This window comes from Pseudomonas sp. v388 (genome assembly GCF_003935425.1).
In the GTDB taxonomy this organism is placed as follows: Bacteria; Pseudomonadota; Gammaproteobacteria; order Pseudomonadales; family Pseudomonadaceae; genus Aquipseudomonas.
Map to the genome: position 1 here is coordinate 630,096 of NZ_RHQN01000002.1, position 55,922 is coordinate 686,017.

General features: G+C 61.6%; 56 protein-coding genes (2 of these 56 cut by a window edge). 24 read left to right on the forward strand and 32 right to left on the reverse strand.

Going from position 1 to position 55,922, the window contains the following annotated elements:
- From EGJ27_RS06960 to azu, 3 genes are all read left to right on the forward strand, one after another.
- Positions 1-2,276, forward strand: the 3' portion of a protein-coding gene (locus tag EGJ27_RS06960; RefSeq protein WP_125829990.1) for a circularly permuted type 2 ATP-grasp protein. Its footprint begins 220 nt before the window's first position; only the last 2,276 of its 2,496 coding nucleotides appear in the window; its start codon lies off the left edge, out of view; its stop codon occupies positions 2,274-2,276.
- Positions 2,276-3,169, forward strand: a complete 894-nt coding sequence (locus tag EGJ27_RS06965) for a transglutaminase family protein (RefSeq protein ID WP_125829991.1) — start codon at positions 2,276-2,278, stop codon at positions 3,167-3,169. Before EGJ27_RS06960 ends, EGJ27_RS06965 begins: the two co-directional genes overlap by 1 nt.
- A gap of 367 nt (positions 3,170-3,536) precedes the next feature.
- Positions 3,537-3,983: an azurin gene (azu, locus tag EGJ27_RS06970; protein WP_125829992.1), complete on the forward strand. Its 447-nt coding sequence runs from the start codon at positions 3,537-3,539 to the stop codon at positions 3,981-3,983.
- 217 nt (positions 3,984-4,200) lie between these two features.
- Here the strand turns inward: azu and nadE are convergent, their stop codons facing one another.
- Positions 4,201-5,028 carry an ammonia-dependent NAD(+) synthetase gene (gene nadE, locus EGJ27_RS06975; RefSeq protein WP_125829993.1) on the reverse strand — a complete coding sequence of 276 codons (828 nt, stop codon included), beginning with the start codon at positions 5,026-5,028 and terminating at the stop codon, positions 4,201-4,203.
- Positions 5,029-5,063: 35 nt separating this feature from the next.
- A complete protein-coding gene (gene pncB, locus EGJ27_RS06980; RefSeq protein WP_125829994.1) occupies positions 5,064-6,278 on the reverse strand; it encodes a nicotinate phosphoribosyltransferase in 1,215 nt (404 codons plus the stop codon).
- Between the two features lie 636 nt (positions 6,279-6,914).
- On the opposite strand from pncB, the gene EGJ27_RS06985 reads away from it, so the two are divergent.
- From EGJ27_RS06985 to EGJ27_RS07010, 6 genes are all read left to right on the forward strand, one after another.
- Positions 6,915-8,051 (forward strand): ABC transporter substrate-binding protein, encoded by a 1,137-nt coding sequence (locus tag EGJ27_RS06985; RefSeq protein WP_125829995.1) that lies wholly within the window; start codon positions 6,915-6,917, stop codon positions 8,049-8,051.
- Between the two features lie 168 nt (positions 8,052-8,219).
- Positions 8,220-9,134, forward strand: a complete 915-nt coding sequence (locus EGJ27_RS06990; protein ID WP_125829996.1) for a branched-chain amino acid ABC transporter permease LivH — start codon at positions 8,220-8,222, stop codon at positions 9,132-9,134.
- A gap of 2 nt (positions 9,135-9,136) precedes the next feature.
- Positions 9,137-10,438 carry a high-affinity branched-chain amino acid ABC transporter permease LivM gene (gene livM, locus EGJ27_RS06995; RefSeq protein ID WP_177522962.1) on the forward strand — a complete coding sequence of 434 codons (1,302 nt, stop codon included), beginning with the start codon at positions 9,137-9,139 and terminating at the stop codon, positions 10,436-10,438.
- Positions 10,435-11,310, forward strand: coding sequence for an ABC transporter ATP-binding protein (locus tag EGJ27_RS07000; RefSeq protein WP_125829998.1), 876 nt, complete (start codon positions 10,435-10,437; stop codon positions 11,308-11,310). Before livM ends, EGJ27_RS07000 begins: the two co-directional genes overlap by 4 nt.
- Positions 11,307-12,023: an ABC transporter ATP-binding protein gene (locus tag EGJ27_RS07005; RefSeq protein WP_125829999.1), complete on the forward strand. Its 717-nt coding sequence runs from the start codon at positions 11,307-11,309 to the stop codon at positions 12,021-12,023. The genes EGJ27_RS07000 and EGJ27_RS07005 overlap by 4 nt, the downstream gene beginning before the upstream one ends.
- Positions 12,024-12,778: 755 nt before the next feature.
- Positions 12,779-13,543 (forward strand): SDR family oxidoreductase, encoded by a 765-nt coding sequence (locus tag EGJ27_RS07010; protein WP_125830000.1) that lies wholly within the window; start codon positions 12,779-12,781, stop codon positions 13,541-13,543.
- Between the two features lie 69 nt (positions 13,544-13,612).
- Here the strand turns inward: EGJ27_RS07010 and EGJ27_RS07015 are convergent, their stop codons facing one another.
- The 7 genes from EGJ27_RS07015 to EGJ27_RS25030 form a co-directional block, all read right to left on the reverse strand.
- Complete coding sequence (locus EGJ27_RS07015; protein ID WP_125830001.1) at positions 13,613-14,830, reverse strand: AGE family epimerase/isomerase; 1,218 nt, start codon at positions 14,828-14,830, stop codon at positions 13,613-13,615.
- A gap of 163 nt (positions 14,831-14,993) precedes the next feature.
- The gene (locus tag EGJ27_RS07020; RefSeq protein WP_125830002.1) at positions 14,994-15,566 is read right to left on the reverse strand and encodes a HupE/UreJ family protein; all 573 of its coding nucleotides are present in this window, start codon (positions 15,564-15,566) and stop codon (positions 14,994-14,996) included.
- A 27-nt stretch (positions 15,567-15,593) separates the two neighbouring features.
- Positions 15,594-16,208, reverse strand: a complete 615-nt coding sequence (gene ureG / locus EGJ27_RS07025; RefSeq protein WP_125830003.1) for an urease accessory protein UreG — start codon at positions 16,206-16,208, stop codon at positions 15,594-15,596.
- A 19-nt stretch (positions 16,209-16,227) separates the two neighbouring features.
- Positions 16,228-16,902: an urease accessory protein UreF gene (locus EGJ27_RS07030; RefSeq protein ID WP_125830004.1), complete on the reverse strand. Its 675-nt coding sequence runs from the start codon at positions 16,900-16,902 to the stop codon at positions 16,228-16,230.
- On the reverse strand, positions 16,899-17,399 hold the full coding sequence (ureE, locus tag EGJ27_RS07035; RefSeq protein WP_125830005.1) for an urease accessory protein UreE: 501 nt from the start codon (positions 17,397-17,399) through the stop codon (positions 16,899-16,901). Before ureE ends, EGJ27_RS07030 begins: the two co-directional genes overlap by 4 nt.
- Positions 17,400-17,686: 287 nt before the next feature.
- Positions 17,687-18,319, reverse strand: a complete 633-nt coding sequence (locus tag EGJ27_RS07040; protein WP_125830006.1) for a TetR family transcriptional regulator — start codon at positions 18,317-18,319, stop codon at positions 17,687-17,689.
- Positions 18,320-18,416: 97 nt separating this feature from the next.
- Positions 18,417-18,545: a hypothetical protein gene (locus EGJ27_RS25030; protein WP_256672692.1), complete on the reverse strand. Its 129-nt coding sequence runs from the start codon at positions 18,543-18,545 to the stop codon at positions 18,417-18,419.
- Between EGJ27_RS25030 and EGJ27_RS24770 the strand changes: the two genes are divergently transcribed.
- Positions 18,544-18,711: a hypothetical protein gene (locus EGJ27_RS24770; protein WP_158619336.1), complete on the forward strand. Its 168-nt coding sequence runs from the start codon at positions 18,544-18,546 to the stop codon at positions 18,709-18,711. The two genes, EGJ27_RS25030 and EGJ27_RS24770, sit on opposite strands and share 2 nt — an antisense overlap.
- Positions 18,712-18,785: 74 nt before the next feature.
- Complete coding sequence (locus EGJ27_RS07045) at positions 18,786-20,852, forward strand: AsmA family protein (protein WP_125830007.1); 2,067 nt, start codon at positions 18,786-18,788, stop codon at positions 20,850-20,852.
- 131 nt (positions 20,853-20,983) lie between these two features.
- Here the strand turns inward: EGJ27_RS07045 and EGJ27_RS07050 are convergent, their stop codons facing one another.
- Both EGJ27_RS07050 and osmE read right to left on the reverse strand, forming a co-directional pair.
- The gene (locus tag EGJ27_RS07050) at positions 20,984-21,517 is read right to left on the reverse strand and encodes a bacterioferritin (RefSeq protein WP_125830008.1); all 534 of its coding nucleotides are present in this window, start codon (positions 21,515-21,517) and stop codon (positions 20,984-20,986) included.
- A gap of 353 nt (positions 21,518-21,870) precedes the next feature.
- On the reverse strand, positions 21,871-22,209 hold the full coding sequence (gene osmE, locus EGJ27_RS07055; protein ID WP_125830009.1) for an osmotically-inducible lipoprotein OsmE: 339 nt from the start codon (positions 22,207-22,209) through the stop codon (positions 21,871-21,873).
- Positions 22,210-22,407: 198 nt separating this feature from the next.
- On the opposite strand from osmE, the gene EGJ27_RS07060 reads away from it, so the two are divergent.
- Both EGJ27_RS07060 and EGJ27_RS07065 read left to right on the forward strand, forming a co-directional pair.
- A complete protein-coding gene (locus EGJ27_RS07060) occupies positions 22,408-23,298 on the forward strand; it encodes a triacylglycerol lipase (RefSeq protein ID WP_125830010.1) in 891 nt (296 codons plus the stop codon).
- 57 nt (positions 23,299-23,355) lie between these two features.
- Positions 23,356-23,586 (forward strand): hypothetical protein, encoded by a 231-nt coding sequence (locus EGJ27_RS07065; protein WP_125830011.1) that lies wholly within the window; start codon positions 23,356-23,358, stop codon positions 23,584-23,586.
- Here the strand turns inward: EGJ27_RS07065 and EGJ27_RS07070 are convergent.
- A complete protein-coding gene (locus EGJ27_RS07070; protein ID WP_125830113.1) occupies positions 23,583-24,461 on the reverse strand; it encodes a DMT family transporter in 879 nt (292 codons plus the stop codon). The genes EGJ27_RS07065 and EGJ27_RS07070 overlap by 4 nt on opposite strands.
- A gap of 153 nt (positions 24,462-24,614) precedes the next feature.
- On the opposite strand from EGJ27_RS07070, the gene EGJ27_RS07075 reads away from it, so the two are divergent.
- Entirely contained in the window at positions 24,615-24,905 is a 291-nt protein-coding gene (locus EGJ27_RS07075) for a PsiF family protein (protein WP_125830012.1), read from the forward strand.
- Positions 24,906-25,095: 190 nt separating this feature from the next.
- Entirely contained in the window at positions 25,096-26,106 is a 1,011-nt protein-coding gene (locus EGJ27_RS07080; protein WP_125830013.1) for an AI-2E family transporter, read from the forward strand.
- Between the two features lie 125 nt (positions 26,107-26,231).
- Here the strand turns inward: EGJ27_RS07080 and EGJ27_RS07085 are convergent, their stop codons facing one another.
- On the reverse strand, positions 26,232-27,503 hold the full coding sequence (locus tag EGJ27_RS07085) for an Hsp70 family protein (RefSeq protein WP_125830014.1): 1,272 nt from the start codon (positions 27,501-27,503) through the stop codon (positions 26,232-26,234).
- A gap of 311 nt (positions 27,504-27,814) precedes the next feature.
- On the opposite strand from EGJ27_RS07085, the gene cbpA reads away from it, so the two are divergent.
- Positions 27,815-28,750 (forward strand): curved DNA-binding protein, encoded by a 936-nt coding sequence (cbpA, locus tag EGJ27_RS07090; protein WP_125830114.1) that lies wholly within the window; start codon positions 27,815-27,817, stop codon positions 28,748-28,750.
- 147 nt (positions 28,751-28,897) lie between these two features.
- Here the strand turns inward: cbpA and EGJ27_RS07095 are convergent, their stop codons facing one another.
- From EGJ27_RS07095 to cbiE, 16 genes are all read right to left on the reverse strand, one after another.
- Positions 28,898-30,028: a sensor histidine kinase KdpD gene (locus EGJ27_RS07095; RefSeq protein ID WP_125830015.1), complete on the reverse strand. Its 1,131-nt coding sequence runs from the start codon at positions 30,026-30,028 to the stop codon at positions 28,898-28,900.
- A gap of 160 nt (positions 30,029-30,188) precedes the next feature.
- Positions 30,189-31,889, reverse strand: a complete 1,701-nt coding sequence (gene ureC / locus EGJ27_RS07100; RefSeq protein WP_125830016.1) for an urease subunit alpha — start codon at positions 31,887-31,889, stop codon at positions 30,189-30,191.
- Between the two features lie 29 nt (positions 31,890-31,918).
- Positions 31,919-32,224, reverse strand: coding sequence for an urease subunit beta (locus tag EGJ27_RS07105; RefSeq protein WP_125830017.1), 306 nt, complete (start codon positions 32,222-32,224; stop codon positions 31,919-31,921).
- The gene (locus tag EGJ27_RS07110; RefSeq protein ID WP_125830018.1) at positions 32,221-32,754 is read right to left on the reverse strand and encodes a GNAT family N-acetyltransferase; all 534 of its coding nucleotides are present in this window, start codon (positions 32,752-32,754) and stop codon (positions 32,221-32,223) included. The genes EGJ27_RS07105 and EGJ27_RS07110 overlap by 4 nt, the downstream gene beginning before the upstream one ends.
- 9 nt (positions 32,755-32,763) lie before the next feature.
- Positions 32,764-33,297: a GNAT family N-acetyltransferase gene (locus EGJ27_RS07115; protein ID WP_125830019.1), complete on the reverse strand. Its 534-nt coding sequence runs from the start codon at positions 33,295-33,297 to the stop codon at positions 32,764-32,766.
- 15 nt (positions 33,298-33,312) lie between these two features.
- Positions 33,313-33,615: an urease subunit gamma gene (locus EGJ27_RS07120; protein ID WP_125830020.1), complete on the reverse strand. Its 303-nt coding sequence runs from the start codon at positions 33,613-33,615 to the stop codon at positions 33,313-33,315.
- A gap of 140 nt (positions 33,616-33,755) precedes the next feature.
- Entirely contained in the window at positions 33,756-34,601 is an 846-nt protein-coding gene (locus tag EGJ27_RS07125) for an urease accessory protein UreD (RefSeq protein WP_125830021.1), read from the reverse strand.
- A 48-nt stretch (positions 34,602-34,649) separates the two neighbouring features.
- Positions 34,650-35,348 carry an urea ABC transporter ATP-binding subunit UrtE gene (gene urtE, locus EGJ27_RS07130; protein ID WP_125830022.1) on the reverse strand — a complete coding sequence of 233 codons (699 nt, stop codon included), beginning with the start codon at positions 35,346-35,348 and terminating at the stop codon, positions 34,650-34,652.
- Positions 35,349-35,443: 95 nt separating this feature from the next.
- Positions 35,444-36,304 carry an urea ABC transporter ATP-binding protein UrtD gene (gene urtD, locus EGJ27_RS07135; RefSeq protein WP_125830023.1) on the reverse strand — a complete coding sequence of 287 codons (861 nt, stop codon included), beginning with the start codon at positions 36,302-36,304 and terminating at the stop codon, positions 35,444-35,446.
- Positions 36,301-37,380, reverse strand: coding sequence for an urea ABC transporter permease subunit UrtC (gene urtC, locus EGJ27_RS07140; RefSeq protein WP_125830024.1), 1,080 nt, complete (start codon positions 37,378-37,380; stop codon positions 36,301-36,303). Before urtC ends, urtD begins: the two co-directional genes overlap by 4 nt.
- On the reverse strand, positions 37,380-38,951 hold the full coding sequence (gene urtB, locus EGJ27_RS07145; RefSeq protein ID WP_125830025.1) for an urea ABC transporter permease subunit UrtB: 1,572 nt from the start codon (positions 38,949-38,951) through the stop codon (positions 37,380-37,382). Before urtB ends, urtC begins: the two co-directional genes overlap by 1 nt.
- Before the next feature lie 148 nt (positions 38,952-39,099).
- Entirely contained in the window at positions 39,100-40,365 is a 1,266-nt protein-coding gene (urtA, locus tag EGJ27_RS07150) for an urea ABC transporter substrate-binding protein (RefSeq protein ID WP_125830026.1), read from the reverse strand.
- 445 nt (positions 40,366-40,810) lie between these two features.
- Positions 40,811-41,275 (reverse strand): copper chaperone PCu(A)C, encoded by a 465-nt coding sequence (locus tag EGJ27_RS07155; protein ID WP_125830027.1) that lies wholly within the window; start codon positions 41,273-41,275, stop codon positions 40,811-40,813.
- 131 nt (positions 41,276-41,406) lie between these two features.
- Positions 41,407-42,126 carry a cobalt-precorrin-6A reductase gene (locus EGJ27_RS07160; RefSeq protein WP_125830028.1) on the reverse strand — a complete coding sequence of 240 codons (720 nt, stop codon included), beginning with the start codon at positions 42,124-42,126 and terminating at the stop codon, positions 41,407-41,409.
- Positions 42,123-43,220, reverse strand: coding sequence for a cobalt-precorrin-5B (C(1))-methyltransferase (locus EGJ27_RS07165; protein ID WP_125830029.1), 1,098 nt, complete (start codon positions 43,218-43,220; stop codon positions 42,123-42,125). The genes EGJ27_RS07160 and EGJ27_RS07165 overlap by 4 nt, the downstream gene beginning before the upstream one ends.
- Entirely contained in the window at positions 43,220-44,422 is a 1,203-nt protein-coding gene (gene cbiE / locus EGJ27_RS07170; RefSeq protein ID WP_125830030.1) for a precorrin-6y C5,15-methyltransferase (decarboxylating) subunit CbiE, read from the reverse strand. Before cbiE ends, EGJ27_RS07165 begins: the two co-directional genes overlap by 1 nt.
- A 186-nt stretch (positions 44,423-44,608) precedes the next feature.
- On the opposite strand from cbiE, the gene cobG reads away from it, so the two are divergent.
- From cobG to EGJ27_RS07210, 8 genes are all read left to right on the forward strand, one after another.
- On the forward strand, positions 44,609-45,949 hold the full coding sequence (cobG, locus tag EGJ27_RS07175; RefSeq protein ID WP_125830031.1) for a precorrin-3B synthase: 1,341 nt from the start codon (positions 44,609-44,611) through the stop codon (positions 45,947-45,949).
- Complete coding sequence (locus EGJ27_RS07180) at positions 45,946-46,572, forward strand: precorrin-8X methylmutase (protein ID WP_125830032.1); 627 nt, start codon at positions 45,946-45,948, stop codon at positions 46,570-46,572. Before cobG ends, EGJ27_RS07180 begins: the two co-directional genes overlap by 4 nt.
- Entirely contained in the window at positions 46,572-47,303 is a 732-nt protein-coding gene (locus EGJ27_RS07185; protein WP_125830115.1) for a precorrin-2 C(20)-methyltransferase, read from the forward strand. Before EGJ27_RS07180 ends, EGJ27_RS07185 begins: the two co-directional genes overlap by 1 nt.
- On the forward strand, positions 47,303-49,006 hold the full coding sequence (gene cobJ / locus EGJ27_RS07190) for a precorrin-3B C(17)-methyltransferase (protein ID WP_125830033.1): 1,704 nt from the start codon (positions 47,303-47,305) through the stop codon (positions 49,004-49,006). Before EGJ27_RS07185 ends, cobJ begins: the two co-directional genes overlap by 1 nt.
- Positions 49,007-49,353: 347 nt before the next feature.
- Positions 49,354-50,163 (forward strand): hypothetical protein, encoded by an 810-nt coding sequence (locus tag EGJ27_RS07195; RefSeq protein WP_125830034.1) that lies wholly within the window; start codon positions 49,354-49,356, stop codon positions 50,161-50,163.
- Positions 50,164-50,221: 58 nt separating this feature from the next.
- A complete protein-coding gene (locus EGJ27_RS07200; protein ID WP_125830035.1) occupies positions 50,222-50,917 on the forward strand; it encodes a hypothetical protein in 696 nt (231 codons plus the stop codon).
- Positions 50,901-51,536, forward strand: a complete 636-nt coding sequence (locus tag EGJ27_RS07205) for a hypothetical protein (protein WP_125830036.1) — start codon at positions 50,901-50,903, stop codon at positions 51,534-51,536. Before EGJ27_RS07200 ends, EGJ27_RS07205 begins: the two co-directional genes overlap by 17 nt.
- A 31-nt stretch (positions 51,537-51,567) precedes the next feature.
- Positions 51,568-52,203, forward strand: coding sequence for a hypothetical protein (locus EGJ27_RS07210; RefSeq protein ID WP_125830037.1), 636 nt, complete (start codon positions 51,568-51,570; stop codon positions 52,201-52,203).
- 24 nt (positions 52,204-52,227) lie between these two features.
- Here EGJ27_RS07210 and EGJ27_RS07215 read toward each other — a convergent pair whose 3' ends face one another.
- From EGJ27_RS07215 to purD, 3 genes are all read right to left on the reverse strand, one after another.
- Complete coding sequence (locus tag EGJ27_RS07215; RefSeq protein WP_125830038.1) at positions 52,228-52,824, reverse strand: MarC family protein; 597 nt, start codon at positions 52,822-52,824, stop codon at positions 52,228-52,230.
- 118 nt (positions 52,825-52,942) lie between these two features.
- Positions 52,943-55,684, reverse strand: a complete 2,742-nt coding sequence (locus EGJ27_RS07220; protein WP_125830039.1) for a hybrid sensor histidine kinase/response regulator — start codon at positions 55,682-55,684, stop codon at positions 52,943-52,945.
- A 90-nt stretch (positions 55,685-55,774) separates the two neighbouring features.
- Positions 55,775-55,922, reverse strand: the final stretch of a protein-coding gene (purD, locus tag EGJ27_RS07225) for a phosphoribosylamine--glycine ligase (RefSeq protein WP_125830040.1). The gene runs 1,148 nt beyond the window's last position; only the last 148 of its 1,296 coding nucleotides appear in the window; its start codon lies off the right edge, out of view — the gene reads right to left on this strand; its stop codon occupies positions 55,775-55,777.

The following is a 55,922-nucleotide window of genomic DNA, read 5'->3' on the forward strand; positions in this document are numbered from 1 at the left end:
CCTGGGAGCTGGATCTGCTGCCCCACGTGATTCCGGCCGATGAGTGGCAAGACGTCGCTGCGGGCATCGCTCAGCGTGCGCGATTGCTCAATGCCGTGCTGGCCGATCTCTACGGGCCGCAGACGTTGATCGCCGACGGCCTGTTGCCGGCGGAACTGGTGTTCGGCCACAACAATTTTCTCTGGCCGTGCCAGGGCGTCACTCCGCCGGAAGGCACCTTCCTGCACATGTATGCCGTGGACCTGGCGCGCACACCCGACGGGCGCTGGTGGGTTACCGCCGACCGCACCCAGGCGCCGTCGGGCGCCGGTTATGCCCTGGAGAATCGACAGAGCGTGGCGCGGGCGTTGCCCGATACCTACCGTGATCTGCAGGTCCGCCACCTGACCGGTTTCTTCGGCACCTTGCAGCAAACCCTGGCACGTCAGGCGCCCACCAGCAGCGAAGCGCCGTTGGTGGTGGTGCTGACGCCGGGCCGTTTCAACGAAAGCTACTTCGAACACCTGTATCTCGCCCGCCAGCTGGGTTATCCACTGGTGGAAGGCGGCGATCTGACCGTGCGCGACGCAACGGTCTATCTCAAAACCCTGAGTGGCCTGCGCCGGGTCCACGCGATCATGCGACGGCTGGACGACGATTTCTGCGACCCGCTGGAACTGCGCACCGATTCGGCGCTGGGCGTGCCCGGCCTGCTGGAAGCCGTCCGGCGCGGCAACGTGCTGGTGGCCAACGCGCTGGGCAGCGGCGTGCTGGAGTCACCCGGCCTGCTGGGTTTCCTGCCGCGCATCAATGAACACCTGTTCGGTGAGAAGCTGATCCTGCCGTCGGTGGCGACCTGGTGGTGCGGCGAGCCGCCGGTCATGGCTCAGGCACTGGAGAAGCTGCCTGAGCTGTTGATCAAGCCGGCATTTCCATCCCAGCGTTTCGCGCCGGTGTTCGGTCGTGACCTCAGCGAGGCACAGCGTCAGGAACTGGCGCTGCGCATTCAGGCCCGGCCTTATGCCTATGTGGCACAAGAGCTGGCGCAGTTGTCCCAGGCGCCGGTGCTGCAACCTGACGGCACCGGTTTGCAGCCGCGGGCGATCGGCATGCGGGTTTACGCCGTCGCCAGCCAGGATGGCTATCGTGTGTTGCCCGGTGGCCTGACTCGCGTGGCGGCTGAGGCCGATGCCGATGTGGTTTCCATGCAGCGCGGCGGAGCCAGCAAGGACACGTGGGTGCTCGGCGAGCGTTCACACCTGGGCGAGCCGTGGAAAGGCCAGCGGCCGCTGGGCGTGTATGACCTGATCCGTCGCGATCCGTATTTGCCCTCGCGGGTTGTGGAAAATCTGTATTGGTTCGGCCGTTATTGCGAGCGTTGTGACGACAGCGCCCGACTGCTGCGTATCGTGCTCACCCGCTATGTAGACGGCGACGACCCGGCTGCGTTGCAGGCGGCGGTCGAGCTGGGTGATTCCCTGGGGCTGCTGCCCGAAGTGGAGGAGGGGCAGAGTCTGCCTGATCGTCTGCTGGTCGCGCTGCTCGGCCAGGAGTGGCCGTTCAGCCTGCGGGCCAACCTGCAGCGCCTGCAGTGGGCCGCCTCGCAGGTGCGCGGCAAGCTTTCCCGGGAAAACTGGCAGGCGTTGGTGGAACTGCAGCGCGAAGCCTTGAGCCTGGACACGGACGAGCCGGATTTTGGCGAGTTGCTGGACTTTCTCAACCGGCTGGTGATGTCGTTGGCGGCGTTGTCGGGCTTTGCCCTGGACGACATGACCCGCGACGAAGGCTGGAGCTTTCTGATGATCGGCCGACGGATCGAGCGCCTGAAGTTTCTCAGCGCCAGCCTGGCGGGCTTTTTGCGCAGCGCGGCCGTATCCGATCAGGCCGGCCTGGAGTGGTTGCTGGAACTGGGCAACAGCAGCATCACCTATCGCTCGCGTTACATGGCCGTGCCGCATCTGATTCCGGTGCTGGACTTGCTGCTGCTCGACGAACAGAACCCCCATGCCGTGCTGTTCCAGCTCAAGCTGGTGCAGCGTTCATTACGCCGCCTGAATGAGGATTTCGGCGCGCCGCGTGACAACAGCCTTGCAGTGCTGAGTCAGCGCCTGGCCGGCTTCGATCTGGCCAGCCTGGAGAATCCATTGTTCGGCGAGGGTAGCGTTCGCGCCGTGCTCGACGGTCTGGCCGACCTGCTGAACGCAGTCGGCGATGGCTGCGGTCAGGTGTCCGATCGCCTGGCGTTGCGCCATTTCGCCCATGTCGATGATGTCAGCCAGCGCACGGTGTCCGTCTGATGAGCGCCCTGTACCAGATCCTTCACGACACCCACTACAAGTACGACAGCCCGGTGTCGCTGGCCAAGCAACTGGCGCATTTGTGGCCGCGCAGTAACCCGCGGCAGCGCTGCATCGAACAGCACCTGGAAGTGTTTCCCACGCCTACCAGCCGGCGTGACGAACTGGATGTGTTCGGCAACCCGCTGACCCGCCTGGCTTTCGAACGCCCTCACGACGAGTTGCAGGTCAACGCGCGGCTGAGAATCGAAGTGCTGGAACGGCCCTTTCTGGATTTCGACCTGTCGCCGGAATGGGAGATCACCCGCAACGCGCTGAGCTACAGTGCCCGGCCCATGACTCCCGACATGCTCGAAGCCTGCCGCTACCGCTTCGAATCGCCTTACGTGCATCTCAAGCAGTCCTTTACCGAGTTCTCCGCCGATTGCTTCGCGCCCGGCAGGCCACTGTTGCTCTGCGTGCAGGCGCTGATGGAAAAGATCTTCGACGAGTTCACCTTCGACGCCGAAGCGACCCAGGTCGCGACCCCGCTGGTGGAGGTGCTGGAGCGGCGCCGCGGGGTCTGCCAGGACTTCGCTCACCTGATGCTCGCCTGTCTGCGCTCCCGTGGCCTGGCGGCGCGGTATGTCAGCGGTTATCTGCTGACCCAGCCACCGCCCGGCCAGCCGCGACTGATCGGCGCCGACGCATCCCATGCCTGGATTTCAGTGTTCTGCCCGGCGTCGGGCTGGGTGGATTTCGATCCGACCAACAATGTACAGCCGGCGCTGGAGCACATCAGTCTGGCGTGGGGGCGGGACTTTTCCGACGTTTCGCCGTTGCGCGGGGTGATCCTGGGCGGTGGTCATCATGACCCTGAAGTACGTGTCACGGTCATGCCCATCGAAGCGTGACACTTCCTGCATTAATTAACCACGCCGGTGAATCGTCTATTCGGGGTCAGGCCATGTGCCGGACCCGGTCATAGGCATCGTGCGGGCTGGTGGCACTCGCTCCGCAGGCATAGGCGGCAAGCAAACTGCGAAACAGGCTGTTGAACTGCATGATGGCGCTCCTTGAGTGACAATGCACCGAGGGTAGACGGGCCGGCGCGTAGTGGCTGTTTGATTGTCTTGATCGTATCGATAGCGGATCTGCACGCCGTTGCCGCACCTTGATCCGCCGGCTCGTTCCGAGGCGCTTTGACGCAGGTCATTGGCACCCGATGCCGGATCAGGCAGTCTCTTCCCATTCTTGAAATACCCTGCCTTGGAGATTCATATGATTCGCAAGCTTGTAGCGGTTTCCCTGTTGACGCTGGCCAGTGGTCAATTGCTCGCCGCCGAGTGCTCCACCACCGTCGATTCCACCGACCAGATGTCGTTCGACACCAAAGCCATCGTGATCGACAAAAGCTGCAAGGCGTTCACGGTCAACCTGACCCATTCCGGCAACCTGCCGAAGAATGTCATGGGTCATAACTGGGTCATGAGCAAGGCCGCCGACATGAACGCCGTAGCCAGCGAAGGCATGGGCGCCGGTATCGACAAGAGTTATCTCAAGGAAGGCGACGCTCGGGTGATCGCTCACACCAAAATGATTGGCGCCGGAGAAAAGGATTCGGTGACCTTCGACGTCTCGAAGCTCGACCCTGCGGAAAAGTACGCGTTCTTCTGCACCTTCCCGGGCCACATCAGCATGATGAAGGGTGACGTCACCCTGAAGTAACGGTGTCCACCTGCCGTAGGAGCAAGCTGGCTTGAAGCAGATGTATCGGCTGTAGATAAGCCTTCGCGGACGAGTCCGCTCCCACGGATTCCCAAAACTGTAGGAGCGAGCTCGCTCGCGAAGAGGCCGGTACATCCACAGCCGATGTGGCGGCGGTGAATACGCTTCGCGAGCAAGCTCGCTCCTGCAGGTTTTTACGTCCGGCACAGTATCTGGGTCACGGCGCGTAGGGCTGTTCGCGCTTGTGCTGGGTTTTGCGGTAGGTGTCGATGATGATCTTCGCCACGTCTTCGCCAACCGGCTGGCCATGCAGGAAGGCATCGATTTCCGCGTAGGTCACGCCATGGGCGGCTTCGTCGGGTTTGCCCGGTGTCAGGTCTTCAAGATCCGCTGTAGGCACCTTTTCCACCAATGCATCGGGCGCGCCGAAATCCCGGGCGATGGCACGTACCTGATTTTTCACCAGGCCGCTGAGCGGAGCGAGGTCGCACGCGCCATCGCCAAACTTGGTGAAAAAGCCCATCACCGCTTCCGCCGCATGGTCGGTACCGATCACCAGGCCCTGGCAAGCGCCGGCGATGGTGTACTGCGCTACCATGCGCATCCGCGCCTTGGTATTGCCCAGCACGAAGTCCACGGTGCTGGCGTCCAGTTTCTCGAAGCTCTTGATCTCCGAAGCCATGGACTTGACGCTGCCGCCGATGTTTACCGTGTGCAGCTCGTCCGGCTTGATGAAGTCCAGGCAGGCCTGGGCTTCGTGCTCATCTTTCTGCACCACATACGGCAGGCGTACCGCGATGAAGCGATAGCCGTCATCGCCCGTCGTCTCGCGCAGTTCACTGACGGCGCGCTGGGCCAGCAATCCGGCAGTAAGGGAGTCGACGCCGCCGCTGATGCCCAGCACCAGCGTCTTGAGGCGCGCATTGCGCAGGCAATCCTTGATGAAATCGACACGGCGAGCGACCTCGGCCTGCAAGGCGGTGCGGTCGGCAAAGGGTGGCTGGACCTTGAGCTGTTCAGCGATCTCTAGCTGTGCGGCGTGCATGATTCACTCCTTGTCAGTGGGATACATTCAAGCGGTTATTCAGGCGCAGACTCGGCAGGGACCTTGAACACATGCCGCAGGTAGGCGACGAAGTTGGGGTCCTTGCACTGGGTCTTGCCCGGCTCATCGGAAATCTTGGCGACGGCCTGCCCCGCGCACGCAGTCATTTTCAGGACCATGTTCATCGGCGCAATACCCGGAATGTCTGCCGTCAGGTTGGTGCCAATACCAAAGCTCACATTGATACGTCCACGCAGCGCGCGAAAAATTCCCAGTGCTTTGGGCAGCGTCAGCCCATCGGAGAACACCAGGGTCTTGCTCATGGGGTCGATACCCAGGCGCTGGTAATGGGTGATGCATTTTTCGGCCCACAGCACCGGGTCGCCCGAGTCGTGGCGCAGGCCGTCGAACAGTTTGGCGAAGTACAGATCGAAGTCGCGCAGGAAGGCATCGGTGGTGATGCAGTCGGTCAGGGCGATCCCCAGCAGCCCGCGATATTCGCGAACCCAGCAATCGAGCGCAGCAATCTGGCTGTCGATCAGGCGCGGGCCGAGCTGCTGGTGAGCCATGATCCATTCATGGGCCATGGTCCCCAAGGGTTTGATATCCAGCTCACGGGCCAGATGCACGTTGCTGGTGCCGACGAACTGGCCGGGGAAATCGCGCTTGAGCACGCTGACGATCTCTTCCTGAACACGGTAGGAAAACCGTCGCCGAGTACCGAAGTCCGCCACCTTGAGTTCCGCCAGTTCGTCAGGGGTCGCGTTGGTGGTAAGCCATTCGAACTTGTCGTACAGGCGCTCCCGGGCCTGGCTCAGCAGGATTTCGGGATAGCGATGCCGGTTGCGCACTTCGCTGACGATCGCCAGCAAAGGCACCTCGAACAGAATCACATGCAGCCAGGGGCCGTGCAGGCGGATGCACAGCTCGTCATTCTCGATGCTGGTCTTCACGTAGCGGGTGTTGAAGCGGAACAGGCCGAGAAAGCGCAGGAAGTCGGGTTTCAGAAAGCTGATGCGCTCCAGAAACACCAGGTGTTCGGGGCTGAGCGACAGCTCGCACAGCAACTCGATCTGCCGCTGGATCTCACCCAGATAGGGCCGAAGGTCTTCGCCGTTGCGGCAGCGGAATTCCCACTCGACGTCTACGTTGGGGTAGTTGTGCAGCACGGCCTGCATCATGGTCAGCTTGTAGAAATCGGTATCGAGCAGGTTCTGCACGATGCGATTGGAGAAGGCGCTCTCGCTCATCGGACGCTCCAGGCAGGCCCGTTGCCAGACCCGGCCGCATTAAGGATCAAATGCCATGATGTTCGCAGGCGAGCCTCCGGCCGCGATCAGACGCATTGTTTGTGCGCGATATGATGCCAGCCATTGTCGGCCAGCGACACTTCTTTGCCGCGAGGCAGACGCTTCCAGCCGCGATATTCATCTCCACCGCCAGGCCGTTGCCCCTGATTGACGCAACCGCTGGCGTGCGCGAGCGGCAATCGTGCGCACCCTGCGAACGCAGGATCGCCGCCTGGCCACGTGCGTTGATCGTTGCGGTATTTTTCGCCGCTTCCACTAACCTCAAATGGTGCGTCTCGTATCGGGCGCGCACCGACGGTGTGCAGTTCGGTGACGTATCGCGTTACAGGGAAATTCGCCGTTGTTGCCCGCACGGGTTGCAAGTTCTGCTGCGATGGGTTGCACAAGCAGGGTCCCACAGTTGCACCTTGCGCGAGATAGACGGTTGCACGCCCTTTCTGTCGCAAGCTGCAGCGGCGCGAAATGCACCACGCAGACCGATGCATGGCGCTTTTAAAAAGTGATGGCACGGCCCTTGCTCTCAGCAAATCCTGTAGTTGCAGTGCTAATTAAAAAAAATCCTCAGGAGCACCACTCATGTCGCATACGTTTTACAGGAAAGGTTTTCTGGCAATCGCAGTGGCAACTGCATTGGGCGTGTCTTCGTTTGCGCAGGCGGACGTGCATATCGGTGTGGCAGGCCCGATGACCGGCGCCAATGCGTCGTTTGGTGAGCAATACATGAAGGGCGCGCAGGCAGCTGCCGACGCCATCAATGCGGCGGGCGGTGTGAATGGGGAAAAAATCGTACTGGTCGCTGGCGATGACGCCTGCGAGCCCAAGCAAGCGGTGGCCGTGGCCAACCGTTTGATCGACCAGAACAAGGTCATCGGCGTTGTCGGCCACTTCTGCTCCTCGTCGACCATCCCGGCCTCCGAAATCTACAGCGATGCGGGCGTGATCGCCATTACACCCGGCTCGACCAACCCGCAGGTCACCGAGCGCGGCATGAAAGAGATGTTCCGCATGTGTGGCCGTGACGACCAGCAAGGTATCGTCGCTGGCGACTACATCGTCGACGTTCTCAAGGCCAAGAAAGTCGCGGTCATCCACGACAAGGACACCTACGGCCAAGGCCTGGCCGATGCCACCCAGATCCAGCTCAAGAAGCGTGGCGTCGCGCCGGTTCTGTATGAAGGTCTGACCCGAGGCGAGAAAGACTTCAGCGCCCTGGTGACCAAGATCCGCTCGGTCGGTGCCGATGTCGTCTATTTCGGCGGCCTGCACCCCGAAGCCGGTCCGCTGGTACGCCAGATGCGTGAGCAGGGCCTCAAGGACGTGAAGTTCATGTCCGACGACGGCATCGTGACCGACGAACTGGTGACCACCGCAGGCGGCGCGCAGTACGTCGACGGCGTCTACATGACCTTTGGTGCCGACCCGCGCGCACTGCCGGACAGCAAGGCGGTGGTGGACCAGTTCCGCAAGTCCGGTTACGAGCCTGAAGGCTATACCCTCTACGCCTACGCTTCGCTCCAGGCCCTGGCTGCCGGCTTCAACGGCGCCAAGTCCAACAAGGGCGAAGATGCTGCCGTGTGGCTCAAGGCCAACCCGGTCAAGACCGTCATGGGCGAGAAGGCCTGGGATGCCAAGGGTGACTTGAAAGTCTCGGACTACGTGGTCTATCAGTGGGATGCCACCGGTAAATACAAGCAGCTCGAAACGCAGAAGTAAGTCGGACCACGCCGCCCGGCTGTTCGAGGCACCCGCCAGATCACGCCGGGCGGCATGACGATGGGCTCGCCACAGAGCGGGCCTGCGTTGCGCTGTTGCTGCGCTCGTCATTCCCTGGGGAATGGCGGGCGTAATCCTGAGCTGCCTTCAAGTGTGTGAGCGTGCGTGATGGACGGTATTTTCCTGCAGCAAATGGTCAACGGCCTGACCCTCGGGTCGGTGTACGGACTCATCGCCATCGGTTACACGATGGTCTACGGCATCATCGGCATGATCAACTTCGCCCACGGCGACGTTTACATGATCTCTGCCTATCTGGCTGCAATCGGCCTGGCAGTCCTCTCTTTCTTCGGTCTGGAATCGTTTCCGTTCCTGATTCTCGGTACTTTGATCTTCACCATCGTGGTGACCGGGGTCTACGGCTTCGTGATCGAGCGGGTGGCCTACAAGCCGCTGCGCAACTCCACAAGGCTGGCGCCACTGATCAGTGCCATCGGCATTTCCCTGATCCTGCAAAACTATGCGCAGATCAGCCAGGGCGCGCGCCAGCAAGGGGTTCCCACCTTGCTGGAAGGGGCCTGGCGTTTCGAGGTCGGCTCCGGTTTCGTGCAGATCACCTACACCAAGATCTTCATCCTCATCGCCGCTTTCGTCGGCATGGGCCTGCTGACCTACATCATCCAGTGCACCAAGCTGGGCCGCATGTGCCGTGCCACCCAGCAGGATCGCAAGATGGCATCGATCCTCGGCATCAACACCGACCGGGTGATTTCCTATGTGTTCATCATCGGCGCGGCCATGGCGGCACTGGCCGGCGTGCTGATCACCATGAACTACGGCACGTTCGACTTCTATGCCGGTTTTGTGATCGGCATCAAGGCGTTCACCGCTGCGGTGCTGGGCGGCATCGGCTCGTTGCCGGGCGCGATGCTCGGCGGCCTGATCCTGGGCGTGGCGGAGTCGCAATTCTCCGGTCTGGTCAACTCCGACTACAAAGACGTGTTCAGTTTCGGCCTGCTGGTGCTGATCCTGATCTTCCGTCCCCAAGGCCTGCTGGGTCGCCCACTCGTGGCGAAGGTGTGAGTATGTCTGCTGCTGATACTAAACCTGTTGATATCAAGAAAAGCCTGATCGACGCGGTCGTTGCCGGCCTGCTGGCGCTGATCGTGTTCGGTCCCATCGTCGGCATCGTGCTGGACGGCTACAGCTTCAACCTGGAGCCGACGCGCGTTGCCTGGCTGGTGGCGGTGGTCATGCTCGGCCGCTTCCTCATGAGCCTGTTCCTGCAGACGCCTCGGGGCCTGCGCATGGCCCAGAGCCTGGAAGGTCGCGACTCGGGTGTGCATGTGCTCAAGCCCGATCACAAGTCGAGCCTGTACTGGATCATTCCGCTGCTGATCGTGATCGCCATCGTCTTCCCGATATTCGCCAACAAGTACGTGCTGACCGTGGTCATCCTCGGCCTGATCTATGTGCTGCTGGGCCTTGGCTTGAACATCGTGGTGGGTCTGGCCGGGTTGCTTGACCTGGGCTACGTAGCCTTCTACGCGATTGGGGCCTACGGTCTGGCGCTGGGTTATCAATATCTGGGCCTGGGCTTCTGGTCGGCGTTGCCGCTGGCGGCAATCGCTGCGGCGCTGGCGGGATGCATTCTCGGCTTCCCGGTGCTGCGCATGCACGGCGACTATCTGGCCATCGTGACCTTGGGCTTCGGCGAGATCATTCGTCTGGTGCTCAACAACTGGCTGTCCTTCACCGGCGGCCCGAACGGCGTCCCGGTGCCGTCGCCGACGTTCTTCGGCCTGGAGTTCGGCCGGCGTGCGCGGGAAGGCGGGGTACCGATCCATGAATACTTCGGCTTCGATTACAACCCTGACCTGAAATTCCTGTTCATCTACGCGGTGCTGTTCATCGTGGTGCTGGCGGTACTGTTCATCAAACATCGCTTGACCCGCATGCCGATCGGTCGTGCCTGGGAGGCGTTGCGCGAGGACGAGATCGCCTGCCGTTCGATGGGCCTCAACCATGTGCTGGTCAAGCTGTCGGCGTTCACCATTGGTGCCTCGACGGCAGGTCTGGCGGGCGTGTTCTTCGCCAGTTACCAAGGTTTCGTCAACCCGACGTCGTTTACTTTCTTCGAGTCGGCGTTGATTCTCGCCATCGTGGTACTGGGCGGCATGGGTTCGACGGTCGGCGTGGTCATCGCCGCATTCGTGCTGACCGTCGCGCCTGAACTGCTGCGCAGTTTCTCCGAATACCGGGTACTGCTGTTCGGGATTCTGATGGTGCTGATGATGATCTGGCGCCCGCGTGGCCTGATCCGCATCAGCCGCACCGGCGTCAAGCCGCGTAAAGGTGCCTTGGTTACTGAAGGAGCGGCGCGATGAGCAATGAAATCGTACTTTCCGTCGAACACTTGATGATGCATTTCGGCGGTATCAAGGCGCTCAGCGATGTGAGCCTGAAGGTGCGCCGCAATTCGATCTTCGCCCTGATCGGCCCCAACGGCGCTGGCAAGACCACGGTGTTCAACTGCCTCACCGGCTTTTACAAGGCCACCGGCGGGCGCATCGAGCTGCACACCCGCGGCAAGGACACCAACGTCATCCAGTTGCTCGGCGAACCGTTCAAGGCCAGTGATTTCGTGTCGCCCAAGAGCTTTGTCAGTCGCGTCTACTACAAAATGTTCGGCGGCACGCACCTGGTCAACCGCGCCGGTCTTGCCCGCACCTTCCAGAACATTCGCCTGTTCAGGGAAATGTCGGTCATCGAGAACCTGCTGGTTGCCCAGCACATGTGGGTCAACCGCAGTCTGATCGCCGGCATTCTCAATACCAGAGGCTATCGCAAGGCCGAGGAAGATGCGCTCAGTACGGCGTTCTACTGGCTGGAAGTGGTGGATCTGGTGGACTGCGCCAATCGCCTGGCCGGCGAATTGTCCTATGGCCAGCAACGGCGGCTGGAGATCGCAAGGGCCATGTGCACTCGGCCGCAGGTGATCTGCCTGGACGAGCCGGCCGCGGGCCTCAACCCGCAGGAAACCGAAGCCTTGAGCGGCATGATCCGTTTGCTGCGTGATGAACACGACATGACCATCGTGCTGATCGAGCACGATATGGGCATGGTCATGGGTATCTCCGACGATATTGTGGTGCTTGACCACGGTAATGTGATTGCCGCCGGTGGGCCGGAACAGATTCGCAACGATCCGAAAGTGATCGCGGCATATCTGGGCGCTGATGAAGAGGAATTGGTATGAGCAAGCCGATCCTCGAAGTGAACGAGATCGATGTGTTTTACGGGCCGATCCAGGCTCTCAAGAAAGTTTCGCTGCATATAGATGAGGGCGAAACGGTCAGCCTGATCGGTTCCAATGGTGCCGGCAAATCCACACTGCTGATGTCGATCTTCGGCCAGCCACGGGTTGCGAGCGGGCAGATCATCTATCAGGGCACGGACATTACTCACAAGTCGTCGCATTACATCGCGTCCAACGGCATTGCGCAGTCGCCGGAAGGGCGTCGGGTGTTCCCCGACATGTCGGTCGAGGAAAACCTGATGATGGGCACTATCCCGATTGGCGACAAGCATTCGGCCGAAGACATGCAGCGCATGTTCGATCTGTTCCCACGGCTCAAGGAGCGCCGCAACCAACGCGCCATGACCATGTCCGGCGGTGAACAGCAGATGCTGGCCATCGCTCGCGCCTTGATGAGCCGGCCCAGGTTGCTGCTGCTCGACGAGCCGAGCCTCGGGCTGGCGCCGATCATCGTCAAGCAGATCTTCTCCACCCTGCGCGAACTGGCGTCCACCGGCATGACCATCTTCCTGGTCGAGCAGAACGCCAACCACGCACTCAAGCTGTCCGACCGTGCTTATGTCATGGTCAACGGCCAGATCCGCATGTCCGGTACCGGCAAGGAATTGCTGGTCAATGAAGAGGTCAGGAACGCTTATCTCGGCGGGCACTGATTTCGTATACAAAACGAGCAACATCAGCGAAGCCTTGAGGTTTTACAGCCTCAAGGCTTCCTTTTGCCGATTGTGGAAAACATTTTTGACGCAGCCTTGGGTTGCGACATAAAACCGCTGCAAACGCTTGTTTTGTCACGTTTTCGACTTGTTCAGGATTACTGTGGAACCGGCTGTTAATAACTTGGGTGTACTTGGCTGTAAGCCTTTAGATACGTGGGCTATAGCGGTGTGATCATTTTTCGTACAGTCGGTTTTGGGTCGCTGTCAGGCGCATTTGTCAACCAGTCAGGACCTGGTTGTTCGTACAGTAAAACATTGGGCGTTGCCTGTGGATAAGTCTGTGGGCAAGCGTTGGACACACCCGGCAACCCGGCTATTACCATGGGCTAGAGGCCATCACCGTCTTTGCAGAACCCTGTGGTGCATTGAGTACCGTCGCCAAAGTCAAGGTAAAAACTTCTGTCGCCTCGCCAAGAGCCCCGATTTCCGTGGCTTCCAGCGTTTCAGAGTTGCCCCCAGAGATTGTGGGCCTGACTGTGGATAACGTGGGCAAAACCCTCTGTAGCCCAGGCGGGCCGGGCGTTTGAAAGGTTTGGTTAATTTTCGTACAGCTGCACGTAACCGTTTCGGATTTTTCACGGGGGCGCTTGATCCGTTGCGCGCTCCACGGGCATTCTGCTGCCCTGCCATTCACTTATTCACACCCGTCAAAGTCAGGCCGCGCCTTTGTCGCGCCATGTCAGGAGAACGAGATGAGTTCCACAGTATTTATCACCGGTGCCACTTCCGGGTTTGGCGAGGCCTGTGCCCGCCGTTTCGCCGAGGCCGGCTGGTCGCTGGTGCTGACCGGTCGCCGCAAGGAACGCCTGGACGCCCTGAGCGCCGAGCTGTCCGCCAAGACCAAGGTCCACACGCTGGTGCTCGATGTTCGGGACCGTGCCGCGATTGAAACTGCCATCGCCGGGCTGCCGGAAGAGTTCGCCACCATCCGTGGCCTGATCAACAATGCGGGCCTGGCGCTGGGTATCGATCCGGCACCCAAGTGCGATCTGGATGACTGGGAAACCATGATCGACACCAATGTCAAAGGCCTGGTGTTCACCACGCGTCTGCTGCTGTCCCGTCTGATCGGCCACGGTCGCGGTGCGAGCATCGTCAACGTGGGTTCGGTGGCGGGTAACTATCCGTATCCGGGCGGCAACGTGTACGGCGGTACCAAGGCGTTTGTCGGTCAGTTCTCGCTGAACCTGCGCAATGACCTGATCGGCACCGGCGTGCGCGTGACCAACCTGGAGCCGGGGCTGTGCGAAAGCGAGTTTTCACTGGTGCGCTTTGGTGGCGATCAGGCCAAGTACGATGCAACCTACGCCGGTGCGGAGCCTATCCAGCCTGAAGACATCGCCGAGACCATCTTCTGGATCATGAACACCCCGGCTCACGTCAATATCAACAGCCTGGAGCTGATGCCCGTCAGCCAGACCTGGGCTGGCTTCTCGATTGACCGCAATCGCGGCTGAGTCTTTGCCGGAGCGCACATCTCGATCTTCCGGGAGACCGCGGTGCGTGCATCGCGGGCAAGCGCGCTCCTACCGGATGTCTGGCAGGGCGGTCGCCAATGAGGTACTGCCACTGCGGTTGTGCAGGTAGTCCTCAAGGCCGATGTAGCAGGTTGCCAGGTGATAAGGCGTGGTTGACGGCATGTCGCTGCGGCTGACCTGGCCATTGCCGTCCAGGCACTCGTTCCAGCCCTTGTCATGCAGGAACCGCTGCTGCAGCGCAAGGAGCTGACCGCACAGATTCGCTTTGCTGGCGGGGTGCAGCGCCAGTGCGCGCAGGTATTCCGCTTGTGCCCATATGCGCTGCGTGCCGTCCTGCATCTTGCCGTCCGGGGTGAGCATGGCTGCCACCGCGCCGGTGTCCGGATCGACGCCCTGGGCTTCAGCCTGGAGGAATGCACGGGTCAAGGACGCATGCAACGGCCTGCCGTGCATGTCCGGAGAAGATTGCAGCAGGAAGAACCACTCGAACTGATGACCGGGCTCATACCAGTTATCCACAGCGCCCAGCGGTTTTTCCAGCATGACGCCGGTGGCCGGGTCGACGAAGCGTCGCTGCATGTGGTCCACCAGGCCGTCCAGTGCAGACTGGGTGGCGGGGTCGGCGCGCAGCGACAACGTCGCCAGCAACGCCTCAGCCAGGTGCATCAGCGGGTTTTGCAGCGGGCCGCTGCCCAGCGACGACCAGTCTTGCGCCAGTTGCGCTTCATATAGGCCCGCGCCGTCGGCAAAACGCTCAGTGATCACTTCAAGCGCCGCATTGAGCGCCGATTCGGCCAGCGGTTCGCGGGTTCGTGCCCAGTAGTGCGCACAGGCGAAAATAATGAACGCGTGGGTGTACAGATCCTTGCGACGATCCAGCGGCTTGCCTAGTGGATCGATGCTGTAGAACCAGCCGCCATGCTCGGGGTCATGGAAGTGCTGCTGCAACGACCGAAACAGCGCACCGGCGCGGCCTCTGGCGTCGCTGACCTGTGGATGGCCGATCAGGCTGGAAAACAGAAACAGCTGACGCGCACAGGCCATCGCCCTGTAGCGCTGAGGCGGCAATGGCTGATGCTCTGCATCCAGCGCCTCGAACGGCAACGCCAGTTGGGAATTCCAGCCCGGCCCTTGCCAGAGCGGCACGATCACCCGCAGGAAGTGCTCCTGCAGGGAAGCGAATACGGCAGTCAGTTCAGGCGTAGGGGCGGAGCTGGAAACATGGGACATCGGCTGGCGTCGCGGCAGGGTTCGAATGCGCGACATGGTAGCAGGATTGCCGGGGGAGGTACCCGTTCCACAAAACCGAGGTTTGCGCGCCAACTGTGGGAGGGAGCTTGCTCGCGACTGCAGTGTATCTGCCAACGCGGGGGCGACTGAATGATCGCTGTCGCCAGCAAGCTGCCGCCCACAGGCCCGAAGTGGGGTGTCAAACCGCCAGCAACCAGACCCCGGCCGTAGCCGATGCGGCACCGGCCAGGCGGACCAGCGGCGCAGCCGCTTGTGGCAGCAGACGCACAACCGCGTAGCCTACGGCATGCAGCGCAGCGGTGGCGACCACGAAGCCTGCGGCATAGGCCCATGGGCTGGACATTTCCGGCAACTCAAGACCATGCGCCACGCCGTGAAACAGCGCGAACGCTGCCGTTGCTGCAACCGCCAGCACCAGCGGCGGACGCACCGCCAGCGCGACCGCCAGGCCCAGCGCCAGCACTGACGCAGCAATGCCGCTTTCCATCGCCGGCAGTTCAACCCCGGCGAAACCCAGTACGCCGCCGATCAGCATCGTGCCGACAAACGTGCAGGGCAGTGCCCAGCGAGCCGCGCCGTTTTGCTGCGCCGCCCATAAACCCACAGCGAGCATCGCCAGCAGGTGATCGAGGCCGCCGATCGGGTGGCCGAAACCCGCCATCAAACCGTTGTCGCCATGCCCCGGATGCGCCATGGCGAGGGTCGGAACCAGCAGAAGGGCGAGAGTGGCAAGGACGTTCTTGTAGTTCATCGATCAGGTTTCCTTACAGGTGTGTAATCAGGCGGCCGTCAGCAGGCCCTGGCGCTCAATGAAGGCAATGATCTGTTCCAGACCCTGGCCGGTTTTCTGGTTGCTGAACACGAACGGCTTCTCGCCGCGCATCTTCCTGGTATCGCTGTCCATCATTTCCAGCGAGGCGCCCACCAGTGGCGCGAGGTCGATCTTGTTGATCACCAGCAAGTCGGACTTGCAAATGCCCGGCCCGCCTTTGCGCGGCAGCTTGTCGCCGGCCGATACATCGATCACGTAGATCGTCAGGTCGGAAAGCTCGGGGCTGAAGGTGGCCGACAGGTTGTCGCCGCCGGACTCGACGATGATCAGGTCCAGGCCTTCGAAACGCCGGTTGAGCTGGTCCACGGCTTCCAGATTGATCGACGCGTCCTCGCGGATCGCCGTGTGCGGGCAGCCGCCAGTCTCGACACCGATGATGCGCTCGGGGGCCAGCGCTTCATTGCGCACCAGGAAGTCCGCATCTTCGCGGGTGTAGATGTCGTTGGTGACCACCGCCAGGTTGTAGCGCTCGCGCAGTGCCAGGCAAAGCGCCAGCGTCAAGGCTGTCTTGCCGGAACCGACCGGGCCACCGATGCCGACGCGCAGGGGTTGGCTGTTCATTGAGTTCTCCGTGGATGCTTCAGGACCGGAACAACCGGCTGTATTGACGTTCATGGGCCATGCTCGCCAGTGACAGACCGAAGGCGGCGCTGCCGATGTGGCGGATGTCCTGATGGGTGGCGTTCTGCTGCGCCTGCTGTAGCAACGGCAGCAGTTCGCTGGTCAGGCGTTGGGCCGCCTGCTGGCCAAGCGGCAGGGTTTTCATCAGCACGGCCAGCTGGTTTTCCAGCCAACTCCACAACCAGGCGGCCAGCGCGTCCTGCGGGCTGATTCCCCAGGCGCGGGCCGCCAGCGCCCAACCCAGCGCCAGATGCGGCTCGCTGGTTTGCTGAAGAAACTGCCGCGCCGGCAGATCCAGTTCCGGCAGGCCGTTGAGCAACTGTTGCAGGGAATAGCCCATCTGCCGACTTTCCAGATGCAGCTCGCGGGTTTCTCGACTGGCGCGATGTTCATCGCTCAGTTGCAGCAACTGCCCCCAGTTTTCCTCGGCGGCAGCCACGCAATGCGCTAGCAGCATGGGCGCTTCGAAACGCGCCAGATTGAGCAACAATTGATCACCAATCCAGCGTGCCGCGGTTTGCGGATCGACCACCACGGCGTTCTCCACCGCCATCTCCAGGCCCTGGGAGTAGCTGTAGCCGCCGATGGGCAGTTGCGGACTGGCCAGGCGCAATAGCGCCCAGGCGCTGTTCACGTGCGCACGCCGAATTGGTGCAGGCGCGGCGGGTAGTTGAAGTCCTCTTCCCCGGCGCGCGAGTGATGATGGCCGCCACCGTAGGCGCCATGCTCCGGCTGGAACGGCGCCTCGATGGTTTCCGTGGTGGCGCCCAGTTGATCGAGCATGGCCTTGAGTACGTAGTCGTCGAGCAGACGCAGCCAGCCATCGCCCACTTGCAGTGCGACGTGACGGTTGCCCAAGTGATAGGCCGCGCGGGTCAGTTCGAAAGTGCTGCTGCAGGTGACGTGCATCAGCTTCTCCGGCCGCGCACAGACACGAACCACACGGCCATCCTCGGCGCGCAGGAATTCGCCATCGTGCAGCGGCGGCTGCCCGCGCTGCAGAAACAGACCCACGTCTTCGTTATCTGCACTGAAGCAGCGCAGACGGCTCTTGCTGCGCGCCTCGAAATTCAGGTGCAGCTCAGCGGCCCATTCAGTTTGAGGTTCGATTCGGGTGTGAATCACCAGCATTGGAAAGCTTCCTGCCAATTGCAATGCTTCACGACAGAGCAAGGGGCTTGCCAACAGGGCATAAACGGAGAAAAGGCCGACAGCGACGGGTAACTAGGTCGCACAAGAATGACGTTGATGCGCTATTTGGGTGCGCATTTCACCTGGCGCGCTGAATCAGTGCATCTCGTTCCTGTAGGAGCCAGCGGGCGGCGATCCGTCTTGCTGGCGAAGAAGCTGATTGGATGCAAGATGATTATCGTCTGAGCTTACGCTTCGCCAGCACGCTGGCTTACAGGTGGAGGGAGTCAATCATGACTGCCCAATCCTCGCCAATGCCGTGCGCCGATAAAAATGAAGCGCAGCTGCTGGGTGATCTTCGCGTGGGGCGTCAGGTGCGGAGCGAGGGTGGCGGGCGGCGGGTCGATAAGCTCCGGCAGCATCGCGAACACGCTCTTGACCACCAGGTCGGCAATGATCGACAGCGCATCGGCGTTCAGGTGCTGCCACTTGGGCATCTTCGCCAGGTCGGCGGTAAGGTCGGCGCTGATGCCCTCGCGCAACGCGCCCAACGCCTGACGCACCTGAAGCGAGCCGCCGTACTGCTCACGGGCCAGGAACAGGAACTGCGAGCGGTTGGCCGCGACCCTTTCGAGGAAGATACGCACCGAAGCATGGATAAGCCCGCCCATGGCGAACTCGTTGTGGCGCACCAGGCGTATGGTTTCCCGGAAGGTTTGCCCGACTTCACTGACCAGCGCCAGGCCGAGCTGATCCATGTCATCGAAATGACGGTAGAAACCGGTTGGAACGATGCCCGCCGTGCGAGCCACTTCCCGCAGGCTCAGGCTGCCGAAGCCGCGTCCGCTTTCCATGAGTTGATGGGCTGCGTCGAGGAGGGCTCTGCGGGTCTGTTGTTTCTGTTCGGCACGGGGCAGCATGAGGCAAGCGATTCTGGGGATGGACTGGAGCGCACTCTAACAAAAGCGCCTGACAGGCGTCGAAGGGCTTTTCAACGCACACTGACAGCGTGTCCGGTCAGACGCGCTGGAATTGCTTGACCAGCCGATCCGGACCATTTTCGGCAATACGTTCGTCAGGGGCCGCCGCCGTGGCTGTGACGCAAAACATCGACAGCAGCAAGCCCATCAGCAGATGAGGTTTCATGACAGTGCTCCTCGCAAGAGCGGTGGAATGGCAGGTGGGCACTATGGCGCTGCGCTGGTCTATAAAGAACTTCATTACGCTGATGGTGAGAATCGACGAAAATGATCCGGGCGAGCCGGCCTTTGAAATTCATGAGCTTATTTCCCAAACCCAAGCAAACCCTTGAAGCTTTCGTCAGTCGAACAGCTATGTCGTACTCAACGCGCCACGGCTGGGGCGTTGTTTTTAGGAGAGTCATGCATGACGCGCAGCCGCAAGATTTTCGCCTGGACAGGCGCCACGCTATTAGTGGTGCTGGCCGTATTGATCATTATCATCGCCACCTTCGACTGGAACCGCCTCAAGCCCACCATCAACGAGAAAGTCAGCGAAGCCCTGCACCGACCGTTCGCCATCAACGGCAATCTGGGCGTTCAGTGGCAGCGTGAACCAGAGCTGGGCGGTTGGCGTGCCTGGGTGCCGTCGCCGCATTTCGTCGCGGACGACCTGACCCTGGGTAACCCCGATTGGTCGAAAAACCCGCAGATGGCGACCCTCAAGCGCGTCGAGTTCAGGCTCTCGCTGCTGCCCTTGCTGGTACAGCGAGTGTCCATTGCACGCATCGACCTGACCGGACCTGAAGCGAAACTGGAGCGCCTGGCCGACGGCCGTGCCAACTGGACGTTCGATCTGCCGGCCTCCGATCCGAACGCCGAGCCGTCGAACTGGGTGCTGGACATTGGCGCCATCAAGTTCGACAAAGGGCTGGTGGGTTACGACGACCGCACCCTGAACACTCAGGTGGATGTGGCCATCGACATGCTTGGCAAGCCCATCCCGTTCAGTGACATCGTGGGCAGTAAAGAAGCACAGAAAGCCCAGGACAAAGGTACGGTGCCGCAGGATTACGCGTTTGGCCTGGCGTACAAAGGGCAGTATCACGGCCAGAAACTGAACGGCACCGGCAAGATCGGCGGCCTGTTGGCACTCAAGGACGCGACGCAACCTTTTCCCGTGCAGGCCGATGTGAAAGTAGGCGATACCCACGCCACGATCGCCGGCACCCTGACCGATCCGCAGAATCTGGGCGAACTGGATCTGCGTCTCAAGCTATCGGGTGCGAGCCTGAGCAACCTGTACCCGCTGACCGGCGTCACGCTCCCGGATTCTCCGGCCTATTCGACCGATGGCCGGCTGATCGCCAAGTTGCATGAAGCCACGGGTGCAAGCTTCAGTTATCAAGGTTTCAACGGCAAGATCGGCGACAGCGATATCCACGGCGACCTGAAGTTCGTTGCCAGCCAGCCTCGTCCCAGGCTGAGCGGCAAGCTGGTATCCAATCAGTTGCTGTTCTCCGATCTGGCCCCGTTGATCGGCGCCGACTCCAATGCCGAGCAGAAGAAGCGCGGCGGCGAGAGCAAGCAGCCGACTGACAAGGTGTTACCGGTCGAGCAGTTCCAGACCGACCGCTGGCGCGCGATGGATGCCGACGTGGAATTTACCGGCAAGCGCATCGTGCAAAGTCCTGAGTTACCCTTCACCGACCTCTATACCCATGTGGTCCTCGACGACGGGCAACTGAGCCTCGTCCCGCTGCGCTTCGGCGTGGCCGGCGGCAAGCTGGACGCGGACATTCGTCTCAACGGCCAGACGACCCCGTTGCAGGGCCGCGCGAAGCTGTCGGCACGCAACTTCAAACTCAAGCAGCTGTTCCCGACGTTCGAGCCGATGAAGACGAGCTTTGGTGAACTCAACGGCGATGCGGATATCAGCGGCCAGGGCAACTCGGTGTCCGCGCTGCTGGGCACTGCCAATGGCGAGCTGAAAATGCTGGTGAACGATGGCGCGATCAGCCGCAGCCTGATGGAAATCGCCGGGCTCAATGTGGGCAATTACGTGGTCGGCAAGCTGTTTGGCGATCAGGATGTGAAGATCAACTGTGCGGCGACCGATTTCGGCATCAAGGATGGCCTGGCCACCAGTCGGCTGTTCGTATTCGATACCGAGAACGCGATCATCTACATCGATGGCACGGCCAACATGAAGACCGAGCAACTGGACCTGAAAATCACCCCGGAATCAAAAGGTTTCCGGGTGTTTTCCCTGCGCTCGCCGTTATACGTGAGGGGCGCGTTCGGCAGCCCGAGTGCCGGTGTGCAATCCGGCCCGTTGCTGCTGCGCGGCGCCGGCATGGTCCTGCTCGGCGCGACCGTCGGCCCTGCGGCGGGCCTGCTGGCGCTGATGGCGCCGGGCGACAACGAAGAAAACCAGTGTGGGCCGTTGCTGCAACAGATGAAAGAAGGCAAGGCGCCGAAGACCGTCAAATAAGTTTCAACCAATGTAGCAGCGAGCGTGTTCGCGAAGGGGCCGTTAAAACCACCACATGTCTGTACAACGGCCTTCGCCAGCCACAAAAAAGCCAGGACTCCAGTCCTGGCTTTTTTGTACGCCGCGGCGACTCATAGGTCTTTGAGAATGTCCGCCATGTCGTCGGCGTGCTCTTCTTCCTGAGCGAGGATGTCTTCGAAGATACGGCGCGTAGTCGGGTCGGTCTCGCCGATGTATTGAATGATTTCACGGTAGCTGTCGATGGCGATGCGCTCGGCCACCAGATCTTCATACACCATTTCCTTGAGGGTATTACCCGCCACGTACTGCGCATGAGAATTGCGCGACAACGTGTCGGGATTGAATTCCGGCTCGCCGCCCAACTGCACGATGCGCTCGGCCAGTTTATCGGCGTGCTCGGCTTCCTGCTGCGCATGCTCCAGAAATTCGGAAGCTGCGACGCTGGCCTTCAGGCCGGTCGCCATGAAGTAATGGCGCTTGTAGCGCAGGGTGCAGACCAACTCGGTAGCCAGCGACTCATTAAGCAGGCGCAGGATGGTCTCGCGGTCGGCGCTGTAGCCTTCAGTGACCGCACCGTTCTCCACATTCTGGCGCGCACGCTGGCGCAGGGTATTCACGTCACTCAGTTGCGGTGCAGAAATCATCGGTCATCTCCATCGATCATCAGGTGTGCGTCCCGCTCTGTGGTGTCGCGCGCGGCGGGATCATCCAAAAATGGGAGTGATGACGCGGGAAAAAGTTTAATCGGATGTGCGGTCGGGTTTTTTGTTGACCAGATGTAAAAAAATTAAGAAACGAGCGGCGTCACACGCGGTCCCAGACTTGAGACCTATAAAACGTGGAGAAGAACATGCTCAAGTTTCTGGGAAGTACCGTTGGCATCATCTTTCTGATCGGCCTGATCGTGGTGATCGCGCTGTTCAAACTGGTGTTCTGAGACACAGCGAACACAAAAAAGCTCGGTACATGATGTACCGAGCTTTTTTTTGCCATCGCATTACTTGGCGCGTTCGTTCTCTTCACGTTGTTCGCAGGTCATGAAACCCTTGTTCACCACGCGGCCGTCGCTGTTGAAGCTGACGTGGTAGACCTGCTGATGGCCGTCTTTGGTCATCACGTAGTTGTTGCAGGTGCCTGGGCTGACCTTGCGCTGGACGCGGGAGGACGGCTCGCCGCCAATGGTCAGCACTTGTTGCTGCGTCATGCCGTTCTCGACCCGCTTGACCAGCGGCTCGTCACGGTAGGTGACGTAATCCACCGGGTTCTGCACGGTGGTGCTGCCGCAGCCGACCATCGTCATCAATACACAGCTTGCCGCCAGAATTTTCTTGTACATCGTTGTCACTCCGCGTGAAAGAGCCGCTTTTGGCTCGATATCGCTTGGAGCAGTGGAGCTGCGTGAGAGTTCGATTTTTGATGGCGATGAGACACCGCCTCACCTTGTCATATTCCCAGGCCTTGCCGACAAACACCGCTAAGGTTCAAAAAGTGGCTGAAGTCAATGAGCTGCAGGTTCCAGACAAGGAGGCCTCTCATGGCGAAAGAACAGGCGACGCGTTACCCGTTGTTGCTGGTACCCGGCTTGCTGGGTTTCGTAAGGTTTCTGATTTATCCCTACTGGTTCGGCATCGTCAAAGCCCTGGAGCGTGGCGGGGCGACGGTGCAGCCGGTGATGGTGTCCGGTGTGAACTCCACCGAAGTTCGCGGGGAGCAATTGTTGAAGGTGATCGAACAGACCGTTCGTGAAATGGGTGTGGCCAAGGTCAATCTGTTCGGCCACAGCCAGGGCGCGCTGACCATTCGATATGTCGCGGCGCGGCGGCCGGACCTGGTGGCATCGGTGACCTCGGTCGCCGGACCCAATCATGGTTCCGAACTGGCCGACTGGCTGGAGCGGACGTTTCCGCCAGGTACGCCGGGCGGGCGTATCGTCAACCTGGTGATCGCCGTCGCGGCCTGGGCCATCGCACTCTTTGAAACCGGTTATCGCGGGCCGAAATTGCCGATGGATGTCTCGGCTGCGCATCAGTCGCTGACCACCACCGGCGTCGCCTTGTTCAATCGGCAGTATCCGCAGGGGCTGCCCGAAACCTGGGGCGGGCAGGGCGAAGAAGTGGTCAACGGCGTTCGCTATTACTCCTGGTCCGGCATCCTCAAGCCGGGCGTTACCAACCGTGGTCGCAACACAATCGACGGTACCAATATCGCTTGTCGAATATTCGCTCGCACGTTCACAAAAGAGCGAGGTCAATCTGATGGCATGGTCGGGCGTTTCAGTTCGCACCTGGGCACGGTCATCGGGGATGACTTTGCGCTCGACCATTTCGACATCGTCAACCAGACCTTCGGGCTGGTGGGCAAAGGCGCCGATCCTGTGCGCCTGTTCATGGAACACGCCGAGCGCCTCAAGGCTGCCGGTCTCTAGCTCGTATGGGCTTGGTTCGTAATCTGCCGATTTGCGTGTCGGCCAGGAAGTGATGCGATGAGCGATAAAGAACTGTATGAAATCGAGTACACCCTTGCGGGCGAGCACCACGTAGACGTCATCGAGAATCTGGATGTACCGATCATCGAGGTCGTGCACGAATTGGCACTGAAACACCACGTAGAGCTGGACGACGGTCCCGACCCTGAGACCGGCCTTCCCGTGGCCGGTATCACGGACGTGTCGATCCACAGTGTGGAAGGAGAAGACGCCAGCGCGCCGATCTAGGTTTTGCGCATCAGCGGGGTCGTCCAGCGTTCCGCCATGACGACCCCGCATAGCGTCAGCGCGCCACCCACCAGGTGGTAAAGCGCCAGGCGTTCGCCAAGCGCCACGGCTGCGATCAGCGCCGTGGCGATGGGCATCAGATTGAAAAACAGCGTCGTGCGGCTCGGCCCCAGGCGCATGATGGAGGTCATCCACAGCCAAGGCGCAAGCATGGAGGTGGGGATCGCGGCGTACAACACCATCGGAATATTGTTGGCATTCAAGCCGACTTTGGCTGACAGCAGAAACATGGGCATCAACACCACGATGGCGACCAGAATCTGCATGTACAACAGTTGCAGCGGCGGCAAACGCAGCTGCCATTTCTTCAACAGCGTGCTGTAGACGGCATAGGCTGCTGCGGCGAACAACACCATTGCGTCGCCTCGGTTGACGCCTTGCTCGATCAGCCCGCCCAGATTGCCGGCCGAAACGACTACCACCACACCCATGAATGAAATCATCGCGCCGAGCAAAGCCCCGAAAGTCAGGCGAGTGCCCAGGCAGGCGATAGACAGCCCCAACGCCATGATCGGCACCAGTGACTGGATGATGCCCATGTTGGTGGCGGTGGTCATGCCGGCGGCGAAATAGGCCAGGCTCTGGTACATGGCCATGCCCAGCACGCCCAGAATGAAGATCTTGCCCAGCAGCGGGCGAATGACTGCGCGGTTGGCCCACACCGGCTTGAGCATGAAGGGGGTGAACAGCAAGCCCGCCAGCAGCCAGCGGTAGAAGCCGATCTCAGACGGGAAAATGACCTCGGACGACGCCTTGGTAATGACGGTGTTGATGGCCCAGATCAGGATGGTCAGCAGGGGAAACGCGTATTGCATGGGGAAACCGGCGAGCAGTGGGGGCGCAATTATCCGCCTGTTCGCGGCGAATGCCAGTCCGATGGTCGTGAAGTCGGACATAAATCGCAACATCCTTGGCTACACTCGTAGCAGGCTGCGCTGATCGGTGCGGTGGTTCTGGAGAGTCGATCGATGAAGATGCTCGGTATTGCTGTGATGCTCGTTGGCCTGATGCTGTGCAATCCCGGATTCGCTGCCACCGAGCAGCAGAACAAGATGACCACCTGTAACGCCGACGCGAGTGCCAAGGCGCTCAAGGGCGATGAGCGCAAAGCGTACATGAGCAACTGCCTCAAGGCCGCGCCGCCGGCACCCGCCACTCAGCAGGAAAAAATGAAAACCTGCAACGCGACAGCCAGCGCTCAGGCTCTCAAGGGCGATGCCCGTAAAAGCTTCATGAGCGATTGTCTCAAGAAGAAATAATTTTCCGCTGGCATGCCGGTTGACCTGTACATCGCGACAAACGCCGTAAACAGGGCACTTGCCGGGGCGTTTCCCGGTAAGTGCCCGGCATTGCGCAGCCGCGGCGGGTTTGCACGCTTTCCTGATAGCTGGTCCTTGGCCGTGAAGGCTGGCAGACTGCCGTCTTCTTTGTGCCGCCCGTTGAGGGTCTATGCCAACGTTTTCCGCACGTCAGGTGTTAATCGCCAGCTGGATCCTGATCTTTGGCGGTTTGTTGCTGGTCTTGCCATTCAAGCTTCTGCCCAGCCTTCTGGCCGGTCTGCTGGTCTTCGAACTGGTCAACATGCTCACTCCCCAACTGCAACGCCTGATCTCGGGCGAGCGCGCCCGCTGGCTGGCCGTGGCGTTGCTGGGCACCATCGTTGTCAGCCTGCTGACGCTGGTGTTCGCCGGAGCCATCAGCTTCGTCCTGCATGAAGCCGAAAATCCCGGCGCATCGCTGGACAAGTTCATGACCCTCATCGACCGGGCCCGCGGACAGCTGCCGCCGTTCATTGATGCCTACCTGCCGGCCAGTGCCGCAGAGTTCCAGGTGTCCCTGGGGCAGTGGCTGCAAAAGCACGTGGGCGAGCTGCAACTGATCGGCAAGGGTGCGGCGCACATGTTCGTCACCATGCTGATCGGCATGGTGCTGGGGGCGATCATTGCCTTGCAGCGTATTTCCGAGAAACACACGCGCAAGCCACTGGCGGCGGCGCTGTTCGACCGCCTTTATCTGCTGAGCCGGGCGTTTCGCAATATCGTCTTTGCCCAGATCAAGATCTCTCTGCTCAACACCGCGTTTACCTCGGTGTTCCTGGCGGTCGTGCTGCCGCTGTGCGGGATTCACCTGCCGCTCACCAAGACCCTGATCATCATGACCTTCCTGCTCGGCCTGCTGCCGGTGGTCGGTAACCTGATGTCCAACACGCTGATCTTCATCGTCGGCATGTCGATCTCACTTTGGGTGGCGTTGGCGGCGTTGAGTTACCTGATCGTCATCCACAAGGTCGAGTACTTCCTCAACGCACGGATCGTCGGCGGCCAGATCAATGCCAAATCGTGGGAATTGCTGCTGGCCATGCTGCTGTTCGAAGCCGCTTTCGGCCTGCCGGGCGTGGTGGCCGGGCCGATCTATTACGCGTACCTGAAAAGCGAATTGCAGAAAGAAGGGTTGGTGTAACGCGTTCCGTCTGTAGGAGCGACCCAGGTCGCTAAGGTGCAATGTCGGGCGATACTTTTTTCGTGGATGTACCGCCCGATCCGCCAGCAAGACGGATCGCCGCCCGCTGGCGCCTACACATATCTTCACATGCAGCCGTAGCGCTTCTTCGCCTCGATTGCCAGGCCACTGCCGATGCTGCCGAAGATGTTGCCCTCCACATGCCGGGCATTGGGCAGCATGGCCGAGACGCTGTTGCGCAGGGCCGGGATGCCGCTGGAACCACCGGTGAAGAACACGGTGTTGACCTGCTCCAGACCGACGCCCGCGTCATTGAGCAACTGAGTCACGCTGTTGCGTACTCGTTCCAGCTGGGCGTCGATGGATGCTTCGAACATCGCCCGGCTCAGGTCGACACTCAGGCCACTCTCGATCCGGTCCATCGCCACATGGCGGCTCGGTTCGTGGGTCAGCTGGATCTTGGTTTCTTCCACTTCCATCGCCAGCCAGTGCCCGGCGCGTTGCTCGATCAGCTTGAACAGCCGGTCGATGCCGCCGGTGTCTTCGATGTCGTAGCGCATGCTGCCCAGTGCCAATTGGGATTTCTGTGAGTACACCGCGTTGATGGTGTGCCAGGTCGCCAGGTTCATGTGGTGGCTGGTCGGCATGTAGGCGCCGCTTTTCATCCGGCTGCCATAGCCGAACAAGGGCATCACGCCTTGCAGGCTCAGCTGCTTGTCGAAGTCGGTGCCGCCGATGTGTACGCCACCGGTGGCCAGGATATCGTCGTGACGGTCGTCGCGGGTACGGCGCTCCGGCGACAGGCGCACCAGGGAAAAGTCCGACGTACCACCGCCGATGTCAACGATGAGCACCAGCTCTTCGGTCTCGATGGTGGATTCATAGTCGAATGCGGCCGCGATGGGCTCGAACTGGAACGAGACTTCCTTGAAGCCGATCTTGCGTGCGACCTCGGCCAGCGTGTCTTCGGCTTCCTGGTCGGCCTGGGCATCGTCGTCCACGAAATGCACCGGACGACCCAGCACGACCTCGTCGAATGCACGACCTGCGGTTTGCTCGGCACGCTTCTTCAGCTCGCCGATGAACAGGCCCAGCAAGTCCTTGAACGGCATGGCCGTGCCCAGCACGCTGGTGTCATGTTTGATCAGCTTGGAGCCGAGCAGGCTCTTGAGCGAGCGCATCAGGCGGCCTTCGTAGCCTTCCAGGTACTCGTGCAGCGCCAGACGGCCATACACCGGGCGACGTTCTTCCATGTTGAAGAACACCACCGAAGGCAGGGTAATCTTGTCGTCCTCCAGCGCGATCAACGATTCCACGCCAGGGCGTTGCCAGCCGACGGTGGAGTTGGACGTGCCGAAATCGATGCCACAGGCACGGGCCGGGGATTGGTCGTTCATGTCTTTTACGTTCCAGTCAAAAAACGGCCGCGCAGTTTATGTCAGTGAAGGGCAATTGCGTAGGGCAATGCGTCGCTAATCGATGGATACCGCTATTTGTGTCCAAGGCTTGAACTGGCGCTCATTACCCCCAATCTTCTTGGGATTGTTGCGTCGTGCGGGTGTCGAAGGTTCAACGAGCACCGAAAAGCGCCGACTGCTGTCACACTGTTCAACTTGAAGTAATCCAGACGCCTCGGAACAAGAGGATGCTGTGCGCAGGCGCCGGCACACCGGGCTGCGCTGGACAATTGGGGATGGGTGATCGTTACATGGATTTCAAAGACTACTACAAGATACTCGACGTCGAGCCGACCGCGGATGACAAGGCGATCAAGACCGCCTACCGCAAACTGGCGCGCAAGTATCATCCGGACGTCAGCAAGGAAGCCGGCGCCGAGGACAAGTTCAAGGAGGCGTCCGAAGCCTACGAAGTGCTCAGCAGCCCTGAAAAGCGCGCCGAGTACGACGAGATTCGCAAGTATGGCCGCCAGGGCCGTCCGTTTCAGCCGCCGCCGGGCTGGCAGAGCCGCAGCGGCGGCGGTGGCTTCGATGAGACGACTGACTTTTCGGAGTTTTTCAGCTCGATCTTCGGCGGCCGTCCGCAGCAGGGCGGGCGCACCCGCAATCCGGGTCGCAAGGGCCAGGATGTGGAAATGGAACTGGCAATTTTCCTGGAAGAGACCCTGTCCGGCGAATCCAAGCAGGTGAGCTTCCGGGTGCCGCAGCACAGCGCTGCCGGCCAGCGCATGGCGGACATCACCAAGACGTTGAACGTCAAGATTCCGGCCGGAGTGGCCGACGGTGAACGCATCCGCCTCAAAGGCCAGGGCGCGCCAGGTATTGCCGGTGGTGACAAGGGTGATCTGTACCTGACCATTCGCCTGGCGCCGCACCCGCTGTTCGAAGTCGAAGGGCATGATCTGGTGATCCAGGTGCCGCTGGCGCCATGGGAAGCCGTGCTGGGTACCAAAGTGGCCGTGCCGACGCTGACCGGCCGGATCAACCTGACCATCCGGCCGGACAGCCAGAATGGTCAGCGCCTGCGAGTCAAGGGTAATGGCCTGATGAGCAAGAACGGTGAGCGCGGCGATCTGTACGCGCAGTTGAAGATCGTCATGCCCAAGCACACCGACGAAGCGACCAAGGCGCTATGGCAGAGCCTGGCGGACAAGTCGTCTTTCGACCCACGAGCGCAATGGAAGTAAAGGCATCGGGAAATTCAGTAGGAACCAGTTTGCTCTGGGCGGCAATCCGACGATCTGGCGCGCAGCGGCAGCGAATGCGGACCGCAGGGTCTGTCAGGCCACCGAGTGACAGACCTTCGCCAGCAAGCTGGCTTTTACAGGACGCGGCTAAACCCGCGGCAGCACCACACTGAAAGTGGTGCCGTCGCCGACGTTCGAGGTGACGGTGATACTGCCGCCGTGGGCGTTGACCACTTCCTTGACGATGAACAGGCCAAGGCCGAGGCTGGTTGACGGGCCTGAGGTATCGGCATTTTCACTGACGCTGCGTACCAGCGGATCGAAGATCGTGCCGATGGCGTCCTCGGCAATGGGCAGGCCCTCGTTATGCACAGACAGCTCAACGGTGTTGTCGTCGCCGATGAGCCGCACATTGATCGCCTTGTCGGCAGTGCCATGCTGGATGGCGTTGCCGATCAGGTTCTGCAGTAACTGGCTGATACGCGCACTGTCCCAGCTGCCGTGGGCGTCGCCCTGAATATCCAGCACGGGCGCAGGCCCGTGCATTCCGGCACAGGCTTCTTCGACAGCCTCACGGCAAGCCACCGCCAGATCCATGCGCTTGCGATCCACCGGCAGGCCGGAACCCAGCCGGCTTTTGACGAACTCCAAGAGGTCCGCAACCATGGTGCCCATGTGGCGGGTGCTGTTCTTGATCTGCGTGATGTAATACCGCGACTTTTCGTCTTGCGCGGCGTTGCGGCCCAGCATCTCGGCCGACATGCTGACCGCTTGCAGTGGCGCGCGCAGGTCGTGGCCCAGAATGGCCAGGAAGATGTCGCGGGAGCGAGCGACCTGATCGGCGTAGGCCGCCGTGGACTCAGCCAGCGCTTCATCGATGGCCTCGTTGAAACGCACCACGTCCTGAAAATCATCGATCAACGGCGTGCTCAGGCTTTCGACCCACAAGCGAATCACGCTGGCGCGCAAGTGCCGGAACTCGGAAGTCATCTGCACCAGATCGAACCCCACCTCGTGGCGCAGCTCGCCATGACTGGCAGCGGCTTCGTCGAGACTCGGGGATTTATGGGTCTCCTCACCGCGAGCCTTGGCCATCTGTTCGCGGCGGCTCTGGGTCGTGTTCATGTCGCGGGCGGCGGCCAGCAGGATCGACTTGGCGTGGTCGCGCAGCTCCACACTGCTCATGGTATCGGCAGCCGGTTTCAGGGTCCGGGCGAAGTCTTCCCATTCATCGACGATGCGATCCACGTGATGAACGATGAATTCGGAAAGGCGCATGGCCGAGTACCTTGCTGAGCGACTGAAATTTTGGAGGGCGCATCTTACCGCTTGCCGATGACAGCCAACAGCGATGTTTATCGGCCAATTGTGCATTGCCTGAAGGGCAATCGTCGGCAGGTCGGAGCATGAGCCGAATCTCATGCCCCGTTTGCACGGCTCAGAACAGGAAATATCGCTGCGCCATCGGCAACACGTCGGCCGGCTCGCACCAGAGCAGCACGCCGTCGGCCTTGACCTGGTAAGTCTGCGGATCGACCTCGATATCGGGCAGGTAATCGTTGTGAATCAGATCCTTCTTCTGCACGCTGCGGCAGCCCTTGACCACGCCGATCTGCTTCTTCAGGCCCAGGGTTTCAGGCACGCCCGCGTCGAAGGCTGCCTGGCTGATGAACGTCAGGCTGGTGGCGTGCAGCGAGCTGCCGTAGCTGGCGAACATCGGGCGGTAATGCACCGGCTGCGGCGTCGGGATCGATGCATTGGCGTCGCCCATCAGGCTGGCGGCGATGGCGCCACCCTTGAGAATCAACGTCGGTTTGACGCCGAAGAACGCCGGACGCCAGAGCACCAAGTCCGCCCATTTGCCAATTTCGACCGAGCCCACCTCATGGCTGATGCCGTGGGTGATTGCCGGGTTGATGGTGTATTTGGCGATGTAGCGCTTGGCGCGGAAGTTGTCGTTGCCTGGGCCGTCCTCGGGCAACGGGCCGCGCTGACGCTTCATTTTGTCGGCGGTCTGCCAGGTGCGCAGGACCACTTCACCGACACGGCCCATGGCCTGGCTGTCGGAGCTGAGCATCGAGAACGCGCCCAGGTCATGCAGGATGTCTTCAGCGGCAATGGTTTCCCGACGGATACGGCTTTCCGCGAAGGCCACATCTTCGGCGATGCTCGGGTCCAGGTGATGGCAGACCATCAGCATGTCCAGATGCTCGTCAATGGTGTTGCGCGTAAACGGCCGCGTCGGGTTGGTGGAGCTGGGCAGCACATTGGGCGAGCCGCAGGCCTTGATGATGTCCGGCGCATGGCCGCCGCCGGCACCTTCGGTGTGGTAGGTATGGATGGTGCGGTTCTTGAATGCGGCGAGAGTCGTTTCGACGAAGCCGGACTCGTTCAGCGTGTCGGTGTGAATCGCGACCTGCACGTCGTAGTCATCGGCCACGCTCAAGCAGTTGTCGATGGCCGCCGGCGTGGTGCCCCAGTCTTCGTGCAGCTTGAGGCCGATGGCGCCGGCCTTCACCTGCTCGATCAGCGGGCCGGGCAGGCTGACGTTGCCCTTGCCGGTAAAACCGATGTTCATCGGGAACGAGTCCGCCGCCTGGAGCATACGCGCCATGTGCCAGGGCCCCGGCGTTACGGTGGTAGCGTTGGTGCCCGTGGCAGGCCCCGTGCCGCCGCCGATCATGGTGGTCACGCCGCTCATCAAGGCTTCTTCGATCTGCTGCGGGCAGATGAAATGAATGTGCGTGTCGACCCCGCCGGCGGTGAGGATCATGCCTTCACCGGCGATGATCTCCGTGGCCGCGCCGATGGCGATGGTCACGTCAGGCTGGATATCCGGATTGCCCGCTTTGCCGATGGCGGCGATGCGACCGTCCTTGATACCCACGTCCGCCTTGACGATGCCCCAGTGATCGATGATCAGTGCGTTGGTGATCAACGTGTCCACCACTTCGGCGGCCAGCAACTGACCCTGGCCCATGCCGTCACGAATGACCTTGCCGCCGCCGAACTTGACCTCTTCGCCATAGGTGGTGAAGTCCTTCTCGACCTCGATCCACAGCTCGGTATCGGCCAGGCGCACCTTGTCGCCAACGGTGGGGCCGAACATGTCGGCGTAGGCTTGTCTGGAAATTTTCATACCGATTCCTACAGGTCAACAATCAGAAATTACAAATCGCCCATCACTCGTCCGGCAAAGCCATACACTTTGCGCAGGCCGGCCAGGTCCACCAGTTCCACCTCGCGGGACTGCCCCGGCTCGAAGCGCACGGCGGTTCCGGCCGCGATGTTCAGGCGCATGCCGCGGCTGGCGGCGCGGTCGAAGGTGAGGGCGTCGTTGGTTTCGAAGAAGTGGAAGTGCGAACCCACCTGGATCGGCCGGTCGCCGCTGTTGGCAACGGTCAGGCTGATGGTGCGCCGCCCGGCGTTGAGTTCGATGTCGCCAGGCTGGATCTGGTATTGGCCAGGGATCATGTCGGTTGCCCCAAGGTTTTGTAGTAGATAGCGGTCGGTCGGTAGCGGCCGTCCGGGGTCGCGCAGTAGTCCGGCAACTCGCCGACGCGGACGTAATCGAGTGCCCGATAGAAGGCTTCGGCCGGTGAACCGGCCTCGGTGTCGAGAAACAGCAGCCCGCGCTTGGCCTTTACCGCCGCCTGCTCGACCGCTTCCATCAACTGCCGGCCCAGGCCACGGCCTCGCCCGGCGGGCAGCACCATCAGTTTCTGCACTTCCGCGCGGTTGAGCCCATTGGGCTTCTGGCACAGCGCCAACTGCGCGCTGGCCAGGACGTTCTCGTTTTCGACGACCACCCACAACAACAGGCTGCCGTCGGCGATATCGGGCCGTAGCGCGTCGCACCAGCGGTACGCCTGCGCACTGTCGATATCGGCCATGAACCCGACCGACGCGCCATTCAGAACCGTTTCGATCAACAGTTGCGCCAGGCCTTCGCGGTAATGGGCGAAGCTTTCGGCGGTGACACGTCTTAGCTGTGCCGGATTCATAGGATTGTCCTAGCGAGTTTGCGAAGCGGGGGCCTGCGCGCCGGGCGTCAGGTCGAGCTGCATGAAGGTCAGGTCCAGCCAGCGACCGAACTTGGTGCCGACCTGCGGCATTTGCCCGGTTGTCTTGAAGCCCAGTCGTTCATGCAAGGCGATGGAGGCTGCGTTGCCGCTCTCGATGGCAGCCACCATCATGTGTTTGTCGCAGGCCCGGGCGCGCTCCACCAGAGCCGCCATAAGCCTTGGGCCAAGACCTTTGCCGCGCTGATCGGCGCGGATGTACACCGAATGCTCGACCGTGTGCCGGAAGCCCTCGAAAGGCCGCCAGTCGCCGAATGAGGAATAGCCCACGACGTCGCCTGTAGCGTCGAGCGCCACCAGGATCGGATACGCCTGAACCTGCCGCGCTTCATACCAGGCCTGACGGTTTGCCAGGTCCACGGGCGTTTCATTCCAGATCGCGGTGGTGTTGAGCACCGCGTCGTTGTAGATGGCGAGAATACCGGGCAGATCGGCCGGCACTGCATCGCGAATCTCTTGGGTCATGTTGGTTCTCGTCCGTCAGGCAATGGGTTGGTGCACGGTAACCAGCTTGGTGCCGTCCGGGAAGGTGGCCTCCACCTGGATTTCCGGGATCATCTCCGGAATGCCTTCCATGACCTGCTCGCGGGTGAGCAGCGTAGTGCCGTAGTGCATCAGGTCGGCCACCGTCTGGCCGTCACGCGCGCCTTCGAGCAGCGCGGCGGAGAGGTAGGCCATCGCTTCGGGATAGTTGAGTTTCACGCCACGCGCCAGTCGGCGCTCGGCCACCAGGCCGGCGGTGAAAATCAGCATTTTGTCTTTTTCGCGGGGAGTCAGGTCCATTGGGGTTCCGTCGTTTTAAGTTTCAGGTGTCTCTACCCTGTGGGAGCGGACTTGTCCGCGAAGACATTACACAAGGCGGCATATATGTAGCGGTGGTACCGGCCTCTTCGCGGACCAGTCCGCTCCCACAAGGAACTAGCTCATGTGTTCCATATTCTCGGTGTTATCGCCTCGCGGCCCAGCAATGCCGGGCGCAGCTGCTTCCATAGTTCGATCAGCCAGGCCCTGGCGTGCAGGGCTTCGTCGGCCAGGCACCGTGCGACGACCAGGCCGGGCAGTTGCGTCAGGTCGCCGCGCACCGGATTGGGCATTGCCAGCGAGCGGCAGCGTTCGATCAATTCCGCGTCGGCGTCCCCGCTGATCAGCAGGGTGGCAAACACCGTTCTGCCGTCCAGTCCGATGGGTGAGTCCAGCAAACCATCGCCGCCGACGATGCGCTGCCGCTCATGCCAGAGCAACCGGCCGTCGCGGCGGATATCCAGATGCGACTGAAAATGGCCTTGCTCAAAACGCTCCCCGCTGGCCGGACGCCCCAGCGCCACCACATCCCAGTAACACAGCTTCGCATCGCCTTGCAGCTCTATTTGCGTGGTCAACTCGGCCTGGGCGTTGCTGAACACGATAGTCTCCTGCGGCAACCATTCCAGGGTGGCGCCGGGTTCCACACGCAGGTCCAGTTGCTGATAGGCCGGGCTTGCCGCGCGATACCACTTCGCCGCGCCAGGGCTGGTCAGCTGCGCCCAGGCGTCGGCGCCGACCGAGGCCGAAATGTCCAGGCGATCTCCGCCGGCAATTCCTCCGGGCGGATGCACGATGATGTGTTGGCACACCTGCGGTCCTTCGGCGTACAGATGCTTCTGCACCCGCAACGGGCCTTTATGGCGCCGCTGAACCGGCCGCGTGCTGTCGCCGAAACGCCCATAGCCCAGCTCCAGCTCGGCGTGCCAGCTGGGCGTGAACAGGGCCGTGTTCGCGGGCAGATTCATGGGGTGCTCATCTCAAGGCCGAAAGCGGCACGATAACGGATCGGCGCATCAAATGGTGACCAACCCGCGCACGCCTTCGGCTTCCATGTTCTCGCCACGTCCTTGCTGAACGATTTCGCCACGGGACATTACCAGATAGTGGTCGGCCAGTTCCGCCGCGAAATCGTAGAACTGCTCGACCAGCAGAATCGCCATGTCGCCACGCTCGGCCAGCTTCTTGATCACCGCCCCGATTTCCTTGATCACCGACGGCTGAATGCCTTCGGTGGGTTCGTCGAGAATCAGCAGGCGTGGCCGACTTGCCAATGCGCGGCCGATTGCCAATTGCTGCTGTTGCCCGCCGGACAAATCACCGCCGCGGCGATGCTTCATTTGCAGCAGCACCGGGAACAGCTCGTAGATGAAGGCCGGCACTTCCCTGGCTTCGGAACCGGGAAAGCGCGACAGGCCCATCAGCAGATTTTCTTCGACGGTCAGCCGGCCGAAGATCTCTCGACCTTGCGGCACATAGGCAATTCCGGCATGTACTCGCTGATGCGGCTTGAACCCGGTGATGGCTTTGCCTTCCCACTGCACCGAACCTTCCCTGGACGGCAAAAGCCCCATCAGCACCCGCAGCAGCGTGGTCTTGCCCACGCCGTTACGGCCGAGCAGACACGTCACCTCGCCGACTTTCACATCGAACGACAGCCCGCGCAGAATGTGGCTGCCGCCGTAGTATTGGTGAAGCTTTTCAACTTGCAGCATTGATTGGGTTCCCATCAAAGGTAGCGGCGACGCCGCTGGCACCTTGGAATACCAGGCACAATTCTTCATATGTCAGTAAATACGGCGCGGACTTCTCAGCGCCCCAGATAAACCTCAATCACCCGCTCATCGGCCTGCACATCGTTCAGCGAGCCTTCGGCCAGGACACTGCCCTGGTGCAGTACGGTGACATGGTCGGCAATAGAGCCGACAAAGCCCATGTCATGCTCGACCACCATCAGTGAATGCTTGCCTGCCAGGCTCTTGAACAGCTCGGCGGTGAATTCGGTTTCGGCGTCAGTCATGCCCGCCACCGGTTCGTCGAGCAACAGCAGTTGCGGGTCCTGGACCAGCAGCATGCCGATTTCCAAAAACTGTTTCTGCCCATGGGACAGCAAGCCGGCCGGACGATGGGTGGAGGTGGTCAGGCGAATGGTTTCCAGCACTTGATCGATACGGTCACGCTGTTCGCCATTGAGCTTTGCCCGCAGGCTGGCCCACACCGACTTGTCGGTTTTCTGCGCCAGCTCCAGGTTTTCGAACACGCTCAACGCCTCGAATACCGTCGGCTTCTGAAACTTGCGGCCGATCCCGGCCTGAGCAATCTGCACTTCGCTCATGTGCGTCAGGTCCAGCGTTTCGCCGAACCACGCCTTGCCATGGCTGGGGCGAGTCTTGCCGGTGATGACGTCCATCAGCGTGGTCTTGCCCGCGCCGTTGGGGCCGATGATGCAGCGCAGTTCGCCGACGCCGATGTACAGGTTCAGATCGTTCAACGCCTTGAAGCCGTCGAAGCTGACACTGATGTCCTCCAGGGTCAGGATCGTACCGTGGCGAGTATTGAGCCCTTTGCCGGCGCTCTTGCCCAGGCCGAGCGCGTCGCGGCTGGTGCCTGCGTCGGAGTTGGCATCGAGAATGGGTTCGAGCATCAGGGAAGGCGAGGGAGTGGTTTTCATGACTCGCTCCTTTTCTTCAGCAGGCCGATCACGCCCTTGGGCAGATACAAGGTCACGATGATGAACAGCGCACCAAGGAAGAACAGCCAGTATTCAGGGAACGCCACGGTAAACCAGCTCTTCATGCCGTTGACCAGACCCGCTCCCAACAGCGGGCCGAACAAGGTGCCGCGTCCGCCCAAGGCGACCCACACGGCCGCTTCGATGGAATTGGTCGGCGACATTTCACTGGGGTTGATGATGCCCACCTGCGGCACGTACAGCGCACCGGCCAGACCGCACAGCACTGCGCTCAGCACCCAGACGAACAGCTTGAAACCGCGTGGGTCGTAGCCGCAGAACATCAGCCGGTTCTCCGCATCGCGCAGAGCGGTCAGCACTCGACCGAACTTGCTTTGCGCCAGTCGCCAGCCGACGTACAGGCTGGCTACCAGCAGGATGACCGTCGCCAGGAACAGCACCGCGCGAGTGCCCTGCGAACTGATGCTGAAGCCCAGGATGCTGCGGAAGTTGGTAAAGCCGTTGTTGCCGCCAAAACCGGTTTCATTGCGGAAAAACAGCAGCATCCCGGCGAAGGTCAGGGCCTGGGTCATGATCGAGAAGTACACGCCCTTGATCCGCGAGCGGAAGGCGAAGAATCCGAACACCAGCGCCAGCAGGCCCGGCGCCAGTACCACCAGACACATGGCCCAGAGGAAATTATCGGTGCCGGCCCAATACCACGGCAGCTCGGTCCACGACAGAAAGGTCATGAACGCAGGTAAACCGTCGCCTGCGGCTTCGCGCATCAGGTACATGCCCATCGCGTAGCCGCCCAGGGCGAAGAACAGACCGTGGCCCAGCGACAGCAGCCCGGCGTATCCCCAGACCAGATCCAGCGCCAGCGCCACGATGGCGTAGCAGAGAATCTTGCCCACCAGCGTGAGCGTATAGGCCGAAACCTGAAAAGCGTTGTCGGCGGGCAGCAGCGACAGCAGCGGCATGGCCAGCAGCACCGCCAGCACCAGAATGCCGACGGTCAGCGTGCCCTTTGGCCCGACCTTTTGTGCAGCAGTCACCATCAATGGCTGGTTCATCAGTCGATCACCCGTCCTTTCAGTGCGAAGAGGCCTTGCGGACGTTTCTGGATAAACAGAATGATCAGCGCCAGGATCAGGATCTTGCCCAACACCGCACCGATCTGTGGTTCAAGGATCTTGTTGGCGATGCCCAGGCCGAACGCCGCCATCACACTGCCGGCCAGTTGGCCGACACCGCCGAGCACCACCACCAGGAACGAGTCGATGATGTAGCTCTGGCCCAGGTCCGGGCCGACGTTGCCGATCTGGCTCAGCGCCACGCCGCCCAGCCCGGCAATGCCGGAGCCGAGCCCGAACGCCATCATGTCGATGCGTCCTGTGGGTACGCCGCAGCAGGCCGCCATGTTGCGGTTCTGGGTGACGGCGCGCACGTTCAGGCCCAGGCGGGTCTTGTTCAGCAGCAGCCAGGTCAGCACCACCACGAACAGGGCGAAAGCGATGATCACGATGCGGTTGTACGGCAGCACCAGATTGGGCAGCACCTGAATCCCGCCCGACAGCCACTCGGGGTTGGCGACTTCAACGTTCTGCGCGCCGAATGCCAGGCGCACCGCCTGAATCAGCATCAGGCTGATGCCCCAGGTGGCGAGCAAGGTTTCCAGCGGGCGGCCGTACAGGTGCCGAATGATGGTGCGTTCCAGCGCCATGCCGATCAACGCCGTGACGAAGAACGCCACCGGCAGCGCCACCAGCGGATACAGCTCCAATGCGCCCGGCGCATAGCGCTGGAACATCAGCTGCACCACATACGTGGAATAAGCGCCGAGCATCAGCATTTCGCCGTGGGCCATGTTGATCACGCCCAGCAGGCCGAAGGTGATCGCCAGGCCAAGGGCGGCGAGCAGCAGGATCGAACCCAGCGACATGCCGCTGAAGGCCTGACCGAGCACTTCGCCGATCATCAGCTTGCGATTGACCTGCGCCAGGCTGGTTTCGGCCGCGATGCGCACCGACGCGTTGGTCTCGACACCAGGCGCCAGCAGCGCTTCAAGGCGCGTGCGGGCCAGCGGATCACCGGTTTCGCCCAGCAAACGCACGGCCGCCAAGCGCACGCTCGGGCTGCCGTCGACCAGTTGCAGGTTGGCCAGCGCCAGAGTCAGGGCGTCTTTGACGGTGTCATCGGTTTCCGCCGCCACGCGCTGATTGAGCAATTCCAGCTGCGCGGGACGAGCACTTTTCTGCAACTGCCGGGCCGCGTTCAGACGCAGGCCGATATCGGCCCCCAGCAGTTGATGGCTGGCCAGCGCGGTTTCGGTGAGGCCGCGCAGCCGGTTGTTCATGCGCAATTTGCGCGGTTCATCGGTAGCGGGTGTATCCCCGTCAACCGCAACAAAGCTGCCGTTCACTTCAATGAAGGCACGCTTGCTGCTGTCCACGGCCACCCGGCCGTCGCTCAGCGCTTCAAGCAACTCGATGCGCTGTGGTGAAGGATTGGCCGCCCAGCTTTCGAGCAGCTCGGCCTGTTGCGAAGAACTGGCCGCGACGAAATCCCCGGCATCGCTGGCGTGTGCCGCCATCGGCAGCGCCACGACGAACATCAGGAGGAAACGGTACAAAATGTTAAGCATGGCGAGAGGCCCGGTTGGTGTGTTGCAAAACCCCGGTAGGAACGACCTTGGTCGCGAAGGCGGATTGCCAGGCGATACATTTGCTTTGCCTGACATGGCCTATTCGCGAGCAAGCTCGCTCCTACGGAATCCGAGATGGCTCTGCCTGTTAGTTACTCTTGGTCGGTGTCTCGGGCTTCTTGTCGTTGCCAGGAATGTACGGGCTCCACGGCTGGGCGCGGATCGGTTCCTTGGTCTGCCAGACGACGTTGAACTGACCGTTGTCCTCGACTTCGCCGATCATCACCGGCTTGTGCAGGTGGTGGTTGGTCTTGTCCATGGTCAGGGTAAAGCCCGACGGCGCGGCGAAGGTCTGGCCGGCCATGGCGGCGCGGACTTTATCCACGTCGGTGGACTTGGCCTTCTCGACCGCCTGAGCCCACATGTGGATACCCACGTAAGTGGCTTCCATCGGGTCGTTGGTCACGGCCTTGTCGGCGCCTGGCAGGTTTTTCTTCTTGGCGTAGGCTTTCCAGTCCGCCACGAACTTCTTGTTGACCGGGTTTTCGACCGACTGGAAGTAGTTCCAGGCAGCGAGGTGACCGACCAGCGGCTTGGTGTCGATACCGCGCAGTTCTTCTTCACCGACCGAGAACGCTACGACCGGAACGTCGGTGGCTTCCAGGCCCTGGTTAGCCAGCTCCTTGTAGAACGGCACGTTGGAGTCGCCGTTGACGGTGGAGATGACCGCCGTCTTGCCGCCCGCCGAGAATTTTTTGATGTTGGCCACGATGGTCTGGTAATCGGCATGGCCGAACGGGGTGTAGACCTCTTCGATGTCGCTGTCCTTCACGCCTTTGGAATGCAGGAAGGAACGCAGGATCTTGTTGGTGGTGCGCGGGTAGACGTAGTCGGTGCCCAGCAGGAAGAAGCGTTTGGCCGCACCGCCGTCCTCGCTCATCACGTACTCGACCGCAGGGATGGCCTGCTGGTTGGGCGCTGCGCCGGTGTAGAACACGTTCGGCGACATTTCTTCGCCTTCGTACTGCACCGGGTAGAACAGCAGGCCGTTGAGTTCTTCAACCACCGGCAGTACTGATTTGCGCGATACCGAGGTCCAGCAGCCGAACATGACGGCGACTTTGTCCTGGGTCAGCAGCTGACGGCCCTTTTCCGCGAACAGCGGCCAGTTGGAAGCCGGGTCAACCACGACCGCTTCCAGCATCTTGCCGTTGACGCCGCCTTTAGCGTTGATTTCGTCGATGGTCATCAGCGCCATGTCCTTGAGCGACGTCTCGGAAATCGCCATGGTGCCGGACAACGAATGCAGGATGCCGACCTTGATGGTTTCAGCTGCCTGGACGGTCCAGGTCAGCCCCATGGCGGCGATTGACGCGGACAGGGTGAAGGCTTTGATCAGACTGCGACGCTTCATTGTGCTGACTCCATTCGTTTGGTTTTTTTGGTTGGGCAGAATGCTTGTCAAAGCGCTAAAGCAAAGGCTGTGCCCAGCCTGCCAAATGGCGTCGCAGATGGATTTGAAGCGGCATTGGGGAAGGGATGTGCACCTAAGTGGAGCCGCGGGCGGGCAGTGGTGCGTCGAAGCGATCGAAGATGGTGCGTTCAACGGGAAAGCCGCCCGAAGGCGGCTTTCACATCTGAATCGAACGAGGCCCGAACCGGTCAGGTGAGGAATTCATCACAAAACCGCCTGGCGGTTCAAGGCCCCGCAGCGAGCAATTTAAGCTGCCGCCAAGGATTTGGCAAAGCAGGAAAATACATTTCGTTCAAATACCCGTGCCGCTGGCCGGGAAAAGCCGACCAGAGGGCATTTCGGCGTGATTCGAACCCTCGAAGTCGAGCTGCGAAAGCGAGACGGCTCAGTGCTGGTGGGCTTCAGGAGCCTGCTTTTGTACCTCTACCTGAATTTCCACGTCCCCGGCTTTCTCGAAATGCAACGTCACCGGGAAACGCTGACCCTCGACCAGCTTCGAGCGGTCGTTCAGGTCCAGCAGCATCACGTGGTAAGCCATGGGCGCAAAATTGACCTTGGCTTTGGGCGCTACTTCCACTGTCTGGACTTGCTGCATCTTCATCAGGCCATTGGCATGAATGTGCTCGTGCAATTGCGCCTGACCGGCAATCGAGCTGTCCACGCTCAGCAGACGATCCGCCGCGTCGCCCTGATTTTCGATAGTGAAATAAGCCGCGATGGCCGGCGCATTCGGCGGCAGCGCCATTGACCACGGGTGGGTGATCAGCAAGGGGCCGGCGGTGTATTGGTGAGCCTGGGCGAAACAGGCGGGCAGCATGAAGGCGATGAGTAGCAGGGCTTTCTTGAGCATGGGTGTTTCCATTTTTAGTGGGTCTCATCAAGTTAGTCCGACACAGGCCCGTGGGAGTGGACCGTACATGCGCAACATATGCATCTGTATGGCAGGTTTCGCGGACAAGCGGAACGCCGCCCGGTCCGCTCCTACAGGAAATCGAGAGCGCTCAACACCTCATCCACACTCCAGAACACTCGATCCACGTCCGGTAACTCGGGGCGCTTGAGGATCAGCACTGGTAGGCGGCGTTCACGGGCGACTTCCAGTTTGGGTTCGGTGGAGCTGCTACCGCTGTTTTTGCTGATCAGTACGTCGATTCGACGGCGCTCGAACAGGGCGCGTTCGTCTTCCAGATTGAACGGGCCGCGGGCGCCGATCACTTCGCAGCGCTCGTTGCCGGGGTAGACGTCCAGGGCGCGCAGGGTCCAGAACTGGTATTCGGGAATTTCGTGCAGATGCTGCAACGGCTCGCGGCCAAGGGTGAACAGTGGGCGTTGGAACGAAGCGAGTGCCCTGACCAGATGCGACCAGTCGGCCACTTCGCGCCAGTCATCATCCGGACCGGCCTGCCAGGCGCGGCGACGCAGGCCCCAGCAGGCAATGCCGCTCAACCGAGCAGCGCGGGCGGCGTTGTGGCTGATCTGTGCGGCGTAAGGGTGCGTTGCGTCCAGCAGCAGATCGACGCCGTGTTCCTGAATGTAGTGCGCCATGCCTTCGGCGCCGCCGTAGCCTCCGACCTTGAGCCGGCAAGTCAGATCGGTCGGCACCCGGCCGACGCCCGCCAGGCTGTAGATATGCTGCGGCCCCAGCGTGCGGGCGATGGCCAGGGCTTCGGTCACACCGCCGAGCAACAAGATGCGTTTCATGACGTCACACCTGCCTGGCCGACAATGCCGCCCTGACGGTCAATGGCAAACACTTCCACCTGAATCTGCGCGGGAACCACACTCCGTGCAAAGTCCAGCGCGTGCTGGCACACCGCGTTGCCCAACGGAACACCCGCCGCTGCGCACAGTGCCAGCGCCTGCTGGCTGGTGTTGGCTTCCAGGATCCGTTGCTGCAAGGTTTCATCGCCACCCACGTCCGCAGCCCAGCGCGCCAGTTGCGGCAGGTCAATGCTGGAATGCCGGCTGTGCAGATCCATATGCCCGGCAGCCAGCTTGCTGATCTTGCCGAAGCCGCCGCACAGGCTGAGTTTATCCACAGGCACCTTGCGCAGATGCTTGAGCACCGCGCCGACGAAATCGCCCATTTCGATCAAGGCGATGTCCGGAATGTTGTAGACACGGCGCATGGTGTCTTCGCTGGCGTTGCCGGTGCAGGCGGCGATGTGCATGTAGCCGTTGGTGGTGGCGACGTCGATTCCCTGATGAATCGAGGCGATGTAGGCCGCACAGGAAAACGGCCGCACGATGCCGCTGGTGCCCAGGATCGACAGCCCGCCGAGAATGCCCAGACGCGGATTCATGGTCTTGAGCGCCAGCTGCGCGCCGCCTTCCACGCCGATCGTCACTTCGAAGCCACCGCCGTAGGTCAACTCCTGCGCCAGCGCCTGAAGATGCTCGCTGATCATGCGCCGCGGCACCGGGTTGATGGCCGGTTCGCCCACGCCCAGGACCAGACCCGGTCGCGTGACGGTGCCGACGCCGGTGCCCGCCACGAATCGCACGCCGGGTGTCGTATCGAGACTGACACGGGCAAACACCAGTGCGCCATGGGTGACATCCGGATCATCGCCGGCATCCTTGATGGTTCCGGCCTCGGCGAAGTTATCCACAACCCGGCAGAATTCCAGGCGCATTTGCACCTGCTTGCCCTTGGGCAAGGTGATCTGCACCGCGTCGCTGGCCTGCCCGCCGAGCAACAGCCGCGCTGCCGCGAGACTGGTCGCGGTCGCGCAGCTGCCGGTGGTCAGCCCGCTGCGCAGCGGGGCGGGTTGTTCGGCGGTTTCCTCACGCATCAGGGTTTGACCACATCCAGCAAGGTGATCGGCAACGCCTGACGCCAGGTATCGAATTCTCCCAGCGGTTTGGCATGGGCAATCTGAATGCGGGTCAGCTCGCCGCCATGCAGTTCGCGCCAGGCCATCAGCGCGGCCTCGCTTTGCAGGGTCACGGCGTTGGCGACGAGTCGGCCGCCGGAGCGCAGTTGCTCCCAGCACGATTCCAGCACACCCGGCCGCGTCACCCCGCCGCCGATGAAGATCGCGTCCGGCTGCTCCAGTCCATGCAGCGCATCCGGCGCATTGCCGCGCACCAGTTGCAGGCCCGGCACGCCGAGGGCGTCGCGATTGAATTCGATCAGTTGCTGTCGGCCTTCGTCGGCCTCGATGGCCAGCGTCCGGCAGGTGGGATGCGCACGCATCCATTCGATGCCGATGGAGCCGCAACCGGCGCCGACGTCCCACAGCAGTTCGCCCGGCACCGGTGCCAGACGCGCGAGAGTCATGGCGCGCACATCGCGCTTGGTGAGTTGCCCGTCATGCTCGAAGGCACTGTCCGGCAGCCCGGCCAGTGTCGTCAGACGAGGCGTGGCGGCGTCGGCGCGACAGTCGATGGCAACCAGGTTCAGCGCGGCGATTTCGGTATTGCCCCAATCGCCAGCCAAACCGTTCACCTGCCGTTCGGCGTCGCCACCCAAATGCTCGAACACCGTCATCAGGCTTGGGCCGTAGCCGCGTTCGCGCAGCAGGCTGGCAATGGCCGCCGGGCTGCTGCCGTCGTTGCTCAGCACCAGAATCCGCACGCCATGGTGAACATAAGCGTTCAGGGCGGCCAGCGGGCGGGCGACCACCGACACAATGGCGACGTCCTGCAATGCCCAGCCCAATCGAGCGGCGGCGAGCGAGCAGGACGACGGTGCGGGAATCACGCGCATTTCTTCGCCCGCCACCACGCGCGCCAGACTGGCGCCGACGCCGAACAGCATTGGATCGCCGCTGGCCAGCACGCAGACTTCGGCGCCGCGCTGTTCCAGTACCGGGTTCAGGGAAAACGGGCTCGGCCACGCCCGGCGCTCGGCGCGGATGCACGCTGGCAGCAGAGCCAGCTGGCGCGGGCCGCCAAACACCTGATCGGCGTGCAGCAGAGCATGCCGGGCGTTCTTGCCCAAGCCTTTGTAGCCGTCTTCCCCGATTCCCACGACTGTCAGCCACGGCGCCATGCACTTACCTCAATCCGAACTTCCGACAGAGCGTCTTTTCATGCCTGCGGATAAAGCAGGCATAATACCGCGCCCAGGCGAGGGTGTTTGCAAAATGGCTGCCTTGCGCTGTTGCAAACGCCCTTTGGGGCATCAGCGCCCATTGAAATTCCAGCCAGGCCACAGAACGTCCACATCGGTGATCCTTTGAACGAGCAGAAGTGCGCTCGACCCTCCACTGCAACGCTACGTCCCTCGGCCTGTCCGGGGTTGCTGCGTATCGTCCCGGCGCTGGATGGCGGCATCTGCCGGATCAAGCTGGCCGGCGGGGTAATCAGCTCTGCCCAGGCCATGGCGGTAGCGCTGGCAGCGCGTACTTATGCACAGGGCGTGATCGAAGCGACCAATCGTTCCAACCTGCAGATCCGGGGCATCGGCAGTGACCACGACGGGTTGATCGGCCTGTTGCTGGATGCGGGACTGGGTCCGGCCAATCCGGCCGGTGACGATGTGCGTAACCTGCTGCTCAGTCCGTCCGCCGGGCTCGACCCACAGATGCTGTTCGACGCTCGACCTTTGGCTGCGCAGATTCTCGACTCGCTGGAAAACCATCCGCGGTTCCACGAGCTGTCGGCCAAGTTCGCCATTTCGCTGGATGCCGGCGAGGCGCTGGTGATGCTGGAGCATCCCCATGACATCTGGCTTTCGGCGCTGACGCTCGACGGCGAGTTGTGGCTGGCGTTCGGTCTGGCAGGCTGCCCGGCCCATGACCGGCCACTGGCCGCCGTACCGATTGCCCAGGGACATGCATTGGTTGTCGCTCTGCTGGAGCTGTTTCTCGACCTGGCGCGCCCGGATCAGGCGCGCATGCGCCACCTGCTGGCCGAAGTTTGCCCAGGCGCGTTGCTGCAACAGCTGGCGATTCGCTTTCAGGGCGCTCTGCGAGTTGATCACAAAATAATCGATTGGCAGCGGCCTTCCATCGAAAGCTACCGCCATCTGGGAATTTATCCTCAGGTCGAATCTGAGCGGGTTGCGGTAGGGGCGGCGTTTGCGCTGGGGCGGCTCGACGATATCGTGCTCGACAAGGTTGCCGAACTGGCCGCCGAGCTGGGCGATGGCAGTCTGCGCCTGACGCCGTGGCAAAGCCTGTTGTTGCCCAATGTGCCTGTCGCTGACGCGCCGCCGCTGTTGGCTGCCTTGCAGGACGCCGGGCTGATCGTCAGTGCCGAGCAGCCGCTGGCGCGAATCACCGCCTGCACCGGCAGCGCCGGGTGCGGCAAAGCGCTCGCCGACACCAAGGATGATGCGCGACTCCTGGCCGCCCGCCTGCCTGCCGACCAGTCGGTGCACCTGACCGGTTGCCAGCGTTCGTGCGCGGCCGCGCATGTTGCGCCGATCACCTTGCTGGCCACCTCGCCCGGCCGCTACAACCTCTATTTTCGCGACGCAGCACAGCCCGGTTTCGGCGTGCTGCAGGCGCGTGACCTCACTATTGAAGCAGTCGGCGCGCAGTTGGCCGCCGGCTCACGGAGCAGCACCGCATGATTGATTACATCCGCGATGGTCAGGAGATTTATCGCAACTCCTTCTCGATCATTCGCGCCGAAGCGCGCCTGGATACGATCCCCGCCGACCTGGAAAAACTCGCCGTGCGCGTGATCCATGCCTGCGGCATGGTCGAGGTCATCGAGGATCTGCGCTTTTCGCCGGGCGCCGGGACTGCCGGGCGCAATGCGCTGGCCGCCGGCGCGCCGATTCTGTGCGACGCGCGGATGGTGTCCGAAGGCATTACCCGCACTCGTCTGCCGGCCAACAACGAGATCATCTGTACGCTGCATGACGAAGGTGTGCGGGAAATGGCGCTGGAGATGGGTAATACCCGTTCGGCGGTAGCGCTGGAACTGTGGCGTCCCCACCTGGAAGGCAGCGTAGTGGTCATCGGCAACGCGCCCACGGCCTTGTTCTATCTGCTGGAAATGCTCGACGCCGGTGCGCCAAAACCGGCCCTGATTCTGGGCTTCCCGGTGGGCTTCGTCGGTGCGGCGGAATCCAAGGCCATGCTGGCCGCCGACAGCCGAGGCGTGCCGTTCGTGATCATGCAGGGCCGTCGTGGCGGCAGCGCCATGGCGGTGGCTGCGGTGAATGCCTTGGCGACGGAGATCGAATGATGCAGGCACGCGGTCGATTGCTTGGCCTGGGCGTAGGCCCCGGCGATCCGGAACTGATCACTCTCAAGGCATTGCGCCTGTTGCGCGAAGCACCGGTGGTGGCGTATTTCGTCGCCAAGGGCAAGAAAGGCAACGCTTTCGGTATCATCGAAGGTCACCTGCAGGATGCCCAGACATTGATGCCGCTGGTGTATCCGGTGACCACCGAGGCACTGCCTGCACCGTTGTCCTACGAACAGGTCATCAGCGACTTCTACGACGAAGCCAGCGTCGAGGTGGCAGCGCATCTGGATGCCGGGCGCGATGTGGCGGTGATCTGTGAAGGCGATCCATTCTTCTATGGCTCCTACATGTATCTGCATGACCGGTTGGCCGAGCGTTATCAGGCCGAGGTGATTCCCGGTGTCTGTTCGATGCTCGGCGGCGCTTCAGTATTGGGCGCCCCGTTGGTGTATCGCAACCAGAGCCTGTCGGTGCTGTCCGGCGTGCTGCCCCATGAAGAACTCAAACGCAAACTGGCCGATGCCGATGCGGCGGTGATCATGAAACTGGGCCGCAATTTCCCCAAGGTGCGCCAGGTGCTGGCCGAATTGGGCTTGGCCGGGCGTGCGCTGTATGTCGAGCGCGCCACCATGAGCAACCAGAAGATCGTGCCACTGGATCAGGTCGACCCGACCTCGTCGCCGTACTTTTCGCTGATCATCGTTCCGGGTGAAAGGTGGCAGGGCTGATGAGTCATGACATTCCGGCCATCGTGATTCTTGGCCATGGCAGCCTGGCGACCGCACGCCGCATCCAGCGCATCTACCCTGACGCGCAGATCCACGGCCTGGTCGAGCGGGTTCAGGATGCCGATATCCATTACACCGAATTCGGTGCGACCCTGCGCCACCTGTATCGCCAGAACACGCCGATCATCGCGCTCTGCTCGGCGGGGATCGTGATCCGCACGCTGGCGCCGTTGATGCTGGAGAAAGGCGCCGAGCCGGCGGTGCTGGCGGTTGCCGAGGATGGCAGCGCGGTCGTTCCACTGCTGGGCGGTCTGGGTGGCGTCAATGTCATGGCCCGTGAGATTGGTGCGGGTCTGGGCATTGCCCCGGCCATCACCACCAGTGGCGAACTGCGCTTCGGCACCTGCCTGCTCAATCCGCCCGCAGGTTACGCCTTGGGTGATCTGGAGTCGGGCAAGCGCTTTGTTTCGGATCTGCTGTCCGGCGAACAGGTACGCATCGATGGCCAAGCGCCCTGGCTGGCCGACGCCCGCTTGCCGCAGAACCCACACGCGCAGAGGACGATCCGGGTCAGCTGTGCCGAACGCGAGCCGTCCCCCAACGAACTGCTGATCTATCCGCGCAGTGTCTTGGTGGCGGTCAGCGAGACCGGGCCGCAGTTGGCCGAGCGGGTACGCGCAGCACTGCATGAAGCACGCATCGCCGGGCAATCCTTGGCATGCCTGCTGGCAGGCGATGTTCACCTGGCCGATGTGCATGTGCATCAAGCCGCTGCACAGCTCGATGTGCCGGTCCGTTTCGTGAGCACTCAGTCGGCCGGCGAAATGGCCCGCAGTGCGGTCGCACAACTGTTGCCGCCCATCAGCGTGGGCGAGGGCATCGCGATTACCGTGACCAGCGAGCCGCTGGACGTGGCGCGGATCGGTCGGCCGCGTGGCCGGCTGGCGGTGATCGGCCTGGGGCCGGGTGCCGCAGATCTGATGGTGCCGGCGGTCAAGGCCGAGCTGGCGCGGGCCACCGATGTGCTGGGCTATGAAACCTACGTGCGCATGGCTGGGCCATTCCGCGCGGACCAGGTGCAGCACTGCACGGACAATCGCGAAGAAATGCAGCGCGCCCGCCATGCTTTCGAGCTGGCGGCGCAAGGCCGTTCAGTGGTGGTGGTGTCTTCCGGTGACCCTGGCGTATTCGCCATGGCTGCCGCCGTGCTCGAAGCGCTGCATGATTCGGGCAATCCCGACTGGCATGCGGTCGATCTGGAAATCCTGCCGGGCGTTTCGGCGTCGCTGGCGACCGCCGCGCAGGCGGGCGCGCCTTTAGGGCATGACTTCTGTGTGATGTCGCTGTCGGACAACCTCAAGCCGTGGGAAGTGATTGAAACCCGTCTGGATCTTGCCTCCCAGGCGGACCTCGCGCTGGCGTTCTATAACCCGATTTCCCGTTCCCGGCCGTGGCAACTGGGCCGTGCGCTGGACATCGTCCGCCGCCACCGCAGCCCGGAAACCCCGGTGACGCTGGGTCGGGACATCGGTCGGCCGGGTCAGACCTTGCGCATCATCACGTTGGGACAGCTCACGCCGGACCAGGTGGATATGCGCACCATGGTGCTGATCGGGTCTTCCACCACCTGCACGTTCCCTAGACCGCAAGGCGGCAGCTGGGTGTACACGCCGCGCTGGTATGGTGAAAAGCCTACAGGCTGAGGCGTTTGCATGCCGAGAATCGATTCGTCGGGACGTGAGAAATCGCTGATGTCCCGACGCAATCTTCTGCAATGCAGTCGGATCTTCTGGCTGTTCACTTGACGGAATTGCTCCCGCACTAACTACACCAGTTGTAGTTTTTTTCTCTGTCTTAACTATGAAAATTCTTATGTGCCTTATTCATGGGCACTCTAGAAGTTGCCAGGTTTCCGGTTGCGTTTCAGTGGGCGGTGAATTCCTGTTTCAGGCGGGCCGTGGCAACTCCAGAGTGTGTCATTTCCTGTCTCGAATAATCCATTAGTCTTGTTTTCGTCCTCAGGGGCATCACTGATTAATGGACTAATGAGATGAAACAGGAAAGCACTATGAATGACACTCAACGCCGCGACTATATCGCAGCCTGTGAACTCGCCGACTGCACGCATTCACTTGCCGAACATGTAACTGCAATGGCCGCGCGCCAGGCACCGACCCCGCAGGCCGGCGCCGAACCGGCCGACGCCGCGGTGGTCGGCGGAAGCCTGGTGGCGTTCGCGCAAGGCGTATCACGCCAGAACAAGGATGACGTCATGGACTCGCTGCTGTTCGCGACACTGGCTGCCAGCCGTCTGTACAACCAGGAAGAGAGTACCGATGCGTGGTATCGGCAATTCAACTCGGTGCTCGCGACCCTTGGCTGGGTGGGCACTCACTGGAATTACGCGCGCTTCCGCGCCAGGCAGCAGCGTTTCACCATGGACAGGGTCGGGCTTGAGATCGTTGAGTCGGCAATCGCCGCCGCCGCGCTGCCGGGGCCTGCATCGCTGGCCATGTTGAAAGTCGCACGGGACGCCATCACCGCATTGAGTAAAAAGGAGGGGCCGCTGGGCCTTTTCGAGCGCCAGACCAAAATGCATCGCGGCGGCAACTTCCGCATTGCATCCTGCACTGAATCCCAGGATGGCGACGTGAGCATTGCCATGGGCGCCGTTGCCTTCAGCTCAGCGCTAAGTGTCACCAATGTGTTGTTCTGGGAATGGAACAACAGCGACGTGACGACCTATAAGGGCGAGAACTATCTGGCCCTCAACAGCCGGCTTTATTCGGGGCATCGCGAACTGGTTCGCAAGAAGCTGGGCGACAAGACTAAAGCTGCAATCGAAGAATTTGAAATCTGACCGCGTTTGCCTTGCGGAGGCGTCAATCGCCTCCGCTCGCCGGATAAAGGAATTATCCATGTCATACCCATTGAACGATGCGATCATCAACGCCGGTTGCCTGATGTTCTTCAATGAACCAGCTGCAACTTCCCGGCAGACGGATGTATTGGACTCTCTGTTATATGTTCAGCTTGCAGCCTCCAAGCGGCATGCAAAGTTTACCGAGTTCGAACATTGGAAGGACACCTGGCTTGCGGCTTCGTCGCGCTTCGGTTGGACGTTGCAACGCAGCGAACATATCAGCGAGCCTGCTGCGCGCGGTATTAGCCAAACGGTGTGGGATATAGGCGCCCGGGCACTCCTTGGCTTCGTGGGCGAAACACGTGTGGCCGAAGCCGAACATCTGGTCCGCCAACCCCCACAGCCGCAGGCGCTGGATCTGCTGGTCAGTCAAACGTCACAGCTTCGAGCGGATCGCGACAAGCCATCAGAAACGACGCTGGTTTTTCAAATCGGCATCGTCGATGCTCCGGGAAACCTCACGCTGCTCATGCTGCACTTCACGACCCGCCAGCCGCTGGCCCGTGACGTTCTGTTCGCATCTCTCGATGCTGCGAGTCTGAGCGGAAATATCGAACTGACGGTCTGTTCGATGCGTTTGGCTGATCTGGTGTATCGCCAGTTTCGTGAACCCTTTGCCACTGCGCTCCAGGACAGGCGCGCCGCCCTGATCAGGCCATGGAAGGAGGCGTCGCATGCCGAGCAGCCATGAATGTCTGCTGGTCGCCTCGAACCTGATGGCCTTCGATACAGGCATGGCGGCGGGCTTGCGGCAGGATCTTCTGGACTGCCTGCTCTATGCCCAGCTCACCGCAGATGGCCTGTATTCACCTCGACGACAGTGGTCGGCGTGGCTGGACACGTACCAGCGCTCGATCAGCGATGTGGGCGGCCGGCGGACAGGCAACGTGTTCAGCAGCGTGCTCCGTCTCAGGCGATTCAGCGACATGCGCACGGTTCGCTTCCCCGGCAACGTGATGGAGAACCCGGCGCTTGGCCGGTTGCTCGAACAATCGCTGGACCGGCTGCTGACCAGCGAGCAGGCCAGGGCATTTCGCAACTCATGGTTCAGCGCCGGGCGCTCGGAAAGCTTCCAGCTCGTGCCGTGCATTCAAAATAAAGAAGATCAGGCGACCATTTTGCTGTGCGGTATGCAGATGACCACCGGTTTCGGGCCATCCAGATACTTCTGGCAGGCGCTGGCCGGTCAGATGACGGTGCGCTACACCGGGGTTGCCTTCATTTTTCGTCGCCAGGCCTTCGATGCCAGGCGCCAGTCCGTCCGCGACGCTCTGGCCGCTCGTGCCGCCCAGGAGATCATCCGTTTGTGAGGCCGGGTTGTTACTGAAGATGGGAGGATTCATGAATACAAATGATGGCGCCGCCGCTCGCCTGGGTGATATTTCCAGCCTGGTGGCGTTTGCACCGGGTATGGCAAGTCAGGACAAGGCAGATATTCAGGACGTTTTGCTGGACGCCCAACTGTTCGCCAGTCACGTGTATGACTTCAACAGGCAATGGACCACCTGGATGCACTACTACCGTAGCCGGCTTGCGGCGCGGGGATTGAAACGCAAGAGCCTGGTGATGGACGACTCGCTGCTGGTAAGCAGCACCGACGATCTCATGGAGGCCACGTTTCGCATCACCGGAACCGGCGGGCGGGATCAGCTTGGCGAGTTGGTCCGTCGATCGTTCGCTGCCATGGGCGTGCTGGAAGCCGCCCAGGCGTACTTCAATCATGGCGTCGACCGGACCCGGCTGGGGAGTTTCCAGATCGTGCCGTGCGCCAGGTCCCAGGCCGGTCAGAATCTGTTGCTGCTCTGCGGGTTGCACTTGAGTGCCGATGAGTATTCGGCAGGCGGGCGCAGGCTTCTGTTCTATTTCAAGGGCGCAAGTTATGTGTTCGACAGCAGTGTGCATACCGCCTACCGGGACGACGTCAGGCGCTACCTGAAAACCAAGGCGAATGCCTTGATCCAGGGCCTGGAGATCTGATCGGGAGGACGGTTCGGTCAGTGGCTATTGCACCAGATAGCCACGGATTCCGGTGAAAATGATCTGCGCCGCCAGGGCGCATACGAAAAGCCCCATCAGCCGACTGACGATCTGCAGGCCCTGGTCGCCCAGAATCCGCTCGATCTGGCCGGACAGGTACAGCACGACGCCGACGGTGAAGCTCGCCAGTGCGATGCTGAGGATCGCCGTCAGCTTGTCGTCCCAGTGCGGCTGGCTGACGCCCATCACCAGCAGTGCGCCGATGGTGCCAGGGCCCACGGTGAGCGGGATGGTCAGCGGGACGATGGTCACGTCCTGCTGCACGTTATCGGTCTGTACCGCCGATTTCCCCTGGGCCATGGCCAGGGCCGAAATGAACAGGACGCTGCCGGCGCCGATCCGAAACGCATCGGCGGTGATACCGAAGACTTCAAAGATCACCCGGCCGAACAGGTAGAGCAGGACGCTCGACACCAGCGTTGCCAGTGCGACTTTCCAGGCCAGGCGCCGTTGCTCCTTGCGAGAGTGACCGCGGGTCAGGCTGATGAAGCAGGACAGAACGAAGAAGGGGCTATAGAGCACCAGCATCTTCAGATACACGCTAAACAGCACATGAAGCATGGTTGAACTCGCGCACGCAGGTGGATGGCGGAAAGATTCTATCAGGCAAGTGCTTCGGCCGAGCAGGGCCGAAAATGATCGGCGGGACGGTTTGTGTCGCCAGCCTGTGTGGGAAAGATCAGTTTCGCTGGGCAACCCAGTGCTCGACCAGCTCGCGCAGTTGAGACATCTCGATGGGCTTGGCCATGTGCCCGTCCATACCGGCCTGGCGCGCCCGATCCTTGTGTTCGGCCAGGATGTGCGCGGTCAGCGCCACCACCGGAGTGCGCACACGCTGGTTGCCGACTTCCCAGGCGCGCAGCTGTTCGGTGGCCGAGAAGCCATCGAGGATCGGCATTTCGCAGTCCATCAGCACCAGATCGTAGCGCTGCGCTTTCATTGCACGCAGGGCTTCCTCGCCGTTGCTGGCCGTGTCCGGGTTCAGGTTGAGCTTGCCGAGCATGCCGCGGATCACTTTGGTGGAAATGCTGTTGTCTTCGGCCACCAGGATCCGGAAATCGCCCGGCACGATGGGCGGCAGATTCAGCGCAGGTTGCAGGTTCGGCGACGGCGCGCCCTTGCTGCGCTGGGTCAACTCGTCAGCCAGGGTGGTCTTGAGCGTGTAGCCGGCCACCGGTTTGGCGAGAATGCGCTTGATACCGGCATTGCGGGCGATGATCTTGCTCGGCGCATTGCTGATGCCGGTGAGCATGATCAGCAGAATGTCATGGTTGAGGCTCGGGTCTTCCTTGATTTTCGCCGCCAGTTGCATGCCGGTCATGCCCGGCATGTTCTGGTCCAGCAGAACGACATCAAAGTAGTCGCGCAGGTGCGCCTTGGTCCGCAACAGCGCCAGAGCCTCCTTTCCCGAGGCGACCGCGCTGACGTTCAGGCCCCAGGCGCTGCATTGCTGGACCAGCACCTTGCGGCAGGTGTCGTTGTCGTCGACCACCAGCACGCGGGCATCCTTGAGCGGGCCGTCCAGGTCGATGGTCGGTTGCTCCAGCAGTTTGGGGTCCAGAGGCAGGGTGAGCCACAAGGTGCTGCCCTGGGCGCTGCCGTTCTGGATGCCGAATTCTCCGTCCATGAGCACGATCAACTGGCGAGCGATGACCAACCCCAAGTGCCCGCCCAGCTTGCTGCTGGCCAGGAAATTCTTGCTGTGCAGCTCGGCGTTGAGCAGCGCATCGCGTTCCTGTGCAGAGATCGGGTCGCCGCTGTCCTGCACCGAAATGCGCAAACGAGGCTTTCCCGGCCGGGAGGTGTCCAGCGCGGCGGCCAGGAAGATTTCACCTTCCTCGGTTTTCTTCAGGGCGTTTTCCAGCAGGCTGAGCAGCGTCTGGCGCAATCGTGTCGGATCGCCGCTGATGACGCGCGGCACCTGCGGCTGGATCAGGCTGATCAGTTCGACATGCTGCTGCTCGGCCCGGGCGCGGAAGATGCTCATGCTGTCCTCGATCAGCGCGCCGATATCGAACTGCACGTCATCCAGTTCGATCTGGCCGGACTCCAGCTTGGTTATGTCGAGAATCTCGTTGATCAGGCTCAGCAACTCGTTGCCGGCGCTGTGAATGGTCTGGACATAATCGCGCTGCTTGACTGACAGCGGTGTGCCGAGCAGCAATTCGGTCATGCCCAGCACGCCGTTCATCGGCGTGCGGATTTCGTGGCTGATCTTGGCCAGGAACTCGGCCTTGGCGCTGATTTCTGCAGCGCTGGCGGCCTGCTCGCGGCTGATGCTGAAATTGTCCTCGGTGATGCCGCGGTGCCGTTCGCTCAGGGCAATGCTCATCAGCAGGCCGCTGGCGCAGAACACGCCCAGCAAGGTCAGGATCAGGGCTTGCGGCGGTACAAGGCTCAACCACAACAGGCCCGGCAGGATCACCAGGTAACCGATATTGAAGATGATCATCGCCAGAACGAACAGCCGCGCCGGGCGATAACCTTTTTGCCAATGCCACACCGAAACGGCCAGGATGCTGATGGTCGTCACGGCCACCAGGGAAAAGGTCAGGGTGTTCAACGGCAGATCCTGGAAGGTCATGACCAGCAAAGCGCCCAGGCCCATGAGCAGCATGTCGACCAGCAGGATCCGGTTGAGTATCCAGGCGGGGCGATGGGTGAAGAAGCATCGCGTATAAACCAAGCCAGTCATGGCCGCCAGCAGCAGCGCAAGGTGGGCGCCGGGTGTCTGGGGCACGTGCAAGCTGATCAGGGTCGATAGGTTGAGCAGCAGCACTGCGCTGAGTGCCAGAAGGCTTTCGCAGCCCGCCAGCCACAGGTTGCTGCGCGACCGGGTGTGCCAATAGCGCGTCAGGTTCTGGATGATCAGCATGCCCAGCGCGCCGAACAGCAGTCCGAACAGCAGCGGCTCCTTTTCATTGGCCGCGCTTTCGATGGCCGGCTGCAAGGTGATGTTCGGCCGCATCTTCTGCGTCGACACCAGCCTGACATAGAGATCCAGCGGCACGGCGCTTTGCGTGACCGGCAGCAGGAAATCGTTCGAGGGGAGTCGCTGATCGCTTTTGGGGACGTTGTTGCCGGTGCGCACATAGTCGACCAGCCGCTCGCCATCCAGCACGTACATGTCGGCGGTGGCGAGGTCGGGGGCGAAGATGCGCAGGAGTTGTTCGTGCTTGCCCGGTGGCAGGCGGTAGTGCAGCCAGAGTGCGGCGTCGCGCTCGGCTGCGGTGATGCGTGGCAGGTCGATGGGGCTGAACTGGTTCCGATAACGCGCCGAACGGACGTCATCCAGTTGCAGGTTTGCCTTGTCGTCGAGCAATACCGACCAGCCGGTGCTGTGCTCTGCCTGAGCGCAGAGTACGAACAGCAAGGTCAGTAATCCGACGGTTGAAGCTACGGCAATCCTGAGCCAGCGCACGATGAATTCCCTTCGTGAGTAAATGCCTGTTACCACTTCCCAGCACCAGAGCGTTCGGGCCGGTTCCTTTGCGGAACAGGCCCGGCCATTTTACTCCGGGTTTTCACCGCGCTCACGGGCAATCGCGCGATAGCCGATATCCTTGCGATAGAAGCACCCGTTCCAGTCGATCTTAGCCGCCAGAGCGTAGGCGTTTTCCTGAGCTTTTCCGACTGTTTCGCCCAGGGCCGTCGCGCAG

Excerpts from the sequence above, each read along its gene's own strand:
- EGJ27_RS07085 (WP_125830014.1), bottom strand. The coding sequence starts at position 27,503 with ATGAACGACCAATCCCCGGCCCGTGCCTGTGGCATCGATTTCGGCACG.
- EGJ27_RS07165 (WP_125830029.1), bottom strand. The coding sequence starts at position 43,220 with ATGCGTGAGGAAACCGCCGAACAACCCGCCCCGCTGCGCAGCGGGCTG.
- EGJ27_RS07180 (WP_125830032.1), top strand. The coding sequence starts at position 45,946 with ATGATTGATTACATCCGCGATGGTCAGGAGATTTATCGCAACTCCTTC.
- EGJ27_RS07210 (WP_125830037.1), top strand. The coding sequence starts at position 51,568 with ATGAATACAAATGATGGCGCCGCCGCTCGCCTGGGTGATATTTCCAGC.
- EGJ27_RS07070 (WP_125830113.1), bottom strand. The coding sequence starts at position 24,461 with ATGCAATACGCGTTTCCCCTGCTGACCATCCTGATCTGGGCCATCAAC.
- pncB (WP_125829994.1), bottom strand. The coding sequence starts at position 6,278 with ATGAGCGAGAGCGCCTTCTCCAATCGCATCGTGCAGAACCTGCTCGAT.
- EGJ27_RS06990 (WP_125829996.1), top strand. The coding sequence starts at position 8,220 with ATGGACGGTATTTTCCTGCAGCAAATGGTCAACGGCCTGACCCTCGGG.
- EGJ27_RS07000 (WP_125829998.1), top strand. The coding sequence starts at position 10,435 with ATGAGCAATGAAATCGTACTTTCCGTCGAACACTTGATGATGCATTTC.
- EGJ27_RS07115 (WP_125830019.1), bottom strand. The coding sequence starts at position 33,297 with ATGACCCAAGAGATTCGCGATGCAGTGCCGGCCGATCTGCCCGGTATT.
- urtE (WP_125830022.1), bottom strand. The coding sequence starts at position 35,348 with ATGCTGCAAGTTGAAAAGCTTCACCAATACTACGGCGGCAGCCACATT.
- ureG (WP_125830003.1), bottom strand. The coding sequence starts at position 16,208 with ATGAACAGCCAACCCCTGCGCGTCGGCATCGGTGGCCCGGTCGGTTCC.
- EGJ27_RS07205 (WP_125830036.1), top strand. The coding sequence starts at position 50,901 with ATGCCGAGCAGCCATGAATGTCTGCTGGTCGCCTCGAACCTGATGGCC.
- EGJ27_RS07110 (WP_125830018.1), bottom strand. The coding sequence starts at position 32,754 with ATGAATCCGGCACAGCTAAGACGTGTCACCGCCGAAAGCTTCGCCCAT.
- EGJ27_RS07045 (WP_125830007.1), top strand. The coding sequence starts at position 18,786 with ATGACGCGCAGCCGCAAGATTTTCGCCTGGACAGGCGCCACGCTATTA.
- EGJ27_RS07200 (WP_125830035.1), top strand. The coding sequence starts at position 50,222 with ATGTCATACCCATTGAACGATGCGATCATCAACGCCGGTTGCCTGATG.
- EGJ27_RS07065 (WP_125830011.1), top strand. The coding sequence starts at position 23,356 with ATGAGCGATAAAGAACTGTATGAAATCGAGTACACCCTTGCGGGCGAG.
- urtB (WP_125830025.1), bottom strand. The coding sequence starts at position 38,951 with ATGCTTAACATTTTGTACCGTTTCCTCCTGATGTTCGTCGTGGCGCTG.
- EGJ27_RS25030 (WP_256672692.1), bottom strand. The coding sequence starts at position 18,545 with ATGAAACCTCATCTGCTGATGGGCTTGCTGCTGTCGATGTTTTGCGTC.
- azu (WP_125829992.1), top strand. The coding sequence starts at position 3,537 with ATGATTCGCAAGCTTGTAGCGGTTTCCCTGTTGACGCTGGCCAGTGGT.
- cbpA (WP_125830114.1), top strand. The coding sequence starts at position 27,815 with ATGGATTTCAAAGACTACTACAAGATACTCGACGTCGAGCCGACCGCG.
- EGJ27_RS07015 (WP_125830001.1), bottom strand. The coding sequence starts at position 14,830 with ATGTCGCGCATTCGAACCCTGCCGCGACGCCAGCCGATGTCCCATGTT.
- EGJ27_RS24770 (WP_158619336.1), top strand. The coding sequence starts at position 18,544 with ATGACAGTGCTCCTCGCAAGAGCGGTGGAATGGCAGGTGGGCACTATG.
- EGJ27_RS07125 (WP_125830021.1), bottom strand. The coding sequence starts at position 34,601 with ATGAATCTGCCCGCGAACACGGCCCTGTTCACGCCCAGCTGGCACGCC.
- EGJ27_RS07155 (WP_125830027.1), bottom strand. The coding sequence starts at position 41,275 with ATGCTCAAGAAAGCCCTGCTACTCATCGCCTTCATGCTGCCCGCCTGT.
- EGJ27_RS07215 (WP_125830038.1), bottom strand. The coding sequence starts at position 52,824 with ATGCTTCATGTGCTGTTTAGCGTGTATCTGAAGATGCTGGTGCTCTAT.
- cobJ (WP_125830033.1), top strand. The coding sequence starts at position 47,303 with ATGAGTCATGACATTCCGGCCATCGTGATTCTTGGCCATGGCAGCCTG.
- ureC (WP_125830016.1), bottom strand. The coding sequence starts at position 31,889 with ATGAAAATTTCCAGACAAGCCTACGCCGACATGTTCGGCCCCACCGTT.
- EGJ27_RS07095 (WP_125830015.1), bottom strand. The coding sequence starts at position 30,028 with ATGCGCCTTTCCGAATTCATCGTTCATCACGTGGATCGCATCGTCGAT.
- EGJ27_RS07195 (WP_125830034.1), top strand. The coding sequence starts at position 49,354 with ATGAAACAGGAAAGCACTATGAATGACACTCAACGCCGCGACTATATC.
- urtC (WP_125830024.1), bottom strand. The coding sequence starts at position 37,380 with ATGAACCAGCCATTGATGGTGACTGCTGCACAAAAGGTCGGGCCAAAG.
- EGJ27_RS07105 (WP_125830017.1), bottom strand. The coding sequence starts at position 32,224 with ATGATCCCTGGCCAATACCAGATCCAGCCTGGCGACATCGAACTCAAC.
- livM (WP_177522962.1), top strand. The coding sequence starts at position 9,137 with ATGTCTGCTGCTGATACTAAACCTGTTGATATCAAGAAAAGCCTGATC.
- nadE (WP_125829993.1), bottom strand. The coding sequence starts at position 5,028 with ATGCACGCCGCACAGCTAGAGATCGCTGAACAGCTCAAGGTCCAGCCA.
- EGJ27_RS06985 (WP_125829995.1), top strand. The coding sequence starts at position 6,915 with ATGTCGCATACGTTTTACAGGAAAGGTTTTCTGGCAATCGCAGTGGCA.
- EGJ27_RS07060 (WP_125830010.1), top strand. The coding sequence starts at position 22,408 with ATGGCGAAAGAACAGGCGACGCGTTACCCGTTGTTGCTGGTACCCGGC.
- EGJ27_RS07050 (WP_125830008.1), bottom strand. The coding sequence starts at position 21,517 with ATGATTTCTGCACCGCAACTGAGTGACGTGAATACCCTGCGCCAGCGT.
- EGJ27_RS07080 (WP_125830013.1), top strand. The coding sequence starts at position 25,096 with ATGCCAACGTTTTCCGCACGTCAGGTGTTAATCGCCAGCTGGATCCTG.
- EGJ27_RS07020 (WP_125830002.1), bottom strand. The coding sequence starts at position 15,566 with ATGAACTACAAGAACGTCCTTGCCACTCTCGCCCTTCTGCTGGTTCCG.
- EGJ27_RS07075 (WP_125830012.1), top strand. The coding sequence starts at position 24,615 with ATGAAGATGCTCGGTATTGCTGTGATGCTCGTTGGCCTGATGCTGTGC.
- cbiE (WP_125830030.1), bottom strand. The coding sequence starts at position 44,422 with ATGGCGCCGTGGCTGACAGTCGTGGGAATCGGGGAAGACGGCTACAAA.
- osmE (WP_125830009.1), bottom strand. The coding sequence starts at position 22,209 with ATGTACAAGAAAATTCTGGCGGCAAGCTGTGTATTGATGACGATGGTC.
- EGJ27_RS06965 (WP_125829991.1), top strand. The coding sequence starts at position 2,276 with ATGAGCGCCCTGTACCAGATCCTTCACGACACCCACTACAAGTACGAC.
- EGJ27_RS07005 (WP_125829999.1), top strand. The coding sequence starts at position 11,307 with ATGAGCAAGCCGATCCTCGAAGTGAACGAGATCGATGTGTTTTACGGG.
- urtD (WP_125830023.1), bottom strand. The coding sequence starts at position 36,304 with ATGAAAACCACTCCCTCGCCTTCCCTGATGCTCGAACCCATTCTCGAT.
- EGJ27_RS07160 (WP_125830028.1), bottom strand. The coding sequence starts at position 42,126 with ATGAAACGCATCTTGTTGCTCGGCGGTGTGACCGAAGCCCTGGCCATC.
- EGJ27_RS07040 (WP_125830006.1), bottom strand. The coding sequence starts at position 18,319 with ATGCTGCCCCGTGCCGAACAGAAACAACAGACCCGCAGAGCCCTCCTC.
- EGJ27_RS07120 (WP_125830020.1), bottom strand. The coding sequence starts at position 33,615 with ATGGACCTGACTCCCCGCGAAAAAGACAAAATGCTGATTTTCACCGCC.
- urtA (WP_125830026.1), bottom strand. The coding sequence starts at position 40,365 with ATGAAGCGTCGCAGTCTGATCAAAGCCTTCACCCTGTCCGCGTCAATC.
- EGJ27_RS07185 (WP_125830115.1), top strand. The coding sequence starts at position 46,572 with ATGCAGGCACGCGGTCGATTGCTTGGCCTGGGCGTAGGCCCCGGCGAT.
- EGJ27_RS07010 (WP_125830000.1), top strand. The coding sequence starts at position 12,779 with ATGAGTTCCACAGTATTTATCACCGGTGCCACTTCCGGGTTTGGCGAG.
- ureE (WP_125830005.1), bottom strand. The coding sequence starts at position 17,399 with ATGCTGGTGATTCACACCCGAATCGAACCTCAAACTGAATGGGCCGCT.